This window comes from Acetobacter suratthaniensis, from assembly GCF_017377745.1.
In the GTDB taxonomy this organism is placed as follows: Bacteria; Pseudomonadota; Alphaproteobacteria; order Acetobacterales; family Acetobacteraceae; genus Acetobacter; species Acetobacter suratthaniensis.
This window is the reverse complement of record NZ_JAFVMG010000001.1, coordinates 229,658-287,328: the sequence shown is the minus strand read 5'-3', so window position 1 is coordinate 287,328 and position 57,671 is coordinate 229,658. Positions and strand designations below refer to the sequence as shown.

Here is a 57,671-nt window from a genome sequence, read left to right as displayed (position 1 = left end):
TGCGCGTATTTTTGCCACGCTGTTTCTCTCGATAGCCTTCGCCACCGGCCTCTTTCAGCGTCTGGGGGCTGGCGTAACCTATAACGCCCACTTTGAAACCCTGCTGGCTGCATGTCTGGCAACCGGGCTCGTACTCTCACGCCCCTCGCGCGTTGCTTTTATTGCCTTGAGCCTGTCTGTAATCCCGTTACTGGTACTAGCTCCGTTCCAGATGGCGCGGGAAGTCCGATCCATCCGCACGCTGCAAACCAATGCCGTGCAATGGCAAGAGGTCATCACGCGCATACGCGCAACGCCCGGGCCTGTCGCCTGCGAAACACTTGCTCTTTGTTACTGGGCCGGAAAAGAGGAAACCGTCGATTTCTTCAATCTTACTCAGGCCATCCTTGCGCAGAAGGAAGCCTATCCTTTTGCCAAAATCGTGCAGGAGCATGGTTTCCGTCTGGTGCAAATCGACCACGTAACCCGCCGCCAGGATGAACTGTCTCCCGTAACTGGCCGCGATCCGCTCATCAGCGCTCTCGATGCCGCAGGGTACACACCCGCCTTCAATGGCCCCAATGGTATCGTTATTTTTGCTCCACCAACACAATAAACAGGTGGGCGACTAACCCACCTCTCCCGCTCATTGCTCTGGGGCGTTATTCTGGATCAGGCTTTCCACATGAAAGCGCGGCCTTTTTTTGACTTCCAGATAAATCTTGCCAATGTATTCGCCAATAACTCCCAGAGAGAGCATCTGCACGCCTCCCATGAAAAAAATGGATAAAACAATAGAAGGCCAGCCGCTTGCGGTATTCCCGGAAAATTTTCTCCACAAAACATAAGCTGTCGCAAAAAATGCGAGGACACAGATACAAAACCCCATGCCAGCAATCAGCCTCAGCGGCATAATGGTCATGGAGGTAATGCCCTCCACAGCCAACGCCAGCATTTTACGCAGTGGATATTTGGATTCACCGGCAGCACGCACGGCACGTGTGTAATAGACTTCCGTAGAACCAAACCCCACCATCGGTACAAGACCACGGATATAGGCGTTGCATTCGGAATAACGGAGCAGGGCATCAAGCGCTCTGCGGCTCAGCAGGCGAAAATCAGCATGGTTGCTGACCTGCCTTATCCCCATGCTGGCCATAAGCCGGTAAAAAACCTCAGCGGACGTCCGCTTAAACCATGTGTCGGTCTCGCGGTTTTCACGCACACCATACACCACGTCATACCCGGCCCGATACGCCTCAACCATCCGACGGATCGCGTTGACATCATCCTGCAGATCCGCATCGATACTGACGATAACCTCAACCGTTTCATCCACCGCCGCAAGGCCCGCCATCAGAGCGGACTGGTGCCCTTCATTCCGCGAAAGCTGGAGACCACGCACACAACGGTTGGCCGCCACGGCATCGCCAATCAGCTTCCATGTCGTATCCCGGCTGCCATCGTTGACAAAAAGAACGAAGCTGTCCGCTTTTATCAGGCCATCCCCTGCCATCGTGCCCAGAAGCCCCTTAAGCTCCCGCAGGCAGTAAGGGAAAACCTCTTCCTCATTATAACAGGGCACCACAATAGCAAGCAGAGGTGCGGCACGAAGCTGTTCAGACATTGAAAAACAGTTCCCAATCAAACACGGGCATAAAATTCGTTAAGCGTTCTGCTATCATTTTTATACACAAGGGGCGATAGTTTCTTCAAACGGGTTGTAAACAGGAAATCACAAAGCCGGAATGACCTTTCCCCCTTTTATCCGCCTCCAGATCAGGCATGCCCATTATTAACGCAGCATGCTCAGGCCCATCATTAAAGCTTTCCGTGTCCGGCGCATCCTGCATGGCATTCATAGGGTAGAACCGTTATAGACTGCCTATCTTCGTGTTGCCTTCCCGCCTGACAATAAAATATAAAGCCTCCCAGCATGCTCCAGCATGCGACAACAGAGTGCGCTTTCAGGAGTGTATCCCCCTCCCTGTTTCGTACGGTCTGCGTTCACAAGACCCTAGTGCCGGAACACTGATCTGCTCCATGCCCACCATTCCCTGTCATGCTGCCCACTCAGAACCGCTCGGGATGCTGTTCACTCAATGCAGCACTGTGCATCTGACATGCAGCCAAACCCGGCTGACTTGTGTCGCGCACGTGCTCAAAACCCCCGCCCCTATTCAGAATAGGCAGGCAGCCATGTCGCTCTTGATCCGGCCCGTCCAATGAACCCTCATCAGCCCTCATCTGTAACCGCTCGTCCCATCCGCGTTCTGCATGTCGTGGTCGCTGGCGATATAGGAGGCGCTGAACGGCTGCTGATCGACCTTGCCACCCGACCGGAGCAAACCGGGGCCACGCATGCCCTTGCCCTGTTTACCCCCAATCCACAGTTACGCGCCAAGTTCCGGGATGCCGGACTAAAAATATACGACCACGGGCCATCCGCCCTGCATCCGCTAGCTTATCTGTGGCGCTCCTTCGGGCCTGTTGACATCCGCTGGATTGCCAACGCTATCAGAACCGAGCAAGCGGACATCGTGCATGTTCACACGTATGCCTCGCATATTCCGGGCGTACGCGCGGCCAAGCTCTGCGGTGTACCGGTTCTGCGGACAGAGCACGGGCTTCATCATTACACGGATCCAAGCTGTGCGCTGTTCCGCCGCTGGGCGCTCCGCAATACCGATCTGGTCGTGTGCGTAAGCGATTACGTGCGCCGCTTTGTCGCGGCACACGATCCCATCATGATCCCGCGCCTGCGCGTTGCACGCAACGGCGTGGACACACATTATTTCTCTCCCGTGCCTTTCCCGTCTGATAGCCCTTTTACCTTCGGCATCACCTGCCGCCTTGAAGCCTGGAAACAGGTTGATCTGGTCATCCACGCCATGACGCACTTACCAGACTGCCATCTTGTCGTTACTGGCGATGGGAGCCAGCGGGCAGGACTGGAGCAGCTAACGCGCACACTCGGGCTGACAGACCGGGTCCGCTTCCTTGGCTATCAATCTGACCCCAGAGTAGCGGCAACACTGACCCATGCCAGTGTCAGCGCCTCGCGTGATGAACCACTCGGCCTGACCATTCTTGAAGCCATGGCGATGGGCCGCCCGGTTGTGGCGTTTGCTAGCGGGGGTGTTCCCGAAATCGTGCTGCCGGGCGTTACTGGCTGGCTCGCCCCCCCTCAGAACAAAAACGGGCTGGTAACTGCCATGCGTGAAGCCAGCCGCTCTCTTGCCACAGCACATGACATGGGCCAGCAGGCCCGCGCCTTCGTAGACCATTCATGCTCCATCGAAACCATGTGCCGAGAATACGCCGATGCCTATGCCGCGCTCAGCAACCCTGATCGTGAGCCATAAGCTTTTTATGCGCCCCCGGTCCCTTATAAAAACCATGAGCTACGCGAGAGAAATAAAGAATAATATTTCTGCACGATAAATATAAACATTATATTATATAATAAAAGCAACAGACAATATTTCTATACACCCTGCCATAGCAAGGCAGGCATTGCCCATTGTGCCGCATACCATACCCAGGATTACATCACTGGTGCGAGAAAGACCCCATAACCCATTCCTTCATCTTCCCAAAAATGTTTCGATCAGCACCATATTACCGCCTCTCACTCAGCAGAATGGAAAGGGGTATGGGTACGTTGCCTCCACAACAGAGAGCCGCCATACACACAGAAACAAGACATTGAAACATTCATATTCACCCGGCTGTCCGGTTTAATGGAATAAGGCAATTACTGTGATTACAAGACGACAATCCCTCGCCATGCTCGCAGCCCCCTCCCTACTGGCCCTTTCTGGCTGCTCTCAGGGGAATGCTCGAAGCAACTGGCAGTTTTTTAAGGGCAATCCGGTTATCGGGGGAGAATATGGCACATGCTTTGATCCCTATGTACTGCTCGATAACGGCAAATTTCGCATGTGGTTTTCATGGCGGCCCCAACACAGTATAGCCTACTGCGAAAGCCATGATGGTGTGAGCTGGTCGGCACCACAGGTTGTTCTTGGCCTTGACCCGGAACAGAATGGACAGACAGAAGTCAATCGCTGCACCGTTATCCAGCGTGATGGTGTTTATCATATGTGGTTTACTGGTCAGACCCAAACCACATCAAGCATCTACTACGCCACCAGCCCCGATGGGCTGAAATGGACCCGCACCCAATCCACCCCCGTGCTCTGGCCCAGTGAGCCTTGGGAAAAAACATCTGTCATGTGCCCGGATATCATTATTGATGAACAAACGGGCCTGTGGCGCATGTACTATTCCGCAGGCGAGCAATACGAACCCGATGGCATTGGATTAGCAACCAGCGCTGACGGAAAAACATGGCAGAAACACCCCACCCCGATTTTCACATCCGCTGCTGAACATCCCTGGGAAAAGGCTAAAGTAACGGCCTGTAACGTCCATTATGTCGATGGATGGTATTATATGTTTTATATTGGTTTTGCAGATACCAACCACGCCGCGATCTGCCTAGCCCGCTCACGCAACGGTATCGACCAATGGGAACGACACCCCAGCAACCCGATCCTGCAGGCTCCGTCCGGCCTGCTGAACTTTTTTGAATGGGATCGGGATGCCATTTACAAGCCTGCCGCTGTTTTGACGGATAAAGGTTGGGTCATGTTCTTCAATGCACGACGCCGTCATACAGAACAGATCGGCATGGCGACACATGAAGGACAATCGCTCGGCTTTCCCGCAGAATCCTGATAGCGACCACCGCAGCCCTGCAAATCAGGGCTGCACCTCCCGCCTGAAAATCATTATTTTACCGACAGAATTCTCCAGCGTATCCTGTAGCTGATAGCCAGATGCGGCACTTTTCATACACGGCAGTAGCAAAGAATCCGGCTGCACAACCACCAGCTCTGGCCCATTTGAGCGGATTTTCTCGCAGTACTGTTCGCCATTGCTTATTACAAAAAAATGAGCACTTCTGAAGGTAATGTTTTTCCACCACCCAAGAAAAACCTGCTGTGTATTTGCTGAATGTGGAAAATGATACCGTTCTTCACCTAATAGCCAATGTGCCTTCATATCATCGGGAAACAGAAAGCTCGGCCTCGAGTTAACATAATTTTTTTGCAGATAATCACGAAACAAATCTTCTTTCCAGTTATACGAGGTCGATTTCCAGAAAGCCGTATCTTCATTTTTAATGTTTTCTGCAATAGCCGCTTCTTTTTTCAAATCAAATAACACAAAAATACAAAATAGTGCCAAGAATACACGATACAAAAACTGCATCCGTATTTTTTCAATTTTTGAAAATGGAATACGTAGCCCATTCGGGGCCTGCACAAGAGACAACACAGAAAGAACACAAATGCAGTAATTGGCGAAAAAAAGCTGTATGTAATGCCACCAATAATGGTTTGATATTATATAGATCCCCATAGCCAATGCTGAAAACATGGAAATCCAAAATATCTTATATTCATTGCTTTCTTTCTTACAAAAAAACACAAATATAATCATAAAAATCCATGAACCCCATAAAAGGATATCAGGAAATTTTCTCATACGGTCAAAAAAGTCATGCACGGCTGAAAGCGGATTGATATGGCTACCCAGCATTAAAAGACCATCATGAAAGGCGGATATCTGCCCTGTCAGAGCGTACGGCAGAATATTTAAAACCCCACCCCATACACCAATAGCCGCTCCCCATATCGATATTTTTAGACATTTCCGTAAAGTAAATAGCCTTTCACCTGCCTGACTATTCCCTTGGGAAAACACTATCGAGCCAACGAGTGTTACCCCAAGACTAGCAATATAATACGGCCTGATAGAGACCGCCATTGCACCCAAGCCGGAAGCAAAAAACAATACCAAGCTTCTATCTACAATGGTTCTTATTTTATTGTAAAAATTATCATACAAAATCAACAGAAACGAAGTGCCATAAAAACTAACTGCTATACAGTTTATCGTTGTTATCGAATCATAAGAAAAATAGAGCAAAAGGAAAAACATAAGAGCAGAAAACAATATTCCCTCATTGCTTCTACCTTTTTTTGTAAAAATTTTATTTGAAACGGCACATAGAGAAAAAGAGAAAATACATATTGAAAAAATGGATATTATTTTAAATACGAAGACACTTTTAAAATAAGCTGGAACCAAAAAAATAAGCGCCACAAACGGCAATTTATCATGAAACTCTTTTGTCCAGAGAAGTTCTCCGCTCAACAAACGAGAGCCAAAATACATTTCATGATCAAGATCCCAGTTATAAATAGGCCTCAAAAACGATGCAATCAGTGTAATAATAAATATTACCGCATAAAACACATAGTTTACGTTTTTCATTGCAAAAATTGCCGTCAACTCTTGATCAAACTAGCCGCCAGCTTACGCCCTTCACGAATGGCATAATTTGTACCACGGTCTTCAGGATAAATCTGGGCCATTGAACACAGGAAAAAGCCAGACTGCGGCCCATTCACCGGAGGAATAAGCGCAGAATAGTGCTTTTCCACCACAGGCTGCGACCAGCGAGCCTTCCAGACATCATATTTACGCACCCATGACAGGTCGAACTCAGGAAACATTTTTTGAATATACGGCAAGGCAAAATCCAAAACCTCTTTAGCCGTCATCTTGTACAGGGCATCAGTATGCGGCAGGTATTTGGACAGATAAACAATATGATTGCCTCCATAACTGGATGCTTTTTCAAAATTGGTATGCTCAATAACCCCCACAAATGGAAAACTGGGATCATTGACGTTCAGCCAGTATGTTGAAGAAAGCGAACGATCAAGCTGCAGCACAAGGCAGACATTGGCCAGATAATCGATACGGCGCAGGCTTGCCACGTAGTCTGGCGTTGCCCAGTCTTCCACCATATCCGCTATCAGGGGGAGTGCAGTGGTTGCGATCACCTTGTCGCTTTCAACACTGCCCCACGCTCCTGAAACCTGCCAGCGCCCATTTTCCAAAGGCTTTATACTGCTAACAGCCGCATTACAGACAACCCGCCCTCCTGCTTTTTCAATACCGTCAGCCGTAGCTTCCGCCAATTTGGCAAAGCTACCTTTCATATAAACCAGACGCTCTTCTCCGCCCTTTCCACGACTGCCGCCACGCAGCTTCAACTTGTTCCAGAACCAGACGGCGGAAATTTTTTCTGCATAAGGGCCGAATTTACCCGCAAGCAAGGGCTCCCACACCACACGGAAAACGTTTTTCCCGCCTAGCTTACGCAACCAGTCAGCAGCAGTTTCATTCTCAAGAGAGCGCCAGTCCTTTACGTGGCGCGCCCGCAAGGTCAACACACCCAGACGGATACGGTCGATAAAAGGCAGAGCCTTGAATTTAAGCAGATCAAGGGGTGTGGAAAGTTTGAAAAAATTACCGGCATAATACATGCCAGTCTTTGTCGGCTGCACAACAATCTCGTCCGTCAGACCGACGTCACGAACCAGCCCCATGACTTCCAGATCGTTCGTAAACCAATGATGGTAAAAACGATCCAGCCTTTCCCCGCCTGTATCAAACGCGCCAGCAAGCCCGCCAACATGGGCATCTGCCTCAAGCAGCGTGACCTGATGCCCTGCGCGCGCAAGGTCATAGGCTGCACTCAAGCCGGAAAAACCACCACCAACAATGGTGAAGGACGAAAGGATTTTCGACATTTCAGAATTCGCTGTTTGCAGAATGGGAAGGAAAAGCACTGGAACGTTTGATTGTCCAATAAACAAAACACAAGGCGCCGCAAAGCGTAACCGGCAACCATAGAACCAGATGGATCAGAATAGCGAACGCGGTCGAGGCATCAGGGCTATTGCCCAAAGCGCGGGCGGCAACAGTAACAAAATAATGAAACGTGCCAACATAACCGGGGCTAGAGGGCAATGCCGTTGAAAGTGTACCCACCGGCATTGCCAGCCAGCCTGCGGCAGGATTAACCATATTGGGAATGGCACACGCCACCATATAAAACGTATAGGCCTCAAAAAGCCACGACAGAATAGTATACCCCAGAAGCAGCAACATCAGGGGCCTGTGCACTATAACTGTAAGTGTGCGAAATATTCTATCTATAAACGGGCGTATTTTTGATTCAAGCTTGGGCACAAAATACTTGATAACCGCCATAAACCATTCAACGGGCGAGCGAAGCAGCATGGGAAAAAACAGAAAACCGGCGATCAGAACAGCACCCAGAATCAGAAACAGTGCTGTCGAATGCTGTAATGCCAGCTCCCGGCTTTCCTGCGCGTGGAACAGAAACAATGCGCCACCAAAAAAGCCGATGATCACCAGAAGATCCATCAGGCGTTCAAGCATCATGACAGCAAGAATACTGGCTGTGGAAACTCCCAGCCATGGCGAGAAATTTATGGCCCGCAGAATATCTCCGACCCGAAATGGCAAAACATTATTCGCTGCGATCGACACCATATAGGGAACAGCGCTTCGGCCGAAAGTAATGTTGGGGTTAACGGCCACCAACATGATCTGGGAACGCTTTATACGCAGCACATAAGCGATAACCAGCAGCACAATACTGACTGCCAAGGTATCAAGCTTTGCGCCACCAAGAGATTCTGCCAGATTTTCAAATGACACTGAACGAAGCACTAGAGCAATAAAAAAAATAGATGTGAAAATACCTATTGCAAACTTTATAATGCGCTTATAGTTCATTTACCATCACCTGAAATCAAAACAATATTCCGAAAATTGTTAATGATGCGCTCTTTTAAACGATCTACAGCACGAAGAAAAGTAACATACTCTCAGAAACATGACGCCTCGTACTATATTACCATTCATGAACAATGAGGGAACGTGCCTTACCATTGCTTTCAATGCTGCGCACGCTGAATTTTCAAATATTCATCCGTGGAAATCTGATGTGTAATATAATACTGCCTATACACATCAGAAACACGTGGATGAAGGCCAACATAGAGCGCCCACGCATCAAAAACAAACAGACCCAAGGCAAGTAGTAATTTCACAACAACCACCCACTATTACTATACCAGATAAAGCTCGCGGCAATACGCATGATAGCCAACCCACCCAGAATACCCATTCTTACAGGGGGGCGTTGTGAAAGCGCGATATATGCCAGAAACTCGATAACCAGTGGATTACCGAAAAAATATCGTTCTATAGACACCAGACCAGCAGATATGGAAAGAATAGCCGTAACGCCAGCGAGCAATAAATTCAGACTCCAGCCCGGCCTATACATTTTCCACACAGTAAATATGATCGCAATACAATATATGGAGCTTAAATGCCCTTTAAGGGTAAACGAGTGAATAATATTATATACAAAAAAATGAAACTCCTTACCCCATGCAACCTCAACATGAGCAAAGGCCAAACCATCACCCATGGTATGAAACAGATACAGCACATATACAGAAAGCCCGGCTCCACTACTTGCCAGAATGAGCAGGCTGTTCGTAACCCTCTCCCGAACAGAAAGACCGTTCAGGACAAGGGAGTTTTCTGCTTTGTGAAACAGCCACCAGACAGCAATACAGGCCCCCATAATAAAACCTGTGGGTCTGGCGATAGCCAAAAACGCACACAGCAGCGCCGTGATATCCGGCCTGTTCTTTCTGAGAAAAACGATAGCTGCCATCAGAAGGGTTCCGTAAAGAGCCTCTGAATATTGTGCGTAGTACCAAATATTAAATGGGTATATAATAAAAAAGAGAGCAAAATAAATCTTGTTGACCTCTATTTTCCTCAGAAAAAGATCAGTCCAGCACAAAACAATCAGCACTGGCCACAGCAGGATATTGATCAGCAAGGCTGAAGCCGTGCCATCAAGATGCAAGAGCTTTTGCGTGAAAATGGTCAAAAGTGGGTATAATGGAAAAAATGCCCAACTGGCTTGAGCAGGTCTGAAATCATCATACAAACGTGGCAGGACAGGATAGCCATTCTGCACGATGTCCTGATACCAAAAACAATCCCACCGACATGATGCTGCCACCATCCCCCCCCATGGCAGGGAGATAATGGCCTGAACTGCAAGCGATAGCCCACACATCAGCACCAAAGCACAAAAAAAATGCAGATTGGATTTTTGAGCCTTCCCAAAGAAATCCTGCATTTTTTTTATTTTCATATGAAACATCGCTTTTGTTTTTGACTCCCGCCCTGCACAGGGCAACAAAAACGGCAGGTTTTACACCTGCCGTTTCGTACTCAGGCCATTCTGTGGGGGTTAGCTTACAAAACCCGACCGGCTACGGTTTTGAGTTTGGCAATCAGTTCCGGATCACGCTTTTCGGGGGCGGTAATCACTGCATATTCCAGCGCGCGGTCACAGCCTGCGTGGCAATGCGGGCGAGCGCTCCCACCAAGAGCCGGAATAACGGCCTTGACCAGAGCCTTGGCCTTGGCGGAGTTCGCCTGCATGATCTTGACCACGCTATCCACGCTCACATTGTCATGCTCGGTGTGCCAGCAGTCATAATCCGTTACCATCGCAACGGTCGCGTAGCAGATCTCGGCTTCACGAGCGAGGCTGGCTTCGGGCATGTTGGTCATACCAATAACGGAGCAACCCCATGTGCGGTACAGTTCGCTTTCCGCACGGGTAGAAAATTGCGGGCCTTCCATCACCAGATACGTGCCGCCACGGGCCACATCAATACCCAGTGCACGGGCCTGCGCTTCCAGCGTGTCGCCCACGCGGTTGCACAGCGGGTCAGCCATGGAAACATGGGCCACGCAACCGGTATCGAAAAAGCTTTTCTCACGCGCGATCGTGCGGTCGATAAACTGGTCGATCACGACAAAAGTGCCCGGCGGCAGTTCTTCCTTCAAAGACCCCACCGCGGACAGCGAGACAATATCCGTCACGCCGGAAATCTTCATCGCGGCGATATTGGCCTTGTAATTCAGCTTTGTGGGCGGAATGGGGTGGCCCCGGCCGTGGCGGGGCAGAAACACACACCGCACGCCATCAAGCCGACCGAACAGCAACTGGTCGGAAGGACTGCCCCACGGGGTTTCCACCGTACGCCATTCCTTGTCCTGCAGGCCGTCAATATCATACAGACCCGAACCACCGATCAGGCCGATGACGGGTTCCACGGTTTCATTTTCTGACATGTGACCAGATTCTCCGGGTAAGGATCATAAACAGGGCCGCAAGAAAGCACAGATACAGCCCCGCGCCCACTCCCAGCCTGCGCCGCTCATCCTGATGAGGGGCTGAAATCCACGCTAAAAAGGTGGTGACATCACGCGCCTGCTGCGTAGCCGTGGGGGCTGTACCATCCGCATACTGCACCCCGCCATCATGCAGCGGCGGCGGCATGGCAGTAAAATTGTTGATGCCATAAGGGTTTCTAAAGCCCCTATCATCCTGCCACTGCGCATTTGGGGCGTAGCCTGTCAGCAGACTGTAAATGCGCGAAGCCCCGCCGGGGCGTACCATGACAATACGTGACAGATCAGGCGGAACCACACCACCATTGGCTGCACGGGCCGCCGCCGGGCTGACATAAGGCGACAGAATCCTGTCATCCGGGCGCGCGGGACGACGCTGCACCCGGCCTTGCGCATCCAGCCCATCTGCAATCTGGCGTGCGGCGGACAGCGCCTGAATATCTTCGACTTTCAACCCCATGCCTGCGAGGTCGGAAAAATGCACCTGCTCCAACCCATGACAGGCCGAACACACCGCCGCATACACCGCATACCCGCGCTGGACGGATTCCAGATCGAAATGCCCCAACGGGCCATTAAACGACCATGCAGGAGGCGCCCCCGGCTTGCTATCCGCAGCCGCCAGACCGGGCGCTGCCAGCAACAACACTCCGGCCAGAACCAGCCTGACCCCACGCACAGAACGGGCTGCCGCGCAGGCCACCATAAACCGGCTCATGCGCGGGCCTCCTTTTCATCATCATCCTGCGCATCGGGCAGGCCAGCCCCACCCAGCCAGGGCAGAAACAGCAGAAAATAGGCGTAATACACCGCTATGGCCACGCGCCCCGCCAGCAACCACACACCCTGCGCATGGTGCCGCCCCGCACTGGCCGCCATAACAGCGGCCACAACCATCAACGCCAGAGCCAGCAGACGCACAATCGGGTGCTCTCCAGCCCGCCCGCCCCTATCCAGCCAAGGCACGGCAAACAGCACGGCCACGGCCCCTCCGGCCAGCAGCACACCGCCAAGCTGATACGGCACAACCTGCATCATGCCGTAAAACGGCAGAAAGTACCATTCAGGCTCAATATCAACGGGCGTATGCAATGGATTAGCTGGGCGGTAGTTGGCGGGTTCGGCAATCAGCTCCGGCCACAGCCCCATAACCAGCACAAAGGCCAGCGCCACCAGCACAACCGCCAGCATATCCCTCACGGTAAAATACGGATGAAATGGCAGCATCCGATCCCGCGCCGATACCAAACGCCCCGAAGGGCTGGAACTGCCCCGCCTGTGCAGCACCATGACATGCAGCGCAATGCCACCGATAATGACAAATGCCAGAGCAAAATGCAGCACGAACATCCGGTGCAGCGTGGCCGTTCCGGGGTTTTCTCCACCCAGCACCATGCGCCCAAGCCAGCCACCAACCAGTGGTAGCGTTGCTACGGCCCGGCCAGCCACATCGGCCCCCCAGTAAGACATCTGCCCCCATGGCAGCACATACCCGGCAAAGGCGGTTACCATCAGCATGGCCATCAAAGCGCAGCCACTCCCCCACACCGCACGGCGCGGGGGCAGGTAAGAGCGGTAATAAAGCCCGCGCAGGATATGCACATACAGTGCCGCCATGCAGAAAGACGCGCCGGTCATGTGCATGGCCCGCAGCAGCCAGCCATAAGGAACGCGGCGCTCGATACTCTCGACACTGGAGAATGCCAGCCCTGCATCGGGCGTGTAGGTCAGCGCCAGAAAAAGTCCGGTCGCCAGCATCAGCCCCAGCACCGCCACCAGCACCGCGCCGAATGTCCACCACCAGTTCAGGGTGGCGGGTAATGGTAGCCCGGCATAGGCGCGCGCAAAGGCCACAGGCCCGGTATCACCCTGCGGGGTGCCCGTATTCCCGTGCTGGCAAGATGGCGTTTTATCGCCCATGCGGCTCTACTCCCTGCATCCGGCCACGCCTTGGCTGACGGGCTTTGGGTATTAACGGCGAATTGAGCAGTCTTGCAATGACCCGCCGGGAAGGGCACCCCTACACACACTTGCCGGCGCGCGAGTCCGCCACCGGCCCCACAGGACACACAACGGAAGAACGATACGCCATGACAGCCGTCCAACCTGCCTCCGTGCCGTCGCATGACCTGCTGAGGGATCCTGCGCGCGCATGGTTTGAAACCCTGCGTGACCGGATCTGCGCCGCGTTTGAGCAGATTGAGGATGAAGCGGCAGCACAGTCCAGCCCCACCCTGCCGGGCTACGAAGCCGCAGGCCGTTTTGAACGACAGGCATGGCAGCGCCCGACCGAGGATGGCACCCACGGTGGAGGTGGCGTCATGAGCGTGATGCGTGGGCGGGTGTTTGAAAAGGTGGGGGTCAATGTCTCGACCGTGCAGGGTACGTTTTCACCCGAATTCGCGGCCACCATTCCCGGCGCATCGGATAATCCGCATTTTTTTGCAACGGGGATCAGTCTTGTGGCGCATCTGTGCAATCCGCTGGTGCCGGCTGCGCATTTCAACACCCGCATGATCATTACCACGCAGGGCTGGTTTGGCGGCGGGGGCGATATTACGCCCATGTTCCCCGCCAGCGAAGCCGCACAGGACGATGCCGCCCAGTTTCATGCGGCGTTCGCCAAGGCCTGTAACGCCCATAACCCGGAATACTATCCGCGCTTCAAAGCCTGGTGCGACAAGTATTTCTACCTGCCCCACCGCGATGAGCCACGCGGCCTGGGCGGTATTTTCTATGACCGTCTGGACAGCGGCAACGCCGAGATGGACTTTGCTTTCACCCGTGATGTGGGGCTGGCTTTTCTGGAATCCTATCCGGCCATTATCCGCAATCGCATGATGGAAAGCTGGACGCCCGAACAGCGCGAGGCCCAGCTTGTCCGCCGTGGCCGTTATGTGGAGTTTAACCTGCTGCATGACCGTGGCACGCTGTTCGGCCTGAAAACCGGCGGCAATACCGAGGCCATTCTGATGAGCATGCCCCCGGCGGTAAAATGGCCCTGAGCAGGCAGGCCTGAAACCACACACCACCATACCCGACGGGCTCCCTCCTTCTGCCCAAAAAAGCGCCTGCACGATCACGGTGGATAAATCTGCCGTGATTCTGCCGCCAATCTGGCCTAGAATGGGTCAGGTTGTCAGAAAAGGATCGTAAACGCTTGCCCTTGCCCGATGGAACCCGCTGCTTTTTCTCTCCCGGTAGAAAGGCGGCCCCCTCTTTGTCCCGTCGCCTTTTCCTTGGTGGTCTGGCAGGTGGCGCTGGGGTGAGCCTGCTTGCGCCCAGCCTCTCGGGCAATGTGGCACGGGCGGAAAACAGCCTGAACGACTCCCTGCCCCCCCAGACAAGATCGCTGACACAACTGATCGTGGCGGGCACCCCGGAAACACCCAGCGGTCGGTGGGCCTCGCTGCTGACACCTCTGCTGGAAGAAAACCTGCAACGCCCCAGCCCGTTCACCCTCAGCCATGCTCTGGGATGGGATGGCGTAACCGGGGCCAACCTGTTTGACGCCCAGCAACAGGCACCCGATGCCCCCAGCGCCCTTATGGCACCGGGCACGGTCATGCTGGCCGCCATGCTGGGCGATGCGCGGGTACATTACGATTATGAACGCTGGCTACCAGTTTTCATGGCCTGCCAGCCCACCGTTACCATCGGGCATGTGTCGCTGCATCTCTCTCTGGGGGCGCTGCTGGGCAACCGCAAGGCGCGGGTGGCGGTCTCTCGCCCTACAGGGCCGGAACTGCCCACGCTCCTCGCCCTTGATCTGCTCGGCCTGCGCCCCCTGCCCGTAAGCGGCTATGCAACGCCTGAAAGCGCTATGGACGCCCTGTACGCAGGCACTGTGGATGTCATTCAGATCCCGCTCGACAGGGAATACGAAGCGCGCATCGCCACGCTGGGCAAGCAGGGCTTTGTACCGCTGTTTATTAACACCCCCAATGCCCTGCCTGTTTCAGAACCCGCTCTGCCACCCGGTTTCATGACCGTGCTGCAACACGAGCGGCGCAAGATCGCGCAAACACCTCTGGCCAGCGCATGGCAGGCACTGGCCACGGCCGCCAGTATCAAAACGGCCCTGCTGCTACCCCTGCTGACACCCCCTGCCGCCGTTGCCCGCTGGCGCCACGCGGCGGAAATCAGCGCAACGCGCCCGACTATCAGCAATGCTGCGGCAGAAAATCGCGAAAGTATCAAAACCGGCCCCACCTGCATGGCGCTCTATAACGACACCATGCCCGATGTCAGCCTGATTATGACAATCCGCCGCTGGTTAGCACTCAACCTGCCCCGCTGGCGCGACCCCACACATCCCGGCTGATTTTTTCAGTCCCCAGCACAGCTCCGAAATACTTAAGAACCAGCTTTAGGGCCGGTTTTCCTGCACCTGAGCAAAACCCGCACAGACCCCTTGTTGCCAACATGCGGATAGGCCAACCCCAGAATTCTGGAGCGAATTTCCGGGCGTTCAAGCCACATGGGCAATTCACGCCGCAGAACACCCCCCTCCTGCCCTGAACCCAGTCCGGTAATGATTTCGACACAGCGCGCCCCACGGCGGGTCGCGACATCCAGAAACTCCATCAACCGGCGAAAAGCATCCTGCGCCACCATCCCGTGCAGATCGAGCCGCAGGTCAGCCCGCATCCCGCCTTGCGAAAAACGCCGCCAGTTATAGTCATCCACACCGGGCTGGCGCTGGCCGATCTTCTCGGCGGAGGCCGGCACCAGCGCCACCCGCACGGATGGCCCCGGCACACCAGAAAACCCCATGGACAGAAGCTGCTCCATGGACAGGGCCGCCGCTCTGTCCTCCCCACCCGTGCCTTCCGCCCGCAGGGGGTGCACCGCACGGTTTATGAGCGATGGCCCGCCCTCATGCTGAGGTGGTCTGTCCCGGCCCGGTTCGGCCTGTCGCGTATCCGCACCGGGTGGCAGGCGGCGCGCAGAACGCAGGGGCGCCACATCCCGCGCCACCAGCGCCCAGAGCGCCCGCTCATCCTCTCTCAAGCTCCTGCGTCGTCCCGCCACGTTATCTCCACCCCGGCTCCGGGCCGGTTCGTGTGCCAAATGATCCGGGCGCGACACAAACAAAAAAAGCCCGGACAGCCAGTGTATCACCCGCCGCCGAGCCGTTTTTCAAGACCAAAGGGCCGGAAGAGTGTCTTCCGGCCCTCAACATCGCCTTATCAGGGCTTCATATCAGCCAGTGACTGCCCATCGTAACGCCCGGTCAGGGTTTTGAGGAACGCCACAATATCCGCCACATCCTGATCGGACGGGTTGGTGTCCGGCGTCTGGTAACGCGCCATCTTGCGCACGGCCTCCTCCAGTGTGTTCACACTGCCGTCATGGAAATACGGCGCGGTCTGGTCGATGTTACGCAGGTTAGGCACCACGAAGCGAGAACGGTCGCCCTCCTCGTGTGTTACGGCGTAACGCCCTTCATCCGCATCAGTCACCGGGCCACCACGATCCTTGAAGTAATCACCTTCCAGACCCATGGCTTCATAGGCGCCACCACCCAGCCCGATACCGCTATGGCAGCCGGAGCAACCAATAGCCTTGAAGCGCTCATACCCACGGATAGCCTGCGGGCTGATCGCGTCTTTCTTGCCCTTCAGATAATCATCGAACGGGCTATCGGGCGTGATCAGGGTTTTTTCAAACTCTGCAATGGCGGTGGTGATGCTCTGCTGGTCGATAACCACTGAAGGCCCGAAAGCAGCCTTGAACAGATCAGCATATGCGGGATCGCCGTTCAGCTTGTCTGCGACCGCACCCCAATCATGCGAGCCCATTTCAACCGGGTTCATGACAGGGCCTGCGGCCTGCGCGACCAGATCAGGCGCACGACCGTTCCAGAACTGGGCAATCTTGAAGTAGGCGTCATAAACGCTGGGGACGTTAATCGGCCCTTTCTGTCCACCAATGCCGGTTGCGGTTTTCAGGCGATCGACACCGCCCCGGTTCAGATCATGGCAGCTTGCGCAGCTCGAAGCGTTATCACCGGACAGCTTGGTATCGAAAAACAGTTTGCGGCCCAACGCAACCTGCGCGTCGTTTACGGCCACCTGCTCCGGCACAGGCCGCACCGGCTCACCCGTAAAGGCCGGAGCCGCACCCGTATTGGCATAGTAACGCGCACGGGTATCACGCACCCATGTCAGAACGGCCTGCCTGTCTGCATTGGACAGGTGGGCGTGCCAGTGCATCAGCAGGTACAGCGTGGGTGGCATACGGTTCTGGACAATCACTTCCTCGATCCGCGACAGTTGTTCCTCACTCGGAGGCACACCTTTCTCGAAGTCTTCCAGAACCGGTTCAATACGGAAATGCCTGCGGCCCTGCACCAGATCTTTTTCCATCAACTGATTGGCAACCGGCAGATGGAAGTAGAACGGCAGTTCCCGCCCTGTTGTGTGGCAGTAATCGCACCGCGCATCGCTCAGGACATTAAAAGCCGCCAGCGCTACGGGGTCTTTGTTCGTGGGCGATACCGCCGTGAGACGCGGGGCTGTCTCATGATCGAAATGCTGCAGAAAGGCGACAACCCCGCCATAGGCCACAACCCCCGCTCCGACCAGACCAACAATTATCCGTTTCAAAACCCGCGCTCCCTCGTCTATTCCAGCGGCCTGAAAAACCGCTGTCCCCGGCGTGCTTAATGCCGCCCGTGCTTGCATGGCGGACTGTGCTGACCGCCGAATGAAATGTCAAAACGATTATCTTGGTCATAATCATTGAACAATTCGATAATAGCCGCTCGACCTTATTTTCGCCACCACTTCAACACATGTCGCATAATATTAACACAGCGTTGACATAAAAGTATTCGAGGCTGATGCGCACGCTATCCAGCCGCCAAAGCACTCAAAACAAATACTTTGCCAGTAAGTAATGTGGCCAACGAAAGAAACCCACAGAGCACAACACCCTAGACAGCTCGGGATATTTGAGTAAAAAGCCCCAACCACCAGACAGGGCCGCCAGAATACACTGGCACGACTCTCGTCCACCCAGTTTCTGCCCATTCCACCCCCATTATCCTGATGGGGGAACCATCACTTTTATCCGTCGTACACGCCTAAACCAAGGAACCACATCGCATGTTGAAATCATTGCCGGGCGGATGGGCAGACGCAAAATCGACCCTGTCCGCCATTGAACGTTCATTTGCGATTGTTGAGTTCGACCCACAGGGTAAAATCCTGACGGCCAACGAAAATTTCTGCGCCGCCACCGGCTACCGGCTGGAAGAAATCCGTGGGCGGCACCACAGCATGTTTGTCGATCCTGAATATACCAAAACCGCCGAATACGCGGCGTTCTGGAACAAGCTGGCCAGCGGTATGTTCGATGCGCAGGAATATGTCCGCATCGGCAAGGGGGGGCAGGAAATCTGGCTACAGGCCTCCTACAACCCGGTAAGCGATGTGCTGGGCAGGGTGTACAAGGTGGTCAAGGTTGCGGCGGTTACCACGGATGCCGCGCGCCGGGCTGCGGAAACACGCGGTAAGCTAACCGCCATTTCACGCGCGCAGGCCATGATAGAATTCACGCCCGAAGGCCAGATTCTGGATGCCAATGACCGGTTTCTAGAAACCATGTCCTATGACCGCAGCGAAATCATAGGCAAACACCACCGCCTGTTTGTCGCCCCCGGCGAGGCGGATACTGCGGACTACGCGCTTTTCTGGCAAAAAATTCGAGCGGGTGAGTTTATTTCCGATGAGTTCAAGCGGATTAGCAAAAACGGCAAGGTTGTCTGGCTTCAGGCTTCCTACAACCCGATTTTCGATCACAAAAACCGGGTTATCAAAGTCGTCAAATTCGCAAACGATGTCACCCCACGCACCCGCACCATTGCCGATATTGGCAGTGGTCTGGACAAGCTGGCGCACTGCTCTCTCTCCCACCGGCTCGATAATGCCGCCGATCCCGCCTATCAAACGCTTTGCACCGATTTCAATGCGGCCATTGAAAATCTGGAGCAGACCATCACCACAATCTCGAACTCTATCGATTCGGTTGGTAACGGGGCGCATGAAATCGCCGCGGCCTCCAACGACCTCGCGCGCCGTACCGAGATACAGGCCGCCAGTCTGGAAGAAACCGCCTCAACCCTGAACCAGATCACCACAACCGTAACCCACAGCGCCGAAAGCGCACGGCACGCGGCACAGGCGGCCTCCACCGTGCGGGCCAGCGCGGCACAGGCGGCAGATGTGGTGAACAACGCCATAAACGCCATGGCACAGATCAAGGAAACATCGAGAAAAATTTCCCAGATCACAGGCATGATCGAACAGATTGCACTCCAGACCAACATGCTGGCACTCAATGCCGGGGTGGAAGCCGCCCGCGCGGGCGAGGCAGGCAAAGGTTTTGCTGTTGTGGCGGCGGAAGTGCGCACACTGGCCCAGCGCTCGGAAACGGCTTCAAAAGACATCCGCACTCTGATTTCCAATTCCGCTGCCCAAATTGATCAGGGCGCTACGCTGGTTGGTTCAACCGGGGAGGCCTTGCACACCATTGCAGAACAGGTGGTGCAGATCGACACACTGGTTTCAGAAATTGCCGGTGGCGCCAACGAACAGGCTACCGGTCTGGCGCAGATCAATAAAACGGTCAGCCAGCTTGATCAGGTTACCCAGCAGAATGCCGCCATGGTGGAGCAGGCTACGGCCTCAGCCAACAGTCTGGGCACGGAAGCCGAAAACCTTATGGCTCTGATTGGACAGTTCCATACAGGAAGCCAGACACTCTCCACACTGGCTCCAGCTCTGGTGGGTGCCGCCGAGTAGCCTTACCTCGTCAGGGCTGTCGTTACGCCCCGGCCTTGCGGCTTTCCCGCAGTCGGGCGCGGGCTACGGCCACGTACTGGGGGTCAAGCTCGATCCCCGTTCCCTGACAGTCCAGCTTCTGGGCTGCCAGCAGGGTTGTACCCGTACCCATGAACGGGTCGAGCACGACTGCGTTGGGTTGCCCATGCAGCAGGATGCACTGCTCGGGCAGGGCTATGGGAAATGTGCCGGGATGATCAAATTTTTCCGCCCGGCCCCTGACTGTCTCATAAGGAATAAACCACGCATCCCCCCGACAGCGGCGATCCTGACTATGCCCGCGCCGGGTAATGTTGGATTTGTCCTTATAGGGTACGCCAGCCGCTAGCCGGTCGAGCATAACCTCACCATCGCGCGTGAAATGGAAGATATGTTCATGCCCACGATGCAGGTAACGCTGGCTGTTCATGGGCTTGAAATGGCCGAAACTATCCTGCCCGACCGAAATGGATTTAACCCACGAAATATGGTTTTGCAGCGCGAACAGGTCACGCAGGCGTACCGCCAGTTCAAACGGTAGCCATGGCTGGGTGGATGAGCCGGAAATATTGAGAAAAAAAGACCCGTTCGGCTTCAGAACACGGCGAAGCTGGGCTGCTACCGCCACCATCCAGTCCAGATAGTCTTCCTCGCCCCGCTGGTCTTCGTAACTGCGGTAAGACAGCCCGATATTATACGGGGGCGAGGTCACGATAACATCGACCGATCCCTCCGCCATACGGCGGAGTACGCGCAGGCAGTCGCCCAGTACAATCTGCTGCTGCCCAACCCGGTAACGCCTGACGCGTGCGGGAGCCTCAGCCTGTGCGTTACTGGCCCGTATATCAGCCTTCACGCACTGCGTGCCGCCGCAAGGCGCCAGCCATTGCTGCTCTCACCCATAACCCGTTCAAACGTCCACAGATCCGAAAACTCGGTCACGGCATCGGTACCGGTTACAGGCTGGCCTTCGCGATCCAGCACAAGGCTGATCTGGTCAGACACGATACGCACATCAACCATTGCCGTGCTGACACCCTCGCGGGTGTTCAGCCGCACATCCTCAATAGCGAGAGAGCGCAGGCTCTTGATTTCAGTACGCTGCTTTTCACCGGCTTCATCACGCGCCTTGATGGCGTTATCGAAAATTTCATAGACAGCCGGAACCAGATAGGTCTGCAGGACACTGCGGTTTCCGTCCGCATAAGCCATGACAACCTGCGGGAAAACCGTGCTCACATTGGCAAGGAACGGCTGGGGGGAAAAGCTTGCATCCTGCTGGGTCAGCGCTTGCAACAACTGGCCAACCCGCGTGCCCGGCCCAGGAACTTCACACGCAACCGAGGCGGGCTCGGGCGCTTCAACCGGCGCATCCACCACACGGGCCAGCATGTCCGGCCGGGGCACAATCGGCAAAGGGGGAGCCTGCAGGCCTACCTTCTTGCCCAGCACACTCCGCAGGCGCAGTACCAGAAAAGCCGCAACCAACGCCAGAAGCACCAGATCCACCGGGAAATGACCGGAAGTAAAAAACATCTGTCTCGTGTCCACCATCATCTCTGGAACGGGGCACCGCCACTTCAACCCTGCGGTATTGCCGCGGCCCATCCCTATCACATAGTCACACTGTGGAGCGGAGACAATGCCGCCCACACCGCCAGCATGCCCCACCATACCTGACAACCCGTGCCACGCAACCACAGAGCGCCCGTATCCGGACACCTAGCCTGCCGCCCCACCTCCCCCGCAGACACGCAATACTCTGGCCCGGTTGGCGAAGGCGCGCAGGCGTGCTACCGCAGAAGAGTCAAAAGCCGACAGCAGGAAAATCGATAGATCATGTCTGAATCAGCACAGCCCACGCCGCCCGCACTGCCGCTTTCCATCAACCTGCAGTACACGCGCGACCTGTCCTTCGAGGTTCCCGCAGGCGCTGAAATTTTCGCCACCCTGCGCAACCAGCCCCAGATTGGCGTCAATATCGACGTGCAGGCCAACCGCCTGCAGGACGACCAGATGATTTACGAGGTTATCCTGAGCATCAAGACAGAAGCCAAGGAAAGCCCCGAAACCGAAGGTGGCGCACCCGGCCGCACCGTTTTCATTGCCGAACTGGTTTATGCCGCCGTTGTAACCCTGACCAACCCGCCGCAGGAACTGATCGAGCCGATCCTGCTGGTGGAAGTCCCGCGCTTGATCTTCCCCTATGCCCGCAACATCATCAGCGATGTCACGCGCGATGGCGGTTTCCCGCCTATCGTGCTGCAGCCCATCGACTTTGTGGCACTCTGGCAGGCACGCCGCGCCGAGTTCCCGCAGGCTGCCGGTCACGCCTGATCCCGCACTGGGTCGCACGGAACGAAAAAACCCTCCCCCTTACCGGGGAGGGTTTTTTTATGGCCCGCAGCCCAGAGCGGTTAAAGCGGCACCTGCTCCAGTGCCGCCAGCATGGACGCCGCATCTGGCCGGGCCGCCACAACTACCGGCCCCTGCCAGCCCAGTGAGCGTACCCCCTGTTCAATAGCAGGAGACAGCACCAGTGCGACCGTTCTGACAGCCGCCGCACGCAACGCCGCATCGCGCAGGCCATCAAACCAGCTTCTGGCACTCTGGGCCGAAAAAAACGCGATAACTGCAATCCGTCCCTCATGCAGCGCGCCTGCCACCTCGGCGGGCAGGCCAGAGGCCGAGCGGGTTTCATACGCAACCCTACGCACAACCCGAAAACCATCGCTCCGCAAAGCGGCCGCCAATGCCCCCCCCTGCCCGGCACCACAGGCCAGCAGCAATGGCCCGGCCTTGGGCGACAAGCGCTGGCGCAGCAGGCCCACCAAAGCCAGAGCATCGCCATCTGCACTGTAAACCTGCGTAAATCCGGCGGCACGGGCGCGTTCAGCCGTGCGTCCGCCAACGGCAAAAACAGGCAGGTTAAAGCTGATACCCATAGGCAGAGCCTGCGCCACCGCCGCCACGGCCTGCCCGCTTGTCAGCAGCAGAGCGGCAACAGGGTGCCTGCGCCCCCGTGCCTCGCCAGACGCCATAACGCGGCTGCGCACAACAAGCGCGGGTGAGGCATATCCCCGCCACCCGGCTTGTTCCACCGCCGCCAGTGTCTCACCCAGACCGGGTTCCGGTCGGGTAATGACAATGCCCCGGCTCACCCTGCCCGGCAGGAAAAAACCGGATAGCCGCTCATGCTCAGAGCGTTTCCTCGAAAATATCATCCGGGCTGTCACGCCGCAGGCTACGACCCAACTCGTGTCCGAGACGCGCCGCATCTTCCGGCGCACCGCTAATGGCACGCTTGAGCAGGAACGAGCCATCCTCCCGCGCCACAAGTCCGGTCAGGTGCAGCTCAGGCGCACCGCCCGCCACAACAGGAATAAGCTGGGCATAGCCCCCGATAGGTGTGCGGCACGAACCATCAAGCTCGGCCAGCAGGGCACGCTCGGCCGTGGCTACGGCGCGGGCCTCGTAATCCTCGATGGCGGAAAGCAGTTCGCGCAGTTCGATATCGTCCTCACGCACGGTCACGCCCACGATCCCCTGCCCTGCGGCCGGCACCATCATGGTCGGAGCCAGCACCACACTGGCCCGATCCGCCATGCCCAGACGCTTGAGGCCAGCAAGGGCCAGCAGGGTGGCATCGCACTGGCGGGCGGCCAGCTTGTCCAGCCGGGTCTGCACATTACCGCGCAGCAGGCCGAACTGGAGGTCGGGCCGCACATGCAGCATCTGCGCCTGACGCCGCACGGAAGCGCAGCCAACCATCGCCCCGTGAGGCAGCGCGGAATACGGGTCATCCGGGTCGGTCGGGGCCAGACTGGGGCCGAGAATCAGCGCATCACGCGCATCCTCACGCTTGAGCGTGCAGGCCAGCACAAGGCCCGGCGGCAGCGTGGTTTCAAGGTCTTTGAGACTATGCACCGCAAAGTCGATCCGGCCATCAGCCAGCGCTTCGTGAATTTCCTTGGCGAAGAGGCCTTTGCCTCCGATTTCCGCCAGCCTCCGGTTCTGCACCTGATCACCTGTGGTGTTGATCTGGTGCTCCTGAAAGGCGCCCATATCCCGCAGGACAGGGCAGAATTTCGTCAGCGTTGTCAGGAAGGCGCGTGTCTGCACCAGTGCGAGCGGCGAACCGCGCGTACCAACCCTGAGGGGCAGCGAGTGACGGCCTGAATGACCACCTGCCTTTTTCTGGCGGGCGGCGGCTTCTGCCGCAATCTCCTGCAAAGCGGGAGACAGGACGGCGGGAGAGGGGTGGGCTGAATCCATAAGATGTGTCTATTTACCGGGACGAACGAAAGGACAAGACGCAATGAAGCCCGGCTGGTTTGTAACGCCTGCGCGACCAGAAAAGCATTCCGCCCCTCTCAACCTGTTGCATGGGTGGCACAATACAGGCTTTTCGGGGGGGCGTCCATGAACGTCTCCACCGCATGCGCCTTGGTACCCGGCCCCGTGCTGGCGATCGAGTCTTCCTGTGACGAAACTGCCTGTGCCATTCTTGCACCAGAGGGAACCATACTGGCGCAACGGGTCATTTCGCAGGACGGCCATGCAGATTTCGGTGGTGTGGTGCCTGAAATCGCGGCACGCGCCCATCTAAGCCTGCTGCCTGAACTGGTACGCGCCACCCTGAAGGACGCCGCCCTGCCAGCTTCAGCACTGGGGATGGTGGCCGCCAGCACCGGGCCGGGGCTGATTGGCGGGCTGATCGTAGGCAGCGGCTTTGCCAAAGGGCTGGCGCTGGCGCTCAACCGTCCTTTTGTCGCGGTCAACCATGTCGAAGCCCATGCCCTGACAGCCCGCCTGCCCGGTCTGGTGGAGGGTGGCGCCCCCTTCCCTTACCTTCTGCTGCTGGTCTCAGGCGGGCATTGCCAGTGCATTGCCGTGGAGGGAATCGGCCAATACCGCAAGCTCGGCGGTACGATTGACGATGCCGCGGGGGAAGCCTTCGATAAAGTTGCCAAAATGCTCGGTCTGGGCTGGCCGGGTGGCCCGGCACTGGAACAGCTCGCACGTGAGGGCAAGCCCGATGCCATCGCCCTGCCCCGCCCGCTGATCCGCCGTCCCGGTTGCGATTTTTCCTTTTCAGGCCTGAAAACCGCCATTGCCCAGAAACTGGCCCCTTATGGGCGCACGCCCCTGCCCCGGCCTTTCGCGGCTGATCTGGCCGCCTCTTTCCAGCAGGCCGTGGCCGATGTGGTGGCCGACCGGATCAACCATGCGCTGGACATGATGCCCGCCGCCCGCCTGCTGGTGGCCGCTGGCGGTGTGGCCGCCAACTCGGTACTGCGCGCCCAGCTGGAACAAACCGCCCAAAGCCGGGGCTGCCGCTTTGCCGCCCCGCCCCTGCGCCTATGCACGGACAATGCCGTGATGGTTGGCTGGGCCGCGCTGGAAACATGGGCAGAAGCCGCTCGGCGCGGGCAGACACCCTTTACCGACATCACCCTACGCCCTCGCCCACGCTGGCCGCTTGAAGAAATGGCCAGCCGTTTTACGCCCCCTCACAACCAGTCAGCCGCCGGGTCTTTGTCATGAACTACCGCCACGCCTACCACGCAGGCAATTTCGCCGACTGCATGAAACACGCCCTGCTGGTCAGCCTGCTCGGCACATTCCTGCGTAAACCCACACCATTCATGGTGCTGGACACCCATGCGGGCATAGGCCGTTACGACCTGCAAGGCCCGGAGGCGGAAAAAACCGGCGAGTGGAAAGACGGGATCGGTCGTCTTGAACACGAAAGCCCGGACAGCCCGCTCGCCCCTTGGCTGGAGCTGGTGCGCCGGGCGGGTGGCCCGCATTTTTATCCCGGCTCCCCCCTACTGGCCTCGCTCATGCTGCGCCCGCAGGATCAGTTGATCTGCTGCGAAAAGCACCCCGAGGACAAGCGCGCACTCTACCGCGTATTCGCCCGCACACCCAATGTGCAGGTACATGAACGCGATGCCTATGAAAGCCTGCGCGCCCTGCTGCCCCCCGCACAGGCCCGCCGTGGGCTGGTGCTGATGGACCCGCCTTTTGAGGAACCCAACGAGTTCGAGCGGCTGGCCAAGGGCCTGCACACCATTCACACACGCTTTGCCCCCGCTGTCATCGCGCTGTGGTACCCTATCAAACACCGCGCACCCGTACGCGCTTTTGAAGAAACCCTGAAAGAGACAGGCATGCGCGATGTGCTGAAGGCTGAACTGCTGATGCGCCCGCCCCATGACCCCGAACGGCTGAATGGCTCAGGGCTGATGGTGATCAAGCCCCCTTATGGTTTTGCACAGGACGCACAGGCTCTGCTGGCCCGGTTGCAAACCGTTCTGGGCGCACATGAAAGCAGTGTCAGCACCCTTATTCCAGAATAAACCACGTGGCTCCTGCCCCATACCGGGCGGAGCCTCAGCCCCGCGCGGCTGAAACGCTCCGGCTCATATGCTGCCAGATATCGAGCGCGAAGCCCTGTATCCCTGCGGCCATAATCTGCACACCAATACACAGCAGCACCAGCGCAGCCAGACGGCTGACAATGCGCGTACCGGTTACCCCGAGCATGGTCACCAGCTTTTCCGCGCTGGAATAGGCCACCCAGACCAGCAGCACCACACCGACAGCCCCAAGACTGATCCCCACCCCATATGCCCATGGCGAGGAATCAACCGGGTTGGTTGAACCCAGCGCAATCGCCACCGCAATGGTGCCCGGCCCAACGGTAAAGGGCATGGCCAGCGGAAAAAACGCGCTGTCCGACCAATTGGGTGTCTGCACGGTGCGGCCATCCTGCAAGGCCTGCCGCTCCTTACGCGCCTCGTTGCTTTCAGGCCGCTGCAACAGCTCCCATGCGCTCACAGCCACAACCAGCCCGCCCGCGACCCGCAAGGCACTGACCGTAATGCCGAAAAACGCCAGCACCGCCCCGCCAAACCAGAGCGAGACAATCAGCAGCATGAAGGAATAAAAGGAGACCAGACGCGCCAGCGCCTGAATTTCCGTCTGCGAACGCCCTTCGGTAGCCTGCGCGAAAATCAGCGCCGCACCAAACGGGTTGACGATGGAAAACAGGGCCGGAAATGCCAGCAGAAAGGCCGATGTGGTCGTATGAACCGCCGCCGAAGAAAACACGCCCAGAACGCTCATTGACCGCCGCGGCCTCCCATGCCGAATGCCGCCTGACCTGACGTAAAAATCAGGAAGAAGGATGCGCTCTCTCGGCCTTACCCTGCTCCCGGTAAAGCCGGGCATGCTGTGAGGCCACCCCAATATCCGCCGGAGGATAACAGAAACTTAACCCGCTTTCATCCCCTACTGGCCAGATGCTCAGACCAATATCGTCATAAATCCGCAGAAACGGCTCGCCCACACACCAGAAGGCAGGCTTCAGCCCCTGTTGCAGCGCCAGATCGCGCAGCCGCCAGATAGCCGAAATGCTGTCTACCTCATCCCCCGCAGGATCACCCAGACCGACGAGAAAGCCCCCTAATACCCGCAGCGGGATCATCGCCTCACCCGCCTCGCCCATCACATAGCCTTCGGGCTGAAACGCCGTCATGTCAGCCAGCGCATGAGGCAGGGCGTGGTAGCGTTGCAGCGCATCATCCCCCCAGGGCGAAACGGCAACACGGGCAGGCCAGAGCAGCCGCCCCACAATCACCAGCGCCAGCAGCACGGCCAGCGCTACCGTCCAGCGGGCAGAACCCCGCATGGACGACGCAAAAACCATCTGCCACCAGCTTGCCGAAAGGTCATCCCGCGTGGCCAGCGCCACCACGCAGCCCAGTAACAGCAGCAGCGACAGCAAGGTGCTGGTTGAAAGCGGCTCGCTCAGCAGACGGGCATGGCGATAATAACAGGCGCGATACGGCGCGATGAACAGTGTGGACAGCCCCAGCACGACAGGCACGAACACCATGTTGCCACGCAGGAATGTCAGCACCGTAGCCAGTAACAGCAGCGCCAGCGCGCCCCGCCAGGCCAGCGTCACCCGCTGCGAAAGCCCTATGGCCATGCTGATGAGCGCAACCCCCAGCAGCGAGAGCAGATACGTGCCACCCAGATGCAGCACACCAGCCAGACTATCGGGTAGCATGGACTGCCCCGGCGCATGGTCAAACAGGACAAGGCCGATCAGCAGCACCCCACAGAGCGAAACCGTGCCGGTTGCCACAGCCACCGAGAATGTCGCCTCGCTCTCGCGCACAACCTGACTGGGCCTGCGCGTAACAGCCGCCGAGCCAGACAGATCGGCATTGTTCTTACGCGCCAAGGCGGCATCACCCCGCAGGAACAGCTCATGCCCTGCGAACATAAGCCCGGCCACAAACAGCGGTATAATGTAGTAAAACAGGCGAAAAATAAGAATAACGCCCAGAATGCGCGGCGCGGCCATATACGGCCCGAGCGCCAGCAGCATAACGCCGTCAAAAACCCCAAGCCCACCCGGCACACTGGCCACCAGCCCCGCCGTGTAAGCCGCGATATAGATCGCCAGAAAAGACCCGAAATCCACCCCTGCATCCGCAGGCAGCAGAACATAGGCAATGCTGGCGGTGGCCGCGACTTCTGCCGTGGCGACAAGCGTTTGCAGCAGGGCCATGCGCGGCGAAGGCAGGTTAACCCGCCACTGCCGCACGCACACGCTGGGCAGACGGAAAGCCAGCCCGATATACAGCCCCACCATTACCCACAACCCGCCACCAATCACCGCCAGAAGCCCTGACGGCAGGCGCCCGCCAATGCCGGGCAGCATGGACGGCTCCCAGATCAGCACCGCGCCGATAAGGGCTGCCGCCCCCAGCAGATAGGTGGCTGAGCAGAAGGCAATAATCTGGGTTATGGCGAAGGAATCCACCCCCCAGTTGCGATACAGGCGGTAACGCACCGCAGCGCCGGATACGGCCGAAAAGCCGAGATTATGAGACAGGACGTAAGAACAGAACGCCGCAAACGCCGCGCGGCGAAAAGGCAGATGCCCATAGCCCACCTGAATGAGGGCCAGCCTGTCGTAAAAAGACAGCACAAAATACGAAAGCAGCGTGCAGGCAGCCGCCAGAATCATCTGCCATGTCGGGATACCCGCCATGGCCTGACGGATATCGGACATGTGCAGGTGCCGCACCTCGTGCCACACCACCCCGATAGCCGCCACCATCAGCACCAGCCCCAACAGGGCGGGCAGGTGCCTGAGCCACCGACGGACACCCCCAGCCTCGCAGTGCAGGTCTGGCGGGGTGTTCCGGTCCATATCCTGCTGCTCTGGTGGCAATGGCGCGCGCTGGATCATGCAGAGGCGGCCCCGTTCAGTCCTGCCGGTCGCGCAGGAGGGCCGCTTCGATCAGGGCGATGGTTTCACGCACCCCATACAGGGCGACAAACCCACCGAACCGCGGCCCTTCCTTCTGCCCCAGCAGCACTTCATACAGGCAGCCAAACCAGCTTCGCAGGGGTTCGAAAGCATGGCGCTTGCCTACCTCGAACACCGCGTTCTGCAAGGTTGTGGCATCGGCCGCTTCGGCCTCGTACCCCCGCAGCACGTCCGCCAGATCGACAAGGGCTGCGCGTTCCTGCTCGCTCGGGGCGCGGAAGGTTTTGGCGGGCCTGACAAAATCCGCATAATACGCCACCGCATAGCGCACCATGGCCGCCAGCATGGGGTGGGTTTCGGGCGAAACCGCCGCATCATACCGGCGGATAAAGCCCCACAGCACCTCGGGTGTTTCCGCATTGGCCACACTGGCAAGGTTGAGCAGCATGCCAAACGGCACCGGGCTTGCGGCCTCGGTTCCCACCTGCCCGCGCAGGATAAACCATGCCGGGTTGGCCCGCAGTTCCGCACCTGCGGGGTTCTCGGCCTGTAGGCTCAGAGCCTTATCCACATGGGCCAGATATTCATCCGCCGTTTTGGGAATGACATCGAAATACAACCGCTTGGCACGCTGCGGCTGGTTGAACATGAACTGGCCAAGACTTTCGGGCGGGGCATAGCGCAGCCATTCCTCAACCGACAGACCATTGCCCTTGGACTTGGAAATTTTCTGGCCCTGTTCATCCAAAAACAGCTCGTAGGTCAGCCCTGCAGGCGGCGTACCACCCAGAATTTTGCAGATCCGCCCCGACAACCGCACGCTGTCGATCAGATCCTTGCCCGACATTTCATAATCCACACCCAGCGCGTACCAGCGCATGGCCCAGTCGGCCTTCCACTGCATCTTGGCGTGGCCACCGGTTACGGGGGTTTCGAACACTTCGCCCGTGCTGGGGTCGGTCCAGCGCACGGTGCCTGCCACGGGGTCCATGGCATCCATCTTCACCTGCATGACCTCACCCGTGCGCGGGTGCAGAGGCAGCACAGGCGAATAGGTGGCGCGGCGCTCGGCCCCCAGCGTGGGCAGGATCACGTCCAGAATTTCCTCATGCACTTCCAGCACGCGCTTGAGGGCGGCATCGAACCGGCCCGAGGCGTAATAGGCGGTGGAGGAAGCGAACTCGTATTCGAATCCGAAACTATCAAGAAACGCGCATAGCCGTGCGTTGTTATGGGCAGCAAACGACTCGTGCGTGCCAAACGGATCAGGCACGCGCGAGAGCGGCTGGCCGATGAATTTTTCCAGCATGTCGCGCTGGGGCACGTTGTCGGGCACCTTGCGCAGGGCGTCCATGTCATCCGAGAAGGCCAGCAGGCGCGAAGGGCGGCCTGTCAGCGCCGTATAGGCCTGACGCACCCATGATGTGCGCGCTACCTCGCCAAATGTGCCGATATGCGGCAGCCCTGAGGGGCCATAGCCGGTTTCCAGCAGGGCGGGCCGTGCATCATCTCCACCACTGGCGTTGCCGCGTGTGGACACATGTTCGGCCAGTTTACGCGCTTCCTCGAAAGGCCATGCACGCGGGAGATCGGAAAGGGGGGCTGTACGACTGTCTGACATGGGCGGAAGCTATGAACTGCTCCGCGCCCGGTCAATGCAAAAACACACCCCCTACGGGGCATGGCGCATTTTTTCCTCCCCATTGACCACCCGCGCCAGCCGTTTATCCTCGCCCAACCCGGACAGCCCACTGCAAAGGATCCCGCCTGCCCATGCGCCGTACATCTGCCCTGATCCTGATCGGCAACGAAATCCTGTCCGGCCGCACGCGCGACGACAACATCCAGTTTCTGGCCCTGAGGCTAGGCGAACTGGGGATTCCGCTGCGCGAAATCCGGGTTATTCCCGACATCCGTGAAACCATTATCCGCACGGTCAGCGAGCTGCGCGCGGCTTATGACGAGGTCTTCACGACCGGCGGCATCGGCCCCACCCATGACGATATAACCGCCCCCTGTGTGGCCGAGGCGTTTGGTGTGCCGTGGGAAATCCACCCACCCACCTTTGCGCTACTGAGCGATTATTTCAGCCATACCGATTTCAACGCGGCCCGCCAGCGCATGGCGCATCTGCCACGTGGGGCCGTACCGATTGCCAACCCCATTTCTCACGCTCCCGGCTTTACAATCGGCAACGTGCATGTGCTGGCGGGCGTACCCCGCATCATGCGCGCGATGTTTGATGAACTGGCCCCGACACTCCAGCGTGGTGCTCCGGTCTTCTCGCGCACATGGCACAGCACATCACTCTACGAGGGCACGCTGGCCGAGGGGCTGGAAGCCATACAGACCCGCCACCCGGATCTGGATATCGGCTCGTACCCCTTCCACCGCGAAGACGGCTACCGGGGCGTGGCTCTGGTAGCCAAAGGACAGGATGAAAATGATGTCCGACAGGCTGCGCAGGAAATTCACGACCTGATCAGTGCCAAGGGCGGCACACCCATAGAGGGTGAACCGCTGCGTCAATAAGGATAGAGGCTGTTACTGGCCGCCATAGAGCGGCCGGGCCTGACTAGCCCCGACTGGAATAAGCGCGCGTCTTTATCAACGCGGGCCTATCCAATCGGGATTAAACAGTCAGTGCAGGGCTTCGCGGCCCATGGCGAGAAACTTCTCGCGGCGCAGTTCACGCAGACGTTCGGGAGCCAGCGGCTGGAGTTCCTGCAACGCTTCGCCCAGAACCTTGCCAACCGACGCCATAGCCGCTGCGGGATCGCGCTGGGCGCCGCCAATCGGTTCTGGAATAATCTGGTCAATCAACCCAAGGCGCTTGAGATCCTGCGCTGTCAGCCGCAGCGTTTCCGCCGCTGTACTGGCCTGCTTGGGATCACGCCACAGGATGGAGGCACAGGCCTCGGGCGAAATCACGGAATAGATGGCATGTTCCAGCATGAACACCTTATCCCCCGCGCCCAGCGCCACGGCCCCACCAGACCCGCCTTCACCAATAACGGTGGCAATCAGCGGTACGGGAGCATCGAAACAGGTCGCGATGGAACTGGCGATCGCCTCTGCCTGCCCACGCTGCTCCGCATCAATACCGGGCCATGCGCCTGCGGTGTCGATAAAGGTGAGAATCGGCAGGCCAAAACGTCCGGCGAGCTGCATAAGGCGCTGGGCCTTGCGATAGCCTTCAGGCCGGGCCATGCCGAAGTTATGGGCAAGACGGGTTTCAAGGTCCGAGCCACGCTCGGTGCCAATCACCATCACCGGCGTGCCGCCAAAGCGCCCCATCCCGCCGATAATGGCCTTGTCATCAGCAAACAGCCGATCACCAGCCAGCGGGGTGAAGTCGCTCACCAGCGCATTGATGTAGTCCTGCGTGTGCGGACGCTGCGCATGGCGGGCAACCTGCACTTTCTGCCAAGGCGTAAGCTTGGCGTAGATCGTGCGCAGGTGCTTTTCCGCCTTATCTGAAAGGCGGGCCGTTTCTTCTTCAATGTTGACCCCTTCGGGGTCAGCCATCTGCCGCAGTTCGTCGATCTTGTTCTCAAGTTCGGCGACGGGCTTTTCAAAATCCAGGAACTGACGCATGCCACAGCCGATAGCACAATGCCGCCGAAAACCAAGCCTCTATCATGCACAGGCATGCGTTTTTAACGCTCCCTACGGCACATTCTACCCGGCAGGTGGCGGTTTTCCGCCCTCTACCCCGTCCTCCCCGCCTGACTGGGCCAGCGGGTGGCATGCCGTCACGGCCTGACGCAGGCGCTCTGTCTGCACATGGGTATAAATCTGGGTGGTGGCGATGTCGGCATGGCCCAGCAACATCTGCAACGCCCGTAAATCCGCCCCATGGGCCAGCAGGTGAGTCGCAAAGGAATGACGCAGCACATGAGGAGAAAGCCGCGCGGGGTCCAGCCCGGCTTTCAGTCCCACATCATGCAGAATCCGGTCAAAAGCCTGACGCGTCATGGCCTGCATGGGGTTGCGGCCGGGAAACAGAAACGGGCTCCCCAGCGTCTTGTCTGTTTCCATCAAGGCTCTGACAGCCTCACGCGCACTATCAGATAAAGGCACAAGCCGCTCGCGCCCGCCTTTACCGCGTACCATCAGGGTCTGCCCCTCCCCCGCCAGAGCCACACGGGTAAGGGATAGCAACTCGGAAATACGCAAGCCTGAGGCGTAAAGCAGTTCCAGTGCCGCCAGCGCCACCTGCCCGCGCCGTATGCGGGCGGCCGAGGCGCCCTCCGGGGCGGGGCAGGCCTCCAGCAGCGCGAATACGTCCGACTCGGATAAAAAACCGGGCAGGGAGCGTTCCGGGCGGGGCGTATCCAGATTGGCGGCGGGGTTATCCGTGCGCAGCCCTTCACGCAGCAGAAACAGATAGAACTGGCGGATACAGGACAGCCGCCGCGCAACGCTGCGCCGGGCCTGCCCTTCCGCCGCCAGATCAGCCAGCCAGTTCCGCAGACCTTCCGCCGTGGCGTCCCTCAGCGCTTCCCCCTGTCCGGCCAAGCTTTGGGCGCAGGACAGCAGATCAGCCTCATAGGCGGCAAGCGTATTAGGAGCGGCCGCCCGTTCGGCGGCCAGCATTTCCAAAAACAGATCCATGCCGGACAGATCGGGTCTCATCCCACAGTGCCATCATGGCTACGCAGCGCGGTCAGGCCGGGCATGGTTACTCGGCGGACGGGTCTGCTGACTGCGCGGGGGCCGAGCTGGACACGTTCGGCGCAACCGCAGGGCCAGTGGGCACGACCGGAACAAGTGCCGCAGCGGGGGCTGGCGCTTCCTGCTGAGGCAGCGGGAGTGTCCGATGCACAGCCTGCTGCTCAGGCGCGTGGGCATTAAGGCCCAGCACCACCACGCCCCCCAGAACGCCCAGGAAAACAACCGCGACAATAGCCAGAATACCGCGCCCCATTACCAGCTCCCAGAAACAGACATCATGACAGACAGCGTCACGACAGATACCGTAGGTGTGTTCCCCCTGCTCTATGTTAAGCTAAGCCCCATGTCATCACGTATCTCCATTCCCCAACCTGAAACAACGGATCCGCCGCCCGTTCCGCTCAACCTTGAGCGTATTGTCCGCACCCATGGCCCCGGCCTGCTCCAGACTGGCCGCAGCATCGTGCTGGTTGGCCTGATGGGAGCTGGCAAAACCACCATTGGCCGCATGCTGGCAGCACGCCTTGGCCTGCCCTTCGTGGATGCCGATACAGAAATAGAGCGCGCTGCAGGCTGCTCCATTGCCGATGTCTTTCGCCTGTATGGCGAGGCCGCCTTCCGCGATGGAGAGCGCCGGGTCATTCGCCGCCTGCTTGAAGGCCCGCCCATGGTGCTGGCCACGGGGGGTGGGGCTTTCATGGCTGCTGACACCCGCACGCTGGTGCGCGAACACGCTATTTCGGTTTGGCTGCGCTGCCCGCTGCCCGTGCTGCTGCGCCGCGTTGCCGGGCGCACGCACCGCCCCTTGCTGAATGCCGCATCCCCCCGGGATGTGCTGGAAAAACTGATTGCCATCCGCCACCCGGTCTATGCCGAAGCCGATGTGACGGTCGATTGTGGAGACAATAACGTGGAGCATACAACAACACGCGTCATGGAAGCGCTGGCCCTGTCGCGTCGCCCGTTGCGCCTGCCCGTTGTACTGGAAAAAAGCCGCTACGATGTGGTGATCGGCGCTGACCTCATCAGCCGTGCTGGTGCTCTGCTGGCGCCACTACTGCCGCGCCGGAACGTGATCGTCATTACCGACGAGACCGTAAACCCGCTCTACCTGCCCCGGCTGCTCGCCTCGTTCGAGGAAACCGGAATCGAGGCCCGCACCATCACGGTTACCCCCGGTGAGCAGACCAAATGCTGGGCCACATATCAAAACGTGGTGGACACCATTCTGGAAGAAGGTGTGGAGCGCCGCACCGCCATTATCGCACTGGGCGGTGGGGTTGTGGGTGATCTGGCAGGTTTTGTGGCCGCCACCACGCTGCGTGGCCTGCCGTTTGTCCAGATTCCCACCACGCTGCTCTCGCAGGTCGATTCCTCCGTTGGCGGCAAAACGGGAATTAACTCGCGCTGGGGCAAGAACCTCATAGGAGCCTTTCACCAGCCGCTTGCCGTGCTGGCTGATGTTTCCTCCCTCGCCACCCTGCCGCGCCGCGAACTGGTGGCCGGTTATGCCGAAATTGTGAAGTCGGGCCTGATCGGACAGGAATCCCTTTTCGCATGGTGCGAAAAACATGGCGCTGCCGTACTCTCACGCGACCCCGAAGCGCTGGCCGAAGCCGTGCGTCAGGCCTGCGCTTTCAAGGCGGATGTGGTCGCGGCTGATGAGCGGGAGGAACAGAAAAGCAATGGCCGCGCCCTGCTTAATCTAGGCCATACGTTCGGTCACGCACTGGAAGCCGAACTTGGATACGATGGTCGCCTGCTGCATGGCGAGGCCGTGTCCATCGGTCTGACACTGGCCTTCTCCCTCTCTGTCAGGCTTGGATTCTGCCCACGCGAGGATCTGATTCGCGTTACGAATCATCTCGAAAGCCTGAACATGCCCGCACATATCAGTGATCTGCCCTATCGTTTCCGCATGCCGGATCTGATGGCCCACATGCAGCGCGACAAGAAAATGCAGGACGGACGCCTGTCCTTTGTGCTGGCGCACGGAATCGGCAAGGCTTTCACCACGCGCGATGTGCCCGCCGAGGCTGTACAGGACGTGCTGCTGGCGGATGGTGCAACCCCTTAAAATTACATGAAATCCGCCAGCTTTTTCCGGGATCGCGGCAAAAATGTCACCCTGCCGCAATTCTGCCTTAAAGGAACACGAGAGAGGGGCGGAACAGTTGCGTTTGCAATATGTTAATGAATACCCACGATATTGATGCCGCACGGCTATGCAACAGGGACATATTCAGCCAACGAAATGAACTGTTGCAGATAAACCACGCTGATGACTTGTAGTGTCAAACAGTAGGGGCCGCCGGGTTCCTCTTTTGGAACCAATGGTTCTATACCGTTTTAAGGCATCTAGCTGGGCCTGTCCGCCGAATGGTTGGCGGGCAAGTCGAAACAGATGATATATTGAGGACGAAAAGAATGCGTCTCCGCACGGCGTTACTTGCAACGACACTGATGGCAGCGGCACCGGCTGTTGCCTCGGCCACCACCATTACTGGTCCGTATGTCGATCTGGGCGGCGGTTATGACCTGACCCAGACCCAGCACGCCCATGTCGGCCCCACGGGCAGCTCCCAGTCCATCAGCCACAAGACCGGCTGGACGGGCTACGCCTCCTTCGGCTGGGGCTTCGGCAACGGCCTGCGCGCTGAAGTTGAAGGCACCTACCTGCGTTCCAACGTTGGCGGTGGCACGATCGGTGAGGCTCCCTCAACGAACGCGTCTGGCAACGGCAAGGACTCCTCCTACGGCGGCTTCGTCAACGTCCTGTATGACATTGACCTGAAGCAGTTCGGTATCGATGTTCCCGTCACGCCGTTCGTCGGTGTTGGTGCCGGTTACCTGTGGACGCACGAACAGGTCAGCTACGCATCGTCCGTCCGTTCGGGCAACATCAGCGGCACGACTGGCGGCTTCGCCTATCAGGGCATCGTCGGTGCGGCATTTGACACGGGCATCCCCGGCTTCCAGGTCACGGCTCAGTACCGCATGATCGGCCAGCCCGGCACGTTCCGTAACGGTGCGTTCAGCGACAGCAATGGCGGCAACGTCGGCGTTGATCATCGCTTCAACCACCTGTTCATGGTTGGCCTGCGCTACGCTTTCGATACGGCTCCCCCGCCCCCGCCGCCGGCTCCGGCTGTGGTTGCGGCTCCGGCTCCGCTGCCCGCACGCTCCTACCTGGTGTTCTTCGATTGGGACAAGGCTGACCTGACCGCCCGTGCGCGCCAGATCGTGGCTGAAGCTGCTCAGGCTTCCACCCACGTTCAGACGACCCGCATCGAAGTTAACGGTTACACCGATAACTCCTCCGCTCACCCCGGCCCCCGCGGCGAAAAGTACAACCTGGGCCTGTCCCTGCGTCGTGCTAACAGCGTGAAGGCTGAACTGGTGCGCGATGGCGTTCCGGCAACCGCGATCGACATCCACGGTTACGGCGAAGCCCACCCGCTGGTGCCGACCGGCCCCAACACCCGCGAACCCCAGAACCGTCGCGTGGAAATCATCCTCCACTGATTGGTTCGCTTTCCGGTCTAACCGGAAATCGCGGAAAGAGGCGCCTTCGGGCGCCTCTTTTTTTTATCCGCCTTTTCTGGTTCGGGCTTTCACGCCATACTTGGCCTTACCATGCGCTCTCTTTTTTCCAGCCTGAGAGGACAGGGCCGCTTCGCGCCGCTGTTCAAGTTCGGGGTTATCGGCTCTCTCGGATTCGTCTGGGACAACACGGTTGTTTATACGCTGCGCCCACTGATCGGGCTGACAGCCGCCACCCTTCTTGCCTATTTTGTCGCGGCCACCCTTAACTGGCTGCTCAACCGCCTGTGGACATTCCGCGGACACGGACTGCACCACCACCCATTCATGCAATGGCTACGCTTTCTGTGGGCCAACAGTCTGGGATTTTTCCTGAACCGCGGGGTCGTTTTCTCGCTGTTCTTCCTATTCCCGTTCTGCGCGCGCCATCCGGTGGTTGCTCTGGCGGCCGGCACGTTGGCGGGGCTTCTCTCTAATTTCAAACTCAGCCAGAAGCTGGTCTTCCACGACCGTAAACCCTCCCCCCCCGCAGGCAGCGCATCCGGGCAGTCATAATGCTGCCTCTTTCGGAGAAAGCGCGGCTGCGCTACAGCTAGGGCAGATATTCGACCATCACAGGTTCCGTCAGGGCACGGAGGCCTGCCGTCCCGTTTTTGGCATCCCGCCTTGCACCAACCCGTTTCAGGACTTCCAGCCCCACGCCATGCTGACAACAAACGAAATCCGCACCGCTTTCCTGGAATATTTTGCCAGCAAAGAACACCAGATCGTCGCCTCGTCCTCTCTCGTGCCGCGAAACGACCCGACGCTGCTGTTCACCAATGCGGGCATGGTGCAGTTCAAGAACGTTTTCACCGGACAGGAAACCCGCCCTTACTCTCGCGCAACCACTGCGCAGAAAGTGGTACGCGCCGGTGGCAAGCATAACGATCTGGACAATGTCGGTTACACAGCCCGGCACCACACGTTTTTTGAAATGATGGGCAACTTCTCCTTTGGCGACTACTTCAAGGCCGAAGCGATTGAACTGGCCTGGACACTGGTCACCAAGGGGTTTGGCCTGCCCAAGGAAAAACTGCTGGTCACGGTTTTTGCCGAGGATGAGGAAGCCGCAGCTCTGTGGCGGAGCATTGCCGGGCTGGATGACAGCCGGATTATCCGCATTGCCACCTCCGATAACTTCTGGCGCATGGGCGACACGGGGCCGTGCGGCCCCTGCTCGGAAATCTTTTACGATCACGGCCCGGATGTTCCGGGTGGCCCCCCCGGCTCCCCGGATGAAGACGGCGACAGGTTTGTTGAAATCTGGAACCTCGTGTTCATGCAGTATTTCGAAGACCCGCCGGGCGTACGCTCCCCCCTGCCCCGCCCGTCCATCGACACCGGGTTGGGTCTGGAACGCTTTGCCGCCATTCTGCAGGGCAAGCGCGACAACTACGATACTGATACCTTTGTCGCCCTCACGCAGGCTTCTGCCGACCTGACGCACGAAGCCGTGGACGGCAAGTTCAAATCCAGCCACCGGGTTGTGGCCGACCACCTACGTTCGACCGCGTTCCTTATTGCTGATGGCGTACTGCCTTCCAAGGACGGACGGGGTTACGTGCTGCGCCGCATCATGCGCCGCGCCATGCGCCACCTGCACATGATGGGGACTAAAGACCCGGTTTTCTTCAAGCTGCTGCCGACGCTTATCCAGCAGATGGGCACCGCCTATCCCGAACTGGTGCATGGCGAAGCCCTGATCCGCGAAACCATGCGGGGCGAGGAAGAACGCTTCAAAGCCATGCTGGAACGTGGCCTGCACCTGCTGGACGAAGAAAAATCCCGTCTGGTGCCCGGCGCAGCCCTGCCCGGCGATGTAGCTTTCCGCCTGTATGACACATTCGGCTTCCCGCTTGATCTGACACAGGACGCCCTGCGCGGTAGCGGCCATGATGTGGATGTGAGCGGATTTGAGGAAGCCATGACCATCCAGCGCCAGCGCGCCCGCGCCGCGTGGTCAGGCTCGGGGGATGCTGCGGTTGAAACCATCTGGTTTGAAGCGCGCGACCGTTTTGGCGCCTCCGAATTCCTTGGCTATTCGACCGAGCTGGCAGATGGCGAAGTGCAGGCCATTATCGCAGGCAATGCTTTCGTACCGGAAGCCACGGTAGGGGCGGAAGTCGCCATTCTGCTCAACCAGACGCCTTTCTATGGCGAAAGCGGTGGTCAGGCTGGTGATACCGGCACCCTGCGCGCCGCTGGTCTGGAAATCGCCGTCACCGATACGCAGAAAAAAGCAGGCGATCTGATCGTGCATTACGGCACCATCATACAGGGCACGCTGCGCCCCGGTATGGCGGTGACAGCCGATGTCAACCACACGCGCCGGTCTGCCATTCGCGCACACCACTCGGCCACACATCTGCTGCATGAAGCCCTGCGCCGCCACCTTGGCGCGCATGTGGCGCAGAAAGGCAGCCTGAACACGCCTGACCGCCTGCGGTTCGACATCAGCCAGCCCCGCCCGATCACGGCTGAGGAACTGGCGCTTGTGGAAGCCGAGGTGAATGAACGTATTCGCGAGAATGCCAGCGTCGTCACCCGTTCGATGACCCCGGATGAAGCCGTGGAAGAAGGGGCAACAGCCCTGTTCGGCGAAAAATACGGCGATGAAGTGCGCGTGGTCTCCATGGGTGCGGGCGATGAAAACCGCAACGCATGGTCGATGGAACTGTGCGGCGGCACCCATGTTGAGCGTACGGGTGATATTGGCCAGTTCAAGATCGTGGCGGAAAGCGGTGTATCCGCTGGCGTGCGCCGCATTGAAGCCGTTGCAGGCAAAGCGGCCGAAAGCCTTGCCGTTGCCAATGAGCAGCGCCTGAGCCAGATGGCCGCCATGATGAAGGTAGGCGTGAACGAAGCGCCCGAGCGCCTTGCCAGCCTGCTGGAAGAGCGCCGTGCAATGGAACGCCAGATTGCCCATCTGCAGCGCCAGCTTGCCACAGGCAGCGTAGCCGCCGCAGGCGTGGAGCAGATTGGGGCATTCCGTCTGGCAACCCGCAATGTGGGCGAAACACCCGCGCGTGAACTCAAGGGACTGGCTGAAACCATTCTCAAGCAGGGCGAGGCCGATGTGGTGGTGCTGATTTCCACCGCTGATGGCAAAGGCAGCGTTGTCGCAGCGGTAGCCCCCGCAGCCGAAAAAGCCGATGCCGTAGCTCTGGTGCGTGCCGCCAGTGTTGCCATGGGCGGCAAGGGCGGTGGCGGGCGGCGCGACATGGCACAGGCCGGTGGCCCCGATGGCGAAGCGGCGGATGCCGCCTTTGCCGCCGTGCGCGAAGCCCTGAAGGAACTGGCCTGATCCGCGTGATCAGGTAAGGAGAGCGTTATGTCCCTGTTATCATCTCTGAAGCTTGTCGTATCCCGTCCGCACCCTGAGGCTAAGCCGTTCCTGCTGGCTTCGGGCGTAGCAACGACACTGGCTTACTTGGCGGGCGCCCGCCTGCGCTGCCCGATGCTGCGCCGCGCAGGCCATGCGGGCCTCGGCTTTTTTGGCTTCTGCCTGTATTTCTTCCGCGACCCCGAGCGCGTAACTCCCGCCCGCAGCGATGTGGCCGTAGCTCCGGCAGATGGGCATATTGTCTCGATCGAGAAAGTGGCCCCCCCCAAGGAACTGGACATGGGCACAGCCCCGGTCTGGCGGATTGCCACCTTCCTGTCCGTGCTGGATGTGCATGTAAACCGCATGCCCGCCGCTGGCACCGTAACCCGCATTGCCTATCATCCCGGCCTGTTCCTGAACGCCAGTCTGGACAAGGCTTCCGAACAGAACGAGCGTAATGCCCTGAGCCTGACCCTGCCCGATGGCCGGATGCTGGCCGTGGTGCAGATTGCCGGGCTGATCGCGCGCCGGATTGTCTGCTCCGTCAAGGAAGGCGACAGGCTGGAAGCCGGTGAACGCTTCGGGCTGATCCGCTTTGGCTCCCGCACAGACCTGTATCTGCCGCCGGGTGTCGAGCCGCTGGTGGCCGTTGGCCAGACCATGGTCGGCGGTGAAACGGTTATGGCGCGTCTCTGATCGCTCACATGACGACACAGCCCCCACGCCCCGATCCTGTGCCAGCCCTTGCTGGCCAGCCCCCTGCCACCCCTCGCCCGGACCACCGGCGCAAGCGGCGTAAACGCAGGCAAATCAGGGGCCCTTCCTTCAATCGGCTTATCCCCAACATTCTCACCATGCTGGGGCTGTGCGCCGGGCTGAACGGCATGCGCTTTGCCGTGGATGGCCGCTTTCAGGCTGCGGCAGCGGCCCTGCTGATTGCCGCTTTTATAGATGGGCTGGATGGCCGTATCGCCCGCATGCTGCGCGGTTCCACCCGCTTTGGCGCAGAGTTCGACAGCCTCTCGGATTTTGTCTGTTTCGGCGTTGCCCCGTCTTTTCTGCTGTATTTCTGGGCGCTAAAAGACGGCAACCGCTACGCTTTCCTGCCCTGCATGCTGTTTACCGTGTGCATGGCGCTGCGGCTGGCGCGATTTAACGCCAATCTGGATGGCGAGGACGATACACCCAAATACGCCAGCAACTTCTTTACCGGGGTACCTGCGCCCGCCGGAGCGGGTCTTGCGCTATTCCCGCTGTTTCTGGGTCTTGAAGCACAGAAACTGAACATAGACTGGCTGTACGCCCTTACACGCATGCCGTGGTTGCCCAGCCTGACACTGGCAGGCACAGCCATTCTGCTGGTCTCGACCCTGCCTGTCTGGTCTTTCAAGAACTTCAAGGTGCCGGTGCAGTATGTCCTACCCCTGATGCTGGGTACGGGTATTTACGTGATCGTGCTGATTGCCGATCCGTGGGGTGCGCTGGCTGCAGCCGGGATCATCTATATGGTGCTGCTCCCACTCAGCCGCCGTAGCTTCCAAAAGCTCAAACGTGCGGCGGAATCCCTGCGTGATGAAGAGCCTGAACACGCAGGCTCCTAAAACAGCAGATCACAGACTCCCCCCGGTATCAGACCGGGGCATGCTTTCCTGAACACCACCCCCGAGCAGGCTCGCCAGCCCCGCCAGCACATCCGCCGGTGTGGGTGGGCAGCCCGGCAGGCGCAGGTCTATCGTCACATGGCGTTCGAGACCGCCTAGCGTTGCATAATTCTCGCCAAATACGCCACCATCCAGCGCACAATCGCCCAGGCAGATAATCCCTTTCGGGTCGGGCATAGCCTCCCATGCAGCCTGTAACACAGGTGCCATCATGCGAGTGAGCGGGCCGCTGACCAATAACATATCAGCCCCCGCTGGCGTGCCTGCCAGCCCGAAACCGGCCCCTCCCAGATCATATGGTGCGCTGGCGAGAGCTCGCAGCTCCATACCGCACCCCCCGCAGCCACCCGTTTCAATATGAAACAGCATCAGCGGCCCACCACGCCCTGCCGGTTTCATGGTGGTCATGCTCTGGCGAAAGGCGACACTCAGTACAGCCCGGATCAACCTCATACCACGGCTCCTGTTCCTGCCATGCCAGCCCTATGGGCCACCTGTCGCCCGCGCTCAACCATCCAGCGCCGCAGCATTCACGCCTAGCGAACAGGCCAGAAGCGGCAGGTCTTCAACCGGCTGGCCCTTGATGGCTTCCTCAAACACCAGCAGAGCAGCTGCCGCAGGGTTGTGGCAGAACACCTGCGCCAGACGCCCCTGATGCAGCCACACCCAGTACGCTACGCGCCCCCACGGCCCTTCCACCATCGCCATGCCCTCGGCATCCGGCAGGCTCAGGGTTTCCCGACCGGGTGCTGCATCGCCCAGATGCACTGCCAGTTTGGCCAGCAGGGTCAGGCTTTCCGCAATCTCATCAAGCAGCAACTGGGCACGGTCGGCCGCACTACCATTCTGCCGGCCTGCCGTGTAACGCCACAGGCCGTCATACAGGCCCAGCAGGCGACGGGTATCGCAGTCCTGCCCGGCCGCACGGGCTACCGGGCCTTCAAGCCCCACGCGCGCCAGATCTTCAGTTCGTGTTACACCCAACCCTGTCAACCGCGCGGCAAGGCCGGGAAAACTGTCCCACAGTTCCTGCAAGGCAGGATGACCCGCCAGCCCCATACGGGCCAGGCTGTCACACAAAGCTCCCATCTGTTCGGCCTGAGGCAGATGCACGCCACCGGGGCGACAGCAATCCATCAGCAGGCGCGAACCAGTTACGGGGCTGATCTGCTCCAGCATGGTCTCACGCAGCATCATGCAATGCGCTGCCACCAAAGGAGCCTGTGCTCGTTCGGCCATATCCGCCAGTGTGTAGAGGTGATGGAGCACGCGCTCCATTTCCAGCAATGCCACACGCGCCTGAGACGCCTTCTCCCCCACGACATGGCCGCAGGCGTTTTCCACCGCCATGCATAGCGCAGTCTGATGCGCAACCGATTGCCCGGCGACCAGCCGCCCGCTCAGGCGGCAGGCCTCCTCCGCCCGGCTCCCTCGCCAGCGCAGGGCCAAGCCCCTATGGGCATAGCCGCTCTGGCTCTCTGCCAGCCCGATCACCCCACCTGACTGGGTAAACGCCACATGCCACGGTGGCGCCACGCCTCCCGAGGCTGGCCCCCATCCATCGACCGGCCCGGTTGCCGCCACGAATTTTTCCGATGGCTGGAACGCCACCAACCCCGTGCGGGCCTCGCTGACACCGGGCTGCCCAGCCAGAGGGGTGGAACACGGCCAAACCTCGTGATCCAGCAAGGGCCGCACATCACGCGCCCACATAGCTTCTGCCCCATACAGATCATACGCGGCCCGCTCATACAGGGTAGAAACCTCCCGCGCAGGAGAAAGTGCGGGGTAGCGCCCATCTTCCAGCACCAGCGTTACCGCCAGAGGCGCATCACGCAGGATAAACAGGGCGTGCATGTCTGCGCCATCGCACCACAGGCCACAAAAAGGCAGCGGGTCAGTCCGCAGCGCCTCCACGAGGTCGCGCCATGCCAGTTCATGTAACCGGAAACGCCAGGCTGACGGGGTTGGCTCTCCCGCGCGGATCAGGTCTACCGCTCCCATCAGAAAGCCCCGAGCATCATGGCCAGCGGCACCAGAAAGCCCATCCCGGCCAGCACCACAAAAGCCAGACGCCCCGCACGGTCATCCGGCCAGATATCCCCAAAGCCCAAGCCCTGCTCCCCCATGCCAAGCATCGTGTGGGCAGAGGTATCGGGCCATGCACGGGCTATACCCAGCAACACTCCTGCGATTGCCAGCAAGGCCAGTTCCCACGACCAGTCCACCAGAACAGACAGCATAAGCAGGCACCCGACAAAAGGCGCACCGGGCGGAAAACAGGCCAGTGCACGCGCCGCCCAGCCCTGCCCGGCCCGGCTACCTCCCGCCAGACACCAGCCGCATAACAGCAGCAGGGCCGCGACATCTGCCCCCACGCCCACCGCCATCAATGCCAACGCCACAGGAAAACCCCGAAAAGCCCGGCCCCTGTCTTCTGGCGTGCGGGCCTTACCGGGCAGGCAGGCGGTCGTCCAGACCGAAACCAGCCCAGCCACCACCAGCGCCATCTCAAACCCACCACCACCATAGGCCCGCAGCCGCATGGCCAGCAGCAGGGCGGCACCTGCAAAAGGCACCAGCAGCAACGCACCAACACCGTCTCGCGCAGGGATACAAAACGGGGGCAGCCCGGTCATGATAACCAGCCCGCAGGCCAGAACCAGCCCGGTTGTCAGCCCGTGTGGGGGCAGCGTCAGTCCGGCAAGCGCCAGAAACAGCCCGACACCCGCCGTACGGCCTATCTGCCAGCCTGCCAGCGCCTGCCCCGCCGGGCGCATGAACACGAACACACCCCACGCCATCGCCAGAAACAGGATGCCAAGACCAATCGCGGCCTGAGCCGCCACACACCCCAAACCCGCCAGAGCGGTAGAAACATGCGGAACGCTCCGCAGTAGTTTTTCGCGGAACACACCCTGTTCAAGCACCGTCACCCACAGGCCCAGCGCCAGCATGACACGCCCGGCCCGTTGCACGGGGTCATCCTCCCAACCGGCTGAAGCGCCCCCTGTCGCGGGAAAAACGAAAACCGCCACGGCAAGGGCGCAGCCCAGACCAGCCATCCACAACGCCACATCGCGGCTACGCTCGGTCGGAGCCAGACAAACGCCCACCGCCCCCAGAAAAGGCCAGACAAAGGCCAGAGCCGCCAGAAAAACCGTGAAGTCCTCAAACCTCATTGCGCTTTTTTTCCTCTCGGCTGGCTACGCACCCGGCGCGGCAACACACGGTGTGCGCACAATGCCCCCAGCGCCAGCACCACCAGCCCGCCCAGCACCCCCGCAACAAAGGCCATAACCTGCTGCGCCATAACAGCAGATAGCAGCACCCCCTGTGCGCAGGTCAGCAGCCCCGCCCATTGCCAGACCATACCGCGCCTGCAGGCAACACTGACCAGCCCCGCCACCCCGATGCACAACCCAGCCGGAAACTGCCCCGCCTGTACCCGCGACCCAGCCAGCAGCAACAACACCATCAACCCCAGAGCCAGAAAGGGCGGTAGTGCAGCCTGCTGTCCCTCCGGGGTGGTATCCGCCTGATAACGAGAGAGAAAAAGGCTAGGTGCCACACCCAGCAGCACCGCCAGCACGGCCCCACCCTGTGCCAGTGGCGGCTGGCCGCTCACCAGCATGGCCAGAGCATCCACACACCCCATCGCAGGCAGAAAACCCACACCACGCGCCACAACGCCCAGAGCCAGAAGTGCCGCCAGAACAGCCGCGAGGGTCATGACAGTTCTCCATTTACCGCGCCCTGATCCTGTCTGGACTGCGGCTGTTCCACCGCAGGGGCCGCCGAGCCTTCATCCAGCACCACGGGCTGGGGGGCTGCTGCCCATGTCATTTGCCAAGCCAGCAGCCCGAACAGAAAAATAACCCCCAGCCGGACACGCGCACGCCTGCGGGCTGTCAGCACCACCAACCGGGAAAGCCCGAGCAGGACAGCCGCCGCCAGCACTTTGCCAATCCACAGCACAACGCCCAGCGCACAACCCGATAGCCAATCCTGCCCATCGCCCAGAGCGGGGCTGGCCAGACTGCCTGCCCAGGCCAGATCACCCGCGAGTGTCACCCAGCACAGGCTCAGGCAATCAGAGGCCAGCATCCATATGGCCCTGTCCGGGCCGGAAAGACCCGCCATGCGGAGTTCTGCCTCCGCGCCCCACGGAGCCAGCACCACCACCATGAAAACCGCGAACCCGGCCAGCACATAAGGAGCGCCATCCAGCATGGGCGATGCTCCATGCACGCCAGCCAGAAAAACCGGCAGGCTCCGGGTTGTTCCAGCTAGAAGAGCGACCGGCGCCAGAACCGGCAGCACAAGGCCATCGGCCAAAAGCTGCGCGCAGCCCCACCATGCTGCCACACCCCCTTGGAGGGTCTGTGGCAGATCAAGCAGCAACATACCCGCCACCAGCACGCAGCAAACCAGAAAAAGTCCCGGCGCGACAAAGCCAGGAGCCGACACGCTAAAAACCGGCACCAACGCACAGGATAGCACCCCCAGCACCAGTGCGGCCCGGCAGGCCATACCCGCAGCCTGCCCTACTGGCGTGCGCAGGCAGGGTCTGCCGCCATGATGGCGGATTTCACGCCAGCGGGCTGATACAGCCACAACGCTGCGCCCCTCAAACCGGGCGGCAACCCATTCCGTCAACCCGGCAAAGAAAGGAGCCGCCAGCACCAGAAGGGTAACCTGCACCAAAAGCGCCAGAGTGCAGCCAATAGCCCACCCCCATGTCAGCTCCCCATTCATGCGCCGAAAAACAGCCCCATCAACAACCCGGCTCCCAGCAACAGAACCAGCAAGACCATGCCGTGCCCCTCGCTCCACGCTACCGCCCGAAACAACCACCGCCGCCCATAACGCGACAGCACGGCAACACGCACAGGCATTGCTGAAAGCCGTGGCAGAGGCCATGCCCTACCGCCCCCATGCAGACCGCACAGCATGGCACCGGCCTGAGAAAACGGTAAAACCGGGGCCATGCGGCCCTGTTCTGCACTCTCCGGTGTGGGGGTATAAACCGGCGCTCCCTGCCGCCATGGCGGCACCACATGCCCCGCGCCATTGTGCAACGATACCCCTGCAAACCTTGCCACCAGTATCGTCAGCCCGGCCGCAGCAGCTAGCGCCAGCAGCAACAGGGCGGGCACCAATGTGCTTTCCCCCGCCGCAGGCCGCACCGTAAACAGCCCGCCCAACGACAGACCCGGCGCGCTATCCCCCACCACCAGCGTATCGGCAACAGACAGCCACAGACCCGGCACAACGGACAGCAGGCATGCCATACCCGCGCACAGGCTGGCTGGCAGGCCGCCATTAATCCAGCACCCGCCACGCATCAACGCCCCCGCACGAAGCAGGCCCGCTGCGCACAGCACCGCCATCATGATCTGGAAGCCAGCAAACACCACCATACCCAGTGCCGTAGCAGGCGAAGCGCCCTGCACGGAATAATCCGAAGCCACCAGCAGGCTCCACAAAACCGTAAACCCACCCAGTGGCGGCATAGCCGAAACAGGCAGCATCGTTCCCCACAGCGCCCAGCGCTCCCATGCCCGCCCGGTGCCAGAACCTGCGGTCTGCCAGACTGCCTCTCCCTGTGGGCCGTGCATGGAAACACTCAGCCATAACAAGCCCACCAGCCCCACAACGGGCGCCCCCATGGCCAGCCGCAGGGTTGCGCCAAAAGCATCGGCTCCATCCAGCGCGCAGGCCAGCGCCAGAACCAGCACCATGCAGGCCCCGCCATACCATGCCCCCGTCAGCCCAGAAGCCACGCGCCATGCCTGCTCCGCCCGCAAGGCCTGCATACTGCTCCGCCACGCCACCCAGCCTGCACAGACCAACATCAACGCCTGCTGCACAAAAGGCACGGTTCCTGTTTCCGCCAGCAGACGACCAAGCAGGAAAATACCCACAAAGGCTGGCACCACCGCCACGGGGCCTTTTTGCTCCCCCACGGCATGGCCTGTCTGCACAATGCTGAGTGCCAGCAGCGGCACCGACAAAATGCTGTCGGCTGGCACACAGGCAGGCAGCACAGCAAAAGGCAGACACAGCCCACGCCCGCCGCTACGGGCCAGCAAAGCCAGTGCAGTACCAGCCAGCAGGCAGAAAACCAGCGGGGACAGCGCCAGCAGGCCCAGAGCCGCGAGCACACAGACCAGCCCACGCCGCCCCACACCCACAATCCCTCCGGCAATGGACAGCACGCTCAACATGGGCAAAGCCGGGCCATCCACTCCGAAAAGGGGAAACCACGACAAAACCCCATTCACCCGCGCCACGGCACCCGCCAGCGCCATGCACCCTATGGCCGCCCACAGCCCCCCCCGCACAAGACCACGCCAGCGCAGGAACGCCCCCCCTCGGTGGCGGAAGGCTTCTTCCGGCACCACGTCGAGCAGGCCAGCCCCCAGCAGGCACAGCAACAGGCCACATATGAGCAAGGAGATGAAAATAACCGCGTTTCCCTTCCGCTTTTCAAAAACCGGCCTTACCGGAAACCCCTCAGGCCTGTCTGGCCCTACATCCTGCGCGCGGCACCGGGTTGCGGTACAACGGCCCGCGCCAGCCAGCGCCGCAGCCCCGTAACCGGCAGCGGGCGGGCGGAATAGAGGTCATGCACAGCCTCCACCAGCAACAGCCCGCCCGCACCGGGGCATAAAACCTTGCCCGCCACATCCATACGCCTCCCCCCCCGCACCGACCGACAGGCCAGCCAGGCAGGCATGAACAGCACTTCATCCCAGCGCTCGGCCCGCAGCATGGCGGACGCCAGCACCCGCCGCACGGCACGGCGTGTAAAGGCCCGATCCAGAGCGAATGGCGTGCCATGCAGGCGACTGCCCCCGAGCAGACGGCTCGGTACGGCCAGCAGCAACCGACCATCCTCACGCATAATTCTGGCGGCTTCACGCAGGGCAGGCAAAGGGTTATCGCGCCCGCGCAGGGCATGCACCAGCACCACCCGGTCGAACGCCCCGGTACGAAGTGGTGTGCCAGTGATCTCCGCCTGACAGGCCGGAACGCCATAAAGGCTCCCCATATGGGCCGCCAGTCGTGTGTCTGTCGCCCAGCTATTGAGGGCAACATACTCACCCCCACCTTCATCAAGCTGGGCCAGACACGGCCCCGCCCACCCCATGCCTGCAACCCGCAGACCATGAAGGTCAGGCCAGAGCCAGCGCATGCGCTCTCCCACCAGAGTCGCGCAGACATGGCCCTGCGGCGTGCCATAAAAACTTTCCGGCGACTGCGTGACGTACTGCATGCACCCTGCCTATCATAAGCCGCGCATGCAGCGCCATGCCCTGACGCCCTTCCCGATGGGAGACCTTTTGATGGCACAGCCCCAGCCGCAGGCTACCCTTTCCACGCAGCAAGGCCACGGCCTGAATATCAGTAGTATTCCTCTTTTTACGGATAACTACGCCTGGCTTCTGCAGGATCGGGCAACCGGCACCCTTGCCGTGGTAGACCCCGGCGACAGTGCGCCGGTGGAAGCAGCATTGGCCCCCTATGGCGGCAGGCTGGATCTTATTTTGTTAACCCACCACCATGCCGATCATATCGGCGGTGCGCAGGCGCTGCGTGAGCGCACGGGCGCCAGACTGGCTGGCCCCGCCGCCGAACAGCACCGCATGCCCCCGCTGGATATTGCCCTGACCGATGGCCAGAGCATTGCCGTAGGCGCCAGCACAGGCACCGTTCTGGCAACGCCGGGCCATACGCTGGGCCATATCTGCTATTTCTTTAACGACCCTGCGGCCCTGTTCTGCGGTGATACGCTGTTCAGCCTCGGCTGCGGTCGTCTGTTTGAAGGCACAGCCAGCCAGCTTTTCGATAGCCTGCGCCGTCTGTCCGCCCTGCCACCTGAAACACTCGTCTATTGCGGGCATGAATATACGCTGTCGAACTGCGCTTTTGCTCTTGCGGCAGAACCGGATAACCCCGCCCTGCTCCAGCGCATTGAAGAAGTACGCCACCTGCGGGCACAGACCCGGCCCACAGTGCCTTCGACCCTCGCTATGGAATGCGCCACCAACCCGTTCCTGCGCGCACCGGACAGCCAGACACTCGCCACACTCCGCGCGCGCAAGGATACGTTCTAGCCGGTCAAAAAAACGCAGTCCTCCGGCCATCCACGCAGGGAATGCACAAGGTTATCCACAGTCCGGAAAGGGCGTTGTCACCCTCCTGCACAGAAACTGCCATTTGCGCCAAACAACACACGACACGCCAGAGCGAGGCCGGATAAAGATGATATTCAAAAATTCTCTTTATTTAAAAGCAATAAATCAGAATGATAAAAATATTACAAACCCACTCATTCCAGAAAAACCCCTCACCTGACACAGTCTTGTCAAAAACCGCACTTTATGGGACTTGCCGCGCCTGAGATAATCCACAACCTCATCCACAGAAAACCCGGCGCTACCAGCGTTGTTTTTCCAGCCGCGATCGCTAAGGCCGCAACCCTCAGCCCTGTGCGTTCCAGCCTTTTTCCAGTTCGCGCCAGCCAGTTTCAATACGCGCCAGAAGTTCGGGCCTGCGGGCCACCTCAATCGCGGGGCCAATGGCCACATGCAACACGCCTGAACGTTTAAGAAACGCATTGCGCCCCCAGAACAGCCCGGAATTGGTGGCTACGGGAATAACCGGCAACCCCGTATGGCTGGACATGGCGGCAATGCCGGGTTTGAGCGCAACATGCTCGCCCGGCAGGGTGCGTGTGCCTTCAGGGAAAATAACAATCTGCCGTCCGGCTTTTACCGCCTTGTCGGTTTCCGCCAGCAAAAGCCGCATGGCCTTGGCCCCTGCCGCACGCTCGATCGGCATCATGCCTGTCAGCACCAGCATAGGCCCCAGCAGCGGAATACGCCGCAACTCGCCTTTCATGACATAGCAGGGCCGGGACAGCAGCAGCATCCAGATAAGCGTATCGAAAGCCGACTGGTGCTGCGAGGCAATGAGTGCCGCCCCCGATGAGGGCACATGCTCAAGCCCGCTGACACGCACCGTAACCCCGCAAACCCGGCGGAACAGCCACAACACCAGCCGCGCCCACAACCGCGCATAACCCAGCGCCCAACCATGGGCGAACCAGCGTATGGGCAACGCTCCAACCCCCATCAGCAGGGTCAGCCCGATAGACAGGACATTGAACAGGACGGAACGGAACACAACCATATGCAGCAAACCCGGTATGACCAGAAAAGACAGTCCGACTGGCAGAAACCCGCATGGAATGCGCGCCATGTCTGTTTGAAGGGCAGAAAAAACATCATACCAGACCCCGATGCAAGGGGATTGCCCGCTCTCCTACGCCTCTTGCATCTGGCCTCAGCCCCGCACAGTCTGTATAGCAAAGCTACACGCAGTTCAGGAAGACAGGACAAAATGGCTGATTACAAGGTAAAAGACCTCTCGCTTGCTGAGTGGGGCCGCAAGGAAATCTCGATCGCCGAAGGTGAAATGCCCGGCCTGATGGCTCTGCGCGAAGAATACGGCGCAAGCCAGCCGCTCAAGGGCGCGCGCATTGTCGGCTGTCTGCACATGACCATCCAGACCGCCGTGCTGATTGAGACGCTGACGGCTCTTGGCGCTACGGTTCGCTGGTCTTCTTGCAACATTTTCTCCACGCAGGATCATGCCGCCGCTGCCATTGCTGCCGCCGGTATCCCGGTCTTTGCCTGGAAGGGCCTGTCCGAGGAAGAGTTCTGGTGGTGCATTGAGCAGACCATCACCGGCCCCGATGGCTGGACACCCAACATGATTCTGGACGACGGCGGCGACCTGACCGTGCTCATGCACGACAAGTACCCCGAACTGCTGGCCAACGTGCGTGGCCTGTCCGAAGAAACCACAACCGGTGTGCACCGTCTGTGGGAAATGCAGAAGAAGGGCACGCTGAAGGTTCCCGCTATCAACGTGAACGACAGCGTCACCAAGTCCAAGTTCGATAACCTGTATGGTTGCCGCGAAAGCCTGGTGGACGCTATCCGCCGTGGCACCGACGTGATGATGGCTGGCAAGGTTGCCGTCGTTGCCGGTTATGGCGATGTGGGCAAGGGTTCCGCCGCCTCCCTGCGCAACGCGGGTTGCCGCGTTCTGGTAACCGAAGCCGATCCGATCTGCGCCCTGCAGGCCGCGATGGAAGGCTATGAGGTTGTCACGATGGAAGACGCAGCCCCGCGCGGCGATATCTTCGTGACGGCCACCGGCAACGTGGACGTGATCACCATCGACCACATGCGCGCCATGAAAAACCGCGCCATCGTGTGCAACATCGGGCATTTCGACTCTGAAATCCAGATTGACGCGCTGCGTAACCTGACATGGGACAACGTGAAGCCGCAGGTGGATGAGGTTGTCTTCCCCGATGGCAAGCGCCTGATCATCCTGTCCGAAGGCCGTCTGGTGAACCTTGGTAACGCCACGGGCCACCCCTCCTTCGTCATGTCCGCGTCCTTCACCAACCAGACGCTGGCACAGATCGAACTGTGGACTGCCCCCGAAGGCAAATACGCGGTTCAGGTCTATACCCTGCCCAAGAAGCTGGATGAAAAAGTGGCCGCCCTACACCTGGCCAAGGTTGGCGCACAGCTGACCGCCCTGAGCCAGAAGCAGGCCGACTACATCGGCGTTCCGGTGCATGGCCCGTTCAAGCACGAAGAATACCGCTACTGATACGCACCTGCCCGGCCCCGCGCCGGGCAGACCCTGCGCTTACGCAAACCGGCGCGGCCCCCAACAGGGCCGCGCCGGTTTTGTTTGTACACACATGATCAGCCGCAACGCCGCAGGATACAGCCTATGGCTCAGCCCGATGCGGGCTTATGGGCCATGCCGTCTTTTAGCGCGGCTGTTTTACCAGCCTCTTTGGGTGGGGCCGTATCCACCACCACCACCGTTACGCCCGCCACCACGGAGGGGTCTCGGTCAGGGCGCAGCAACGCCTTGAAACGGGCATCATCCAATGCCTTGTGCTCATAGGCGGCGTCCAGCAGGCCATGCCTGTCGAGAAAGACATTGAGTGTCGAAGGAATACGGATACACCCCGCCGAAGCCGTGCGGCCCAACCGCTGCTCCAGATAAACCGGATCGGTTGCGTGCATCTCAAGCCGGATCGGGCCTTTTTCCCGACTGGGTAGCCAGCCTTTTTCCGCTACCTGCCAGCCAAAATCCCAGACCCGCATCCCTTTGACACCAATCCCCATGATGCCATTTTCATTCTTGGTACCTAAAGCACGGTAACCCAACCTGTCCGCCGTGTTGATGAAAACACCTGTAGGCGTAATGTAGTAATGCTTGCGGCCAACCGTGCCGGTAGAAACACGAGCGCTCCCTATAAGCGGCCAGTCATCCCCTCCGGGGCCATCGGGCATAGCCAGAAACAGCGCCAGACGCTGCACCGCAGGATTACGATCCACCACAACCATTGTCTGCGGTCTGCTGATAACATAACCCGCCTGTTCAAGCTGCTGGCGGGCCAGTTGTTCCATCAGCGTCTTGCGCTCTGGGGAAAGCGGCAGGGCGGCGGGCACCTCGCGTTTGAAAACAGCGGCAAGCTGTACGGCTTCCTCACGCGCCTGCTCCTCCGTTTCCGCAAAAGCCTGCAAGCCTGCAAAGGGATCTTCCGCCACCGCCGGTGTTCCCGCGATGGCCGGATTGGCTGGTGTAGCCTGCACCGTAGCACCGGAGGCAGACTCCGCCGGAGCCTCACGCCCTTCATCTGCGGCAGCAGCCCCCGCAAAAGGCGATAGCTCCGGGGCTTTACGCTCGGTAGAGGGGGGTAATGTAGCGCTACCCGGAGCAGGCGATGTTGCCAGAGCCTGTCGGGCAACAGGGGCCATCGCGTGGCTGGGCGCTGCATGCTGTACAGGCTGTGTTTTCTGTGACGTTTTTTTAGGTGTGGGCCATGCGGCCCCTACATCACCATCAGGGAAAAACACCTGTGGTCTGGTATGGCTGGCTCTTTCTTCCGCTGCGGCCTCACTGGCCAGAAAACTGTCCAGATCCTGCTGCTCCACCGGCACAGGAGCCGCTGCGCGGGACACATCCGCACGATCTGACGCTTCCTGCGCCGCCGCCAGCGCCGTAGACAGGGTTAAAACCCCCATGCCCAGAACGGTGCAGCCTGCGGCCGTCAGAAGCCGCATTCTCAGAGAGCCTGCCAGATCCATGCCATACTCTTTTCTCGCCTTCATACGACAGGGAAGAGTATGGCATTTATCCTAACAAGAAGAAAATAATCAGATATTGATTGCTCGGCCATCAGCACCCAGTGCGGCTTCTTTCACCGCCTCGCTCAGGGTCGGATGGGCATGGCAGACCCGGCCGATGTCTTCAGCCGAAGCACCGAACTCGATAGCCATGGTGGCTTCGGCAATCAGTTCGCCCGCTGCCGGGCCAATGATATGAACACCCAGCACGCGGTCGGTCTGCTTTTCGGCCAGAACCTTGACGAAACCATCCGTCATGCCCAGCGCGCGCGCACGGCCATTGGCAAGGAACGGGAACTTGCCAACCTTATAGCCCACGCCCTTGTCCTTGAGTTGCTCTTCCGTAAAGCCAACGGAAGCCACTTCCGGCCAGGTGTAGATTACACCCGGAATGGCGTCGTAATTGACATGACCCGCCTGCCCCGCCAGCAGTTCGGCCAGAGCCACACCTTCTTCCTCGGCCTTGTGGGCCAGCATCGGGCCAGCAATGACATCGCCAATCGCGTAAACGCCGGGCACATTGGTGGCAAAATGCGCATCCACCACAACGCGACCACGGTTATCAAGCGCAATCCCCGCCTCTTCCAGCCCCATGTTCTTGCTGGCTGCCGTGCGGCCAACCGCGACCAGAACTACATCGGCCTCAAGGGTTTCCACCGCACCACCAGCGGAAGGCTCGATGCTCAGCACCACACCTTTCTTGGTTTTTTCGGCTTTGGTCACCTTATGGCCGAGCTTCATGGCAAAGCCCTGCTTGACCAGCAGCTTCTGGAACTGGGCGGCAATTTCGTTATCCGTGCCGGGCACCAGACGGTCGAGGAACTCCACAACCGTGACTTCCGCCCCGAGGCGATGCCACACGCTGCCCAGTTCCAGCCCGATCACGCCACCACCAATCACCACAAGGCGCTTGGGCACAGCAGAAAGTTCCAGCGCACCGGTGGAGGTGACAATAACTTTCTCATCCACCTCAATACCCGGCAGATTGGCGCTATCGCTCCCGCTGGCGATAATGATGTGCTTGGCCGTAACAGGCTTGCCATCAACACTCAGGCGGCCCGTTCCTTCAACCTTGCCGTGACCCTTGAGCCAGGTAATGCCGTTTTTCTTGAACAGGAACTCAACACCCTTGACGTTGGCGCCAACGATCTCGGCCTTACGGGCCTGCATCCGCTCCAGATCAAGCTTAACGCTGTCAATCAGCACGCCATGGGCAGCAAAATCATGCCCTGCCGCATGGTAGTTTTCAGAAGACTGCAACAGCGCCTTTGAGGGAATGCACCCGACATTGAGGCAGGTGCCACCCAGTGTCGCACGCTTTTCAACGCAGGCCACCTTAAAGCCAAGCTGGGCTGCGCGAATGGCGCACACATACCCACCCGGCCCGGCCCCGATCACCACCACATCATAATCGGTTTCGGCCGGAGCGGCGGCAGCGGGAGCAGCAGCCGGAGCCGCTGCGGGTGTTTCAGCCTTGGGGGCCAGAGCTGCGGCCGGGGCAGCACCAGCAGCACCGGCTTCCAGCACGGCCAGCACGGCACCAACCTCAACCTCATCACCTTCCTTCACGGCATGACTGCCAAGGCGGCCACTCGCCGGAGCAGGCACTTCCACGCTCACCTTGTCGGTTTCGAGTTCGACAAGCGGCTCGTCTTTATTAACCGCATCGCCCGGCTGCTTCAGCCACTTTCCAACCGTGGCGGTTGTCACACTTTCCCCAAGGGTTGGCACTTTGATTTCGGTTGACATCAATCTGGTCTCGCTCACGTTGGAATTTGGCAGAAGCGTGCGGTTGCGGGGGCAGCATACCGCCCCCGCAACGGCTCAGGCTTCGATCAGCAGACGGCGCGGGTCTTCCACGTTCTGCTTGACGCGCACCAGGAAGCTGACAGCCTCCTTGCCATCCACAATACGGTGGTCATACGACAGGGCCACATACATCATCGGGCGGATAACAACCTGCCCGTTCACGGCCACAGGGCGTTCCTGAATGGAATGCATGCCCAGAATACCGGACTGCGGCGCATTCAGGATCGGTGTGGACAGGAGCGAACCGTAAATCCCGCCATTGGTGATGGAGAAGGTGCCACCCGAGAGTTCATCAAGCTTGAGCGTACCTTCACGCGCGGCCTTGCCGAAACCGGCGATCTTCTTTTCGATCTGCGCGAAATTGAGCTGATCGGCATCGCGGATAACCGGCACCACCAGCCCGTTGGGGCCACCCACGGCAATGCCGAGGTTGACGAAATCGCGGTAGATAATGTCCTCACCGTCAATTTCAGCATTGATGGCAGGGAATTCCTGCAACGCCGCGACAACCGCACGAGAGAAAATGGACATGAAGCCTAGCTTCACGCCATGCTTCTTCACAAAGCTGTCCTGATATTCCGCCCGCAGCGCCATGACACCGGACATGTCGATTTCGTTGAAGGTGGTCAGCATGGCCGCCGTGTCCTGCGCCTCTTTCAGGCGGCGGGCCACCGTGCGGCGCAGGCGGGTCATCTTCACACGTTCTTCACGCGGGTCGTCCTTACGGGGCGGCTTGGGGGCCGCTGCCGGAGCGGCAGCGCGCGGCTGCGCCAGAAAGCCCAGCACATCGCCTTTGGTAATACGCCCACCAAGGCCCGTACCCTGACCCAGCGTGTCGGCATTCAGGCCATTTTCAGCCATGAGTTTGCGCGCGGCTGGCAGAGCCTGTGCGGCATCGGCCACACTGGCGGCGGGCGCACTCTCGGCCTTGGGGGCCGGAGCGGGCGCTGCCTGCTTGGCTTCCGGGGCAGCGGCCTTGGCCGCAGGGGCCGGAGCTGCGCCAGCCTTGCCCGCTTCAAGCGTGGTCAGCAGGGCGCCCACTTCAACTTCGTCGCCTTCCTTGGCAGCCTGCGGGCCAATAAC

Annotated in this window: 49 protein-coding genes (2 of these 49 running past the window's edge); 18 read left to right on the top strand and 31 right to left on the bottom strand. The window is 59.5% G+C overall.

What is annotated here, in order from left to right; genetic code table 11:
- A protein-coding gene (locus tag J2D75_RS01365; protein WP_207852010.1) for a hypothetical protein crosses the window boundary here: on the top strand, positions 1-595 show its final stretch. It extends 644 nt beyond the left edge of the window; 595 of the gene's 1,239 nt are visible here — the last part of the coding sequence; the start codon falls outside the window, past its left edge; its stop codon occupies positions 593-595.
- 30 nt (positions 596-625) lie between these two features.
- Here the strand turns inward: J2D75_RS01365 and J2D75_RS01360 are convergent, their stop codons facing one another.
- Complete coding sequence (locus J2D75_RS01360) at positions 626-1,606, bottom strand: glycosyltransferase family 2 protein (RefSeq protein WP_207852008.1); 981 nt, start codon at positions 1,604-1,606, stop codon at positions 626-628.
- 598 nt (positions 1,607-2,204) lie between these two features.
- Here J2D75_RS01360 and J2D75_RS01355 point away from each other — a divergent pair.
- Both J2D75_RS01355 and J2D75_RS01350 read left to right on the top strand, forming a co-directional pair.
- Positions 2,205-3,344, top strand: coding sequence for a glycosyltransferase family 4 protein (locus tag J2D75_RS01355; protein WP_207852006.1), 1,140 nt, complete (start codon positions 2,205-2,207; stop codon positions 3,342-3,344).
- Positions 3,345-3,741: 397 nt separating this feature from the next.
- Positions 3,742-4,722: a family 43 glycosylhydrolase gene (locus J2D75_RS01350; RefSeq protein ID WP_207852004.1), complete on the top strand. Its 981-nt coding sequence runs from the start codon at positions 3,742-3,744 to the stop codon at positions 4,720-4,722.
- A gap of 24 nt (positions 4,723-4,746) precedes the next feature.
- Here the strand turns inward: J2D75_RS01350 and J2D75_RS01345 are convergent, their stop codons facing one another.
- From J2D75_RS01345 to J2D75_RS01315, 7 genes are all read right to left on the bottom strand, one after another.
- Positions 4,747-6,327: a hypothetical protein gene (locus J2D75_RS01345; RefSeq protein ID WP_207852002.1), complete on the bottom strand. Its 1,581-nt coding sequence runs from the start codon at positions 6,325-6,327 to the stop codon at positions 4,747-4,749.
- 14 nt (positions 6,328-6,341) lie between these two features.
- The gene (locus J2D75_RS01340) at positions 6,342-7,655 is read right to left on the bottom strand and encodes an NAD(P)/FAD-dependent oxidoreductase (RefSeq protein WP_207852000.1); all 1,314 of its coding nucleotides are present in this window, start codon (positions 7,653-7,655) and stop codon (positions 6,342-6,344) included.
- Between the two features lies 1 nt (position 7,656).
- Complete coding sequence (locus tag J2D75_RS01335) at positions 7,657-8,670, bottom strand: lysylphosphatidylglycerol synthase transmembrane domain-containing protein (protein WP_207851999.1); 1,014 nt, start codon at positions 8,668-8,670, stop codon at positions 7,657-7,659.
- A 313-nt stretch (positions 8,671-8,983) separates the two neighbouring features.
- Positions 8,984-10,117: a hypothetical protein gene (locus J2D75_RS01330; RefSeq protein WP_207851997.1), complete on the bottom strand. Its 1,134-nt coding sequence runs from the start codon at positions 10,115-10,117 to the stop codon at positions 8,984-8,986.
- 104 nt (positions 10,118-10,221) lie between these two features.
- On the bottom strand, positions 10,222-11,109 hold the full coding sequence (locus J2D75_RS01325; protein ID WP_207851995.1) for an S-methyl-5'-thioadenosine phosphorylase: 888 nt from the start codon (positions 11,107-11,109) through the stop codon (positions 10,222-10,224).
- A complete protein-coding gene (locus J2D75_RS01320; RefSeq protein ID WP_243428380.1) occupies positions 11,096-11,887 on the bottom strand; it encodes a cytochrome c1 in 792 nt (263 codons plus the stop codon). The genes J2D75_RS01325 and J2D75_RS01320 overlap by 14 nt, the downstream gene beginning before the upstream one ends.
- The gene (locus tag J2D75_RS01315; RefSeq protein ID WP_207851993.1) at positions 11,884-13,089 is read right to left on the bottom strand and encodes a cytochrome b; all 1,206 of its coding nucleotides are present in this window, start codon (positions 13,087-13,089) and stop codon (positions 11,884-11,886) included. Before J2D75_RS01315 ends, J2D75_RS01320 begins: the two co-directional genes overlap by 4 nt.
- A 170-nt stretch (positions 13,090-13,259) precedes the next feature.
- Here J2D75_RS01315 and hemF point away from each other — a divergent pair, with 170 nt between their 5' ends.
- Positions 13,260-14,174, top strand: coding sequence for an oxygen-dependent coproporphyrinogen oxidase (gene hemF / locus J2D75_RS01310; protein ID WP_207851991.1), 915 nt, complete (start codon positions 13,260-13,262; stop codon positions 14,172-14,174).
- Positions 14,175-14,389: 215 nt separating this feature from the next.
- Positions 14,390-15,493 (top strand): hypothetical protein, encoded by a 1,104-nt coding sequence (locus J2D75_RS01305; protein ID WP_207851989.1) that lies wholly within the window; start codon positions 14,390-14,392, stop codon positions 15,491-15,493.
- A gap of 32 nt (positions 15,494-15,525) precedes the next feature.
- On the opposite strand, the gene J2D75_RS01300 is transcribed toward J2D75_RS01305, so the two are convergent.
- Positions 15,526-16,203, bottom strand: a complete 678-nt coding sequence (locus tag J2D75_RS01300; RefSeq protein WP_207851987.1) for a Smr/MutS family protein — start codon at positions 16,201-16,203, stop codon at positions 15,526-15,528.
- A 158-nt stretch (positions 16,204-16,361) separates the two neighbouring features.
- Positions 16,362-17,780 carry a cytochrome-c peroxidase gene (locus tag J2D75_RS01295; protein ID WP_207851985.1) on the bottom strand — a complete coding sequence of 473 codons (1,419 nt, stop codon included), beginning with the start codon at positions 17,778-17,780 and terminating at the stop codon, positions 16,362-16,364.
- 501 nt (positions 17,781-18,281) lie between these two features.
- Between J2D75_RS01295 and J2D75_RS01290 the strand changes: the two genes are divergently transcribed.
- Positions 18,282-19,979: a methyl-accepting chemotaxis protein gene (locus J2D75_RS01290; protein ID WP_207851983.1), complete on the top strand. Its 1,698-nt coding sequence runs from the start codon at positions 18,282-18,284 to the stop codon at positions 19,977-19,979.
- Between the two features lie 22 nt (positions 19,980-20,001).
- Here the strand turns inward: J2D75_RS01290 and J2D75_RS01285 are convergent, their stop codons facing one another.
- Both J2D75_RS01285 and J2D75_RS01280 read right to left on the bottom strand, forming a co-directional pair.
- Positions 20,002-20,853, bottom strand: coding sequence for a DNA-methyltransferase (locus J2D75_RS01285; protein WP_265782743.1), 852 nt, complete (start codon positions 20,851-20,853; stop codon positions 20,002-20,004).
- The gene (locus J2D75_RS01280) at positions 20,850-21,533 is read right to left on the bottom strand and encodes a Tim44/TimA family putative adaptor protein (protein WP_207851981.1); all 684 of its coding nucleotides are present in this window, start codon (positions 21,531-21,533) and stop codon (positions 20,850-20,852) included. Before J2D75_RS01280 ends, J2D75_RS01285 begins: the two co-directional genes overlap by 4 nt.
- A 303-nt stretch (positions 21,534-21,836) precedes the next feature.
- Here J2D75_RS01280 and secB point away from each other — a divergent pair, with 303 nt between their 5' ends.
- Positions 21,837-22,334 (top strand): protein-export chaperone SecB, encoded by a 498-nt coding sequence (gene secB / locus J2D75_RS01275; protein WP_207851979.1) that lies wholly within the window; start codon positions 21,837-21,839, stop codon positions 22,332-22,334.
- Positions 22,335-22,414: 80 nt separating this feature from the next.
- Here the strand turns inward: secB and J2D75_RS01270 are convergent, their stop codons facing one another.
- Both J2D75_RS01270 and hemC read right to left on the bottom strand, forming a co-directional pair.
- A complete protein-coding gene (locus tag J2D75_RS01270) occupies positions 22,415-23,221 on the bottom strand; it encodes a uroporphyrinogen-III synthase (protein ID WP_207851977.1) in 807 nt (268 codons plus the stop codon).
- Entirely contained in the window at positions 23,196-24,272 is a 1,077-nt protein-coding gene (hemC, locus tag J2D75_RS01265) for a hydroxymethylbilane synthase (protein WP_207851975.1), read from the bottom strand. The genes J2D75_RS01270 and hemC overlap by 26 nt, the downstream gene beginning before the upstream one ends.
- A gap of 147 nt (positions 24,273-24,419) precedes the next feature.
- Between hemC and tsaD the strand changes: the two genes are divergently transcribed.
- Together tsaD and J2D75_RS01255 are read left to right on the top strand one after the other, a co-directional pair.
- Positions 24,420-25,544, top strand: coding sequence for a tRNA (adenosine(37)-N6)-threonylcarbamoyltransferase complex transferase subunit TsaD (gene tsaD / locus J2D75_RS01260; protein ID WP_207851973.1), 1,125 nt, complete (start codon positions 24,420-24,422; stop codon positions 25,542-25,544).
- The gene (locus tag J2D75_RS01255) at positions 25,541-26,362 is read left to right on the top strand and encodes a 23S rRNA (adenine(2030)-N(6))-methyltransferase RlmJ (RefSeq protein ID WP_207851971.1); all 822 of its coding nucleotides are present in this window, start codon (positions 25,541-25,543) and stop codon (positions 26,360-26,362) included. Before tsaD ends, J2D75_RS01255 begins: the two co-directional genes overlap by 4 nt.
- A 34-nt stretch (positions 26,363-26,396) precedes the next feature.
- Here the strand turns inward: J2D75_RS01255 and J2D75_RS01250 are convergent, their stop codons facing one another.
- The 3 genes from J2D75_RS01250 to J2D75_RS01240 are packed head-to-tail and all read right to left on the bottom strand — an operon-like array spanning position 26,397 to position 30,916.
- The gene (locus J2D75_RS01250) at positions 26,397-27,131 is read right to left on the bottom strand and encodes a MarC family protein (protein ID WP_207851969.1); all 735 of its coding nucleotides are present in this window, start codon (positions 27,129-27,131) and stop codon (positions 26,397-26,399) included.
- Between the two features lie 49 nt (positions 27,132-27,180).
- A complete protein-coding gene (locus J2D75_RS01245) occupies positions 27,181-29,271 on the bottom strand; it encodes a lysylphosphatidylglycerol synthase domain-containing protein (RefSeq protein WP_408736729.1) in 2,091 nt (696 codons plus the stop codon).
- A 19-nt stretch (positions 29,272-29,290) separates the two neighbouring features.
- A complete protein-coding gene (locus tag J2D75_RS01240) occupies positions 29,291-30,916 on the bottom strand; it encodes a lysine--tRNA ligase (protein ID WP_207851967.1) in 1,626 nt (541 codons plus the stop codon).
- Positions 30,917-31,068: 152 nt separating this feature from the next.
- Here J2D75_RS01240 and J2D75_RS01235 point away from each other — a divergent pair, with 152 nt between their 5' ends.
- Complete coding sequence (locus J2D75_RS01235) at positions 31,069-31,827, top strand: competence/damage-inducible protein A (RefSeq protein WP_207851966.1); 759 nt, start codon at positions 31,069-31,071, stop codon at positions 31,825-31,827.
- A gap of 108 nt (positions 31,828-31,935) precedes the next feature.
- On the opposite strand, the gene J2D75_RS01230 is transcribed toward J2D75_RS01235, so the two are convergent.
- The 3 genes from J2D75_RS01230 to J2D75_RS01220 all read right to left on the bottom strand — a co-directional run bounded on the left by J2D75_RS01230 (position 31,936) and on the right by J2D75_RS01220 (position 34,225).
- Positions 31,936-32,892 carry an acetyl-CoA carboxylase carboxyltransferase subunit alpha gene (locus J2D75_RS01230; protein ID WP_207851964.1) on the bottom strand — a complete coding sequence of 319 codons (957 nt, stop codon included), beginning with the start codon at positions 32,890-32,892 and terminating at the stop codon, positions 31,936-31,938.
- Between the two features lie 84 nt (positions 32,893-32,976).
- On the bottom strand, positions 32,977-33,933 hold the full coding sequence (locus J2D75_RS01225) for a tyrosine recombinase (protein ID WP_207851962.1): 957 nt from the start codon (positions 33,931-33,933) through the stop codon (positions 32,977-32,979).
- Positions 33,934-33,979: 46 nt separating this feature from the next.
- Positions 33,980-34,225, bottom strand: a complete 246-nt coding sequence (locus J2D75_RS01220) for a hypothetical protein (protein WP_207851959.1) — start codon at positions 34,223-34,225, stop codon at positions 33,980-33,982.
- A 90-nt stretch (positions 34,226-34,315) separates the two neighbouring features.
- On the opposite strand from J2D75_RS01220, the gene aroB reads away from it, so the two are divergent.
- From aroB to J2D75_RS01190, 6 genes are all read left to right on the top strand, one after another.
- Positions 34,316-36,049, top strand: a complete 1,734-nt coding sequence (gene aroB, locus J2D75_RS01215; protein WP_207852791.1) for a 3-dehydroquinate synthase — start codon at positions 34,316-34,318, stop codon at positions 36,047-36,049.
- Between the two features lie 350 nt (positions 36,050-36,399).
- Positions 36,400-37,497, top strand: coding sequence for an OmpA family protein (locus J2D75_RS01210; RefSeq protein WP_207851957.1), 1,098 nt, complete (start codon positions 36,400-36,402; stop codon positions 37,495-37,497).
- Between the two features lie 111 nt (positions 37,498-37,608).
- Positions 37,609-38,070: a GtrA family protein gene (locus J2D75_RS01205; protein WP_207851955.1), complete on the top strand. Its 462-nt coding sequence runs from the start codon at positions 37,609-37,611 to the stop codon at positions 38,068-38,070.
- A gap of 148 nt (positions 38,071-38,218) precedes the next feature.
- Positions 38,219-40,861 carry an alanine--tRNA ligase gene (gene alaS / locus J2D75_RS01200; RefSeq protein ID WP_207851953.1) on the top strand — a complete coding sequence of 881 codons (2,643 nt, stop codon included), beginning with the start codon at positions 38,219-38,221 and terminating at the stop codon, positions 40,859-40,861.
- 27 nt (positions 40,862-40,888) lie between these two features.
- Positions 40,889-41,578 (top strand): phosphatidylserine decarboxylase, encoded by a 690-nt coding sequence (locus J2D75_RS01195; protein WP_207851951.1) that lies wholly within the window; start codon positions 40,889-40,891, stop codon positions 41,576-41,578.
- A gap of 8 nt (positions 41,579-41,586) precedes the next feature.
- Positions 41,587-42,483 carry a CDP-alcohol phosphatidyltransferase family protein gene (locus tag J2D75_RS01190; RefSeq protein ID WP_207851949.1) on the top strand — a complete coding sequence of 299 codons (897 nt, stop codon included), beginning with the start codon at positions 41,587-41,589 and terminating at the stop codon, positions 42,481-42,483.
- A gap of 9 nt (positions 42,484-42,492) precedes the next feature.
- Here J2D75_RS01190 and J2D75_RS01185 read toward each other — a convergent pair whose 3' ends face one another.
- The 7 genes from J2D75_RS01185 to J2D75_RS01155 all read right to left on the bottom strand — a co-directional run bounded on the left by J2D75_RS01185 (position 42,493) and on the right by J2D75_RS01155 (position 49,825).
- Positions 42,493-42,996 (bottom strand): NADH-quinone oxidoreductase subunit B family protein, encoded by a 504-nt coding sequence (locus J2D75_RS01185; protein ID WP_207851947.1) that lies wholly within the window; start codon positions 42,994-42,996, stop codon positions 42,493-42,495.
- A gap of 54 nt (positions 42,997-43,050) precedes the next feature.
- Complete coding sequence (locus J2D75_RS01180) at positions 43,051-44,547, bottom strand: NADH-quinone oxidoreductase subunit D-related protein (protein WP_207851945.1); 1,497 nt, start codon at positions 44,545-44,547, stop codon at positions 43,051-43,053.
- A complete protein-coding gene (locus tag J2D75_RS01175) occupies positions 44,547-45,725 on the bottom strand; it encodes a hypothetical protein (protein ID WP_207851943.1) in 1,179 nt (392 codons plus the stop codon). The genes J2D75_RS01180 and J2D75_RS01175 overlap by 1 nt, the downstream gene beginning before the upstream one ends.
- Positions 45,722-46,276 carry a hypothetical protein gene (locus tag J2D75_RS01170; protein ID WP_207851942.1) on the bottom strand — a complete coding sequence of 185 codons (555 nt, stop codon included), beginning with the start codon at positions 46,274-46,276 and terminating at the stop codon, positions 45,722-45,724. Before J2D75_RS01170 ends, J2D75_RS01175 begins: the two co-directional genes overlap by 4 nt.
- Positions 46,273-47,301 (bottom strand): hypothetical protein, encoded by a 1,029-nt coding sequence (locus tag J2D75_RS01165; protein WP_207851940.1) that lies wholly within the window; start codon positions 47,299-47,301, stop codon positions 46,273-46,275. The genes J2D75_RS01170 and J2D75_RS01165 overlap by 4 nt, the downstream gene beginning before the upstream one ends.
- Positions 47,298-49,001 carry a hypothetical protein gene (locus J2D75_RS01160; RefSeq protein WP_207851938.1) on the bottom strand — a complete coding sequence of 568 codons (1,704 nt, stop codon included), beginning with the start codon at positions 48,999-49,001 and terminating at the stop codon, positions 47,298-47,300. The genes J2D75_RS01165 and J2D75_RS01160 overlap by 4 nt, the downstream gene beginning before the upstream one ends.
- Before the next feature lie 77 nt (positions 49,002-49,078).
- On the bottom strand, positions 49,079-49,825 hold the full coding sequence (locus J2D75_RS01155) for a methyltransferase domain-containing protein (RefSeq protein ID WP_207851936.1): 747 nt from the start codon (positions 49,823-49,825) through the stop codon (positions 49,079-49,081).
- 70 nt (positions 49,826-49,895) lie between these two features.
- Here J2D75_RS01155 and gloB point away from each other — a divergent pair, with 70 nt between their 5' ends.
- Positions 49,896-50,666, top strand: coding sequence for a hydroxyacylglutathione hydrolase (gene gloB, locus J2D75_RS01150; protein WP_207851934.1), 771 nt, complete (start codon positions 49,896-49,898; stop codon positions 50,664-50,666).
- A 367-nt stretch (positions 50,667-51,033) separates the two neighbouring features.
- Here gloB and J2D75_RS01145 read toward each other — a convergent pair whose 3' ends face one another.
- Complete coding sequence (locus J2D75_RS01145) at positions 51,034-51,744, bottom strand: lysophospholipid acyltransferase family protein (protein WP_207852789.1); 711 nt, start codon at positions 51,742-51,744, stop codon at positions 51,034-51,036.
- Positions 51,745-51,954: 210 nt separating this feature from the next.
- On the opposite strand from J2D75_RS01145, the gene ahcY reads away from it, so the two are divergent.
- Positions 51,955-53,244: an adenosylhomocysteinase gene (gene ahcY, locus J2D75_RS01140; RefSeq protein WP_207851932.1), complete on the top strand. Its 1,290-nt coding sequence runs from the start codon at positions 51,955-51,957 to the stop codon at positions 53,242-53,244.
- 131 nt (positions 53,245-53,375) lie between these two features.
- Here ahcY and J2D75_RS14685 read toward each other — a convergent pair whose 3' ends face one another.
- The 3 genes from J2D75_RS14685 to odhB form a co-directional block, all read right to left on the bottom strand.
- The gene (locus J2D75_RS14685) at positions 53,376-54,716 is read right to left on the bottom strand and encodes a L,D-transpeptidase (protein WP_243428378.1); all 1,341 of its coding nucleotides are present in this window, start codon (positions 54,714-54,716) and stop codon (positions 53,376-53,378) included.
- Between the two features lie 93 nt (positions 54,717-54,809).
- Positions 54,810-56,528, bottom strand: a complete 1,719-nt coding sequence (gene lpdA / locus J2D75_RS01130; protein ID WP_207851930.1) for a dihydrolipoyl dehydrogenase — start codon at positions 56,526-56,528, stop codon at positions 54,810-54,812.
- A 75-nt stretch (positions 56,529-56,603) separates the two neighbouring features.
- Positions 56,604-57,671 carry the 3' portion of a 2-oxoglutarate dehydrogenase complex dihydrolipoyllysine-residue succinyltransferase gene (gene odhB / locus J2D75_RS01125; protein WP_207852787.1) on the bottom strand. 162 nt of this gene lie beyond the right edge of the window, so the window shows 1,068 of its 1,230 coding nt (coding positions 163-1,230); its start codon lies beyond the right edge, outside the window — the gene reads right to left on this strand; it ends in the stop codon at positions 56,604-56,606.

Excerpts from the sequence above, each read along its gene's own strand:
- J2D75_RS01175 (WP_207851943.1), bottom strand. The coding sequence starts at position 45,725 with ATGAGGTTTGAGGACTTCACGGTTTTTCTGGCGGCTCTGGCCTTTGTC.
- alaS (WP_207851953.1), top strand. The coding sequence starts at position 38,219 with ATGCTGACAACAAACGAAATCCGCACCGCTTTCCTGGAATATTTTGCC.
- J2D75_RS01190 (WP_207851949.1), top strand. The coding sequence starts at position 41,587 with ATGACGACACAGCCCCCACGCCCCGATCCTGTGCCAGCCCTTGCTGGC.
- J2D75_RS01220 (WP_207851959.1), bottom strand. The coding sequence starts at position 34,225 with ATGGGGCGCGGTATTCTGGCTATTGTCGCGGTTGTTTTCCTGGGCGTT.
- J2D75_RS01325 (WP_207851995.1), bottom strand. The coding sequence starts at position 11,109 with ATGTCAGAAAATGAAACCGTGGAACCCGTCATCGGCCTGATCGGTGGT.
- tsaD (WP_207851973.1), top strand. The coding sequence starts at position 24,420 with ATGAACGTCTCCACCGCATGCGCCTTGGTACCCGGCCCCGTGCTGGCG.
- J2D75_RS01270 (WP_207851977.1), bottom strand. The coding sequence starts at position 23,221 with ATGATATTTTCGAGGAAACGCTCTGAGCATGAGCGGCTATCCGGTTTT.
- J2D75_RS01170 (WP_207851942.1), bottom strand. The coding sequence starts at position 46,276 with ATGACCCTCGCGGCTGTTCTGGCGGCACTTCTGGCTCTGGGCGTTGTG.
- J2D75_RS01290 (WP_207851983.1), top strand. The coding sequence starts at position 18,282 with ATGTTGAAATCATTGCCGGGCGGATGGGCAGACGCAAAATCGACCCTG.
- J2D75_RS01330 (WP_207851997.1), bottom strand. The coding sequence starts at position 10,117 with ATGAAAATAAAAAAAATGCAGGATTTCTTTGGGAAGGCTCAAAAATCC.
- J2D75_RS01280 (WP_207851981.1), bottom strand. The coding sequence starts at position 21,533 with ATGTTTTTTACTTCCGGTCATTTCCCGGTGGATCTGGTGCTTCTGGCG.
- secB (WP_207851979.1), top strand. The coding sequence starts at position 21,837 with ATGTCTGAATCAGCACAGCCCACGCCGCCCGCACTGCCGCTTTCCATC.
- aroB (WP_207852791.1), top strand. The coding sequence starts at position 34,316 with ATGTCATCACGTATCTCCATTCCCCAACCTGAAACAACGGATCCGCCG.
- J2D75_RS01230 (WP_207851964.1), bottom strand. The coding sequence starts at position 32,892 with ATGCGTCAGTTCCTGGATTTTGAAAAGCCCGTCGCCGAACTTGAGAAC.
- J2D75_RS01355 (WP_207852006.1), top strand. The coding sequence starts at position 2,205 with ATGAACCCTCATCAGCCCTCATCTGTAACCGCTCGTCCCATCCGCGTT.
- hemC (WP_207851975.1), bottom strand. The coding sequence starts at position 24,272 with ATGGATTCAGCCCACCCCTCTCCCGCCGTCCTGTCTCCCGCTTTGCAG.
- J2D75_RS01205 (WP_207851955.1), top strand. The coding sequence starts at position 37,609 with ATGCGCTCTCTTTTTTCCAGCCTGAGAGGACAGGGCCGCTTCGCGCCG.
- J2D75_RS01360 (WP_207852008.1), bottom strand. The coding sequence starts at position 1,606 with ATGTCTGAACAGCTTCGTGCCGCACCTCTGCTTGCTATTGTGGTGCCC.
- J2D75_RS01315 (WP_207851993.1), bottom strand. The coding sequence starts at position 13,089 with ATGGGCGATAAAACGCCATCTTGCCAGCACGGGAATACGGGCACCCCG.
- J2D75_RS01320 (WP_243428380.1), bottom strand. The coding sequence starts at position 11,887 with ATGAGCCGGTTTATGGTGGCCTGCGCGGCAGCCCGTTCTGTGCGTGGG.
- J2D75_RS14685 (WP_243428378.1), bottom strand. The coding sequence starts at position 54,716 with ATGCGGCTTCTGACGGCCGCAGGCTGCACCGTTCTGGGCATGGGGGTT.
- J2D75_RS01255 (WP_207851971.1), top strand. The coding sequence starts at position 25,541 with ATGAACTACCGCCACGCCTACCACGCAGGCAATTTCGCCGACTGCATG.
- J2D75_RS01345 (WP_207852002.1), bottom strand. The coding sequence starts at position 6,327 with ATGAAAAACGTAAACTATGTGTTTTATGCGGTAATATTTATTATTACA.
- gloB (WP_207851934.1), top strand. The coding sequence starts at position 49,896 with ATGGCACAGCCCCAGCCGCAGGCTACCCTTTCCACGCAGCAAGGCCAC.
- J2D75_RS01195 (WP_207851951.1), top strand. The coding sequence starts at position 40,889 with ATGTCCCTGTTATCATCTCTGAAGCTTGTCGTATCCCGTCCGCACCCT.
- lpdA (WP_207851930.1), bottom strand. The coding sequence starts at position 56,528 with ATGTCAACCGAAATCAAAGTGCCAACCCTTGGGGAAAGTGTGACAACC.
- J2D75_RS01240 (WP_207851967.1), bottom strand. The coding sequence starts at position 30,916 with ATGTCAGACAGTCGTACAGCCCCCCTTTCCGATCTCCCGCGTGCATGG.
- hemF (WP_207851991.1), top strand. The coding sequence starts at position 13,260 with ATGACAGCCGTCCAACCTGCCTCCGTGCCGTCGCATGACCTGCTGAGG.
- J2D75_RS01225 (WP_207851962.1), bottom strand. The coding sequence starts at position 33,933 with ATGAGACCCGATCTGTCCGGCATGGATCTGTTTTTGGAAATGCTGGCC.
- J2D75_RS01155 (WP_207851936.1), bottom strand. The coding sequence starts at position 49,825 with ATGCAGTACGTCACGCAGTCGCCGGAAAGTTTTTATGGCACGCCGCAG.
- ahcY (WP_207851932.1), top strand. The coding sequence starts at position 51,955 with ATGGCTGATTACAAGGTAAAAGACCTCTCGCTTGCTGAGTGGGGCCGC.
- J2D75_RS01145 (WP_207852789.1), bottom strand. The coding sequence starts at position 51,744 with ATGGTTGTGTTCCGTTCCGTCCTGTTCAATGTCCTGTCTATCGGGCTG.
- J2D75_RS01185 (WP_207851947.1), bottom strand. The coding sequence starts at position 42,996 with ATGAGGTTGATCCGGGCTGTACTGAGTGTCGCCTTTCGCCAGAGCATG.
- J2D75_RS01335 (WP_207851999.1), bottom strand. The coding sequence starts at position 8,670 with ATGAACTATAAGCGCATTATAAAGTTTGCAATAGGTATTTTCACATCT.
- J2D75_RS01340 (WP_207852000.1), bottom strand. The coding sequence starts at position 7,655 with ATGTCGAAAATCCTTTCGTCCTTCACCATTGTTGGTGGTGGTTTTTCC.
- J2D75_RS01235 (WP_207851966.1), top strand. The coding sequence starts at position 31,069 with ATGCGCCGTACATCTGCCCTGATCCTGATCGGCAACGAAATCCTGTCC.
- J2D75_RS01250 (WP_207851969.1), bottom strand. The coding sequence starts at position 27,131 with ATGAGCGTTCTGGGCGTGTTTTCTTCGGCGGCGGTTCATACGACCACA.
- J2D75_RS01210 (WP_207851957.1), top strand. The coding sequence starts at position 36,400 with ATGCGTCTCCGCACGGCGTTACTTGCAACGACACTGATGGCAGCGGCA.
- J2D75_RS01180 (WP_207851945.1), bottom strand. The coding sequence starts at position 44,547 with ATGGGAGCGGTAGACCTGATCCGCGCGGGAGAGCCAACCCCGTCAGCC.
- J2D75_RS01165 (WP_207851940.1), bottom strand. The coding sequence starts at position 47,301 with ATGAATGGGGAGCTGACATGGGGGTGGGCTATTGGCTGCACTCTGGCG.